58 protein-coding genes and 8 tRNA genes are annotated in these 49,648 nt (G+C 60.5%); 36 read left to right on the forward strand and 30 right to left on the reverse strand.

The features are described from left to right. Positions 1 to 117: 117 nt before the first annotated feature. The 10 genes from gltX to ACLEJR_RS24690 all read left to right on the forward strand — a co-directional run bounded on the left by gltX (position 118) and on the right by ACLEJR_RS24690 (position 6,248). A complete protein-coding gene (gene gltX, locus ACLEJR_RS24645; protein ID WP_440817170.1) occupies positions 118 to 1,599 on the forward strand; it encodes a glutamate--tRNA ligase in 1,482 nt (493 codons plus the stop codon). A 146-nt stretch (positions 1,600 to 1,745) separates the two neighbouring features. Further along, a tRNA-Ala gene (locus tag ACLEJR_RS24650) sits at positions 1,746 to 1,821 on the forward strand. A gap of 79 nt (positions 1,822 to 1,900) precedes the next feature. Beyond that, positions 1,901 to 1,976: transfer RNA gene (locus tag ACLEJR_RS24655), tRNA-Glu, on the forward strand. A gap of 54 nt (positions 1,977 to 2,030) precedes the next feature. Further along, positions 2,031 to 2,106: transfer RNA gene (locus ACLEJR_RS24660), tRNA-Ala, on the forward strand. A gap of 76 nt (positions 2,107 to 2,182) precedes the next feature. Continuing rightward, positions 2,183 to 2,258 (forward strand) — tRNA-Glu (locus ACLEJR_RS24665). Between the two features lie 178 nt (positions 2,259 to 2,436). Continuing rightward, on the forward strand, positions 2,437 to 2,976 hold the full coding sequence (locus tag ACLEJR_RS24670) for a TetR/AcrR family transcriptional regulator (protein WP_440792678.1): 540 nt from the start codon (positions 2,437 to 2,439) through the stop codon (positions 2,974 to 2,976). 28 nt (positions 2,977 to 3,004) lie between these two features. Further along, entirely contained in the window at positions 3,005 to 3,838 is an 834-nt protein-coding gene (locus ACLEJR_RS24675) for an alpha/beta fold hydrolase (protein WP_440792680.1), read from the forward strand. 136 nt (positions 3,839 to 3,974) lie between these two features. Then, the gene (locus ACLEJR_RS24680) at positions 3,975 to 4,418 is read left to right on the forward strand and encodes an acyl-CoA thioesterase (RefSeq protein ID WP_440792682.1); all 444 of its coding nucleotides are present in this window, start codon (positions 3,975 to 3,977) and stop codon (positions 4,416 to 4,418) included. Positions 4,419 to 4,716: 298 nt separating this feature from the next. Then, on the forward strand, positions 4,717 to 5,676 hold the full coding sequence (locus ACLEJR_RS24685) for a tRNA dihydrouridine synthase (protein ID WP_440817172.1): 960 nt from the start codon (positions 4,717 to 4,719) through the stop codon (positions 5,674 to 5,676). 119 nt (positions 5,677 to 5,795) lie between these two features. Further along, positions 5,796 to 6,248, forward strand: coding sequence for an Hsp20 family protein (locus ACLEJR_RS24690; protein WP_047700569.1), 453 nt, complete (start codon positions 5,796 to 5,798; stop codon positions 6,246 to 6,248). A 209-nt stretch (positions 6,249 to 6,457) separates the two neighbouring features. Here the strand turns inward: ACLEJR_RS24690 and ACLEJR_RS24695 are convergent, their stop codons facing one another. Together ACLEJR_RS24695 and ACLEJR_RS24700 are read right to left on the reverse strand one after the other, a co-directional pair. Further along, entirely contained in the window at positions 6,458 to 9,736 is a 3,279-nt protein-coding gene (locus ACLEJR_RS24695) for an EAL domain-containing protein (RefSeq protein ID WP_440792686.1), read from the reverse strand. Positions 9,737 to 9,805: 69 nt separating this feature from the next. Further along, the gene (locus ACLEJR_RS24700) at positions 9,806 to 10,696 is read right to left on the reverse strand and encodes a LysR family transcriptional regulator (RefSeq protein ID WP_440792688.1); all 891 of its coding nucleotides are present in this window, start codon (positions 10,694 to 10,696) and stop codon (positions 9,806 to 9,808) included. A gap of 155 nt (positions 10,697 to 10,851) precedes the next feature. Between ACLEJR_RS24700 and leuC the strand changes: the two genes are divergently transcribed. The 19 genes from leuC (at position 10,852) to ACLEJR_RS24795 (ending at position 29,911) form a co-directional block, all read left to right on the forward strand. Then, positions 10,852 to 12,270, forward strand: coding sequence for a 3-isopropylmalate dehydratase large subunit (leuC, locus tag ACLEJR_RS24705; RefSeq protein WP_440817174.1), 1,419 nt, complete (start codon positions 10,852 to 10,854; stop codon positions 12,268 to 12,270). An 11-nt stretch (positions 12,271 to 12,281) separates the two neighbouring features. After that, positions 12,282 to 12,926, forward strand: coding sequence for a 3-isopropylmalate dehydratase small subunit (gene leuD / locus ACLEJR_RS24710; RefSeq protein WP_440792691.1), 645 nt, complete (start codon positions 12,282 to 12,284; stop codon positions 12,924 to 12,926). A gap of 146 nt (positions 12,927 to 13,072) precedes the next feature. Next, positions 13,073 to 13,837, forward strand: coding sequence for a class I SAM-dependent methyltransferase (locus ACLEJR_RS24715; protein WP_440817177.1), 765 nt, complete (start codon positions 13,073 to 13,075; stop codon positions 13,835 to 13,837). Between the two features lie 65 nt (positions 13,838 to 13,902). Continuing rightward, the gene (gene leuB, locus ACLEJR_RS24720) at positions 13,903 to 14,985 is read left to right on the forward strand and encodes a 3-isopropylmalate dehydrogenase (protein WP_440817178.1); all 1,083 of its coding nucleotides are present in this window, start codon (positions 13,903 to 13,905) and stop codon (positions 14,983 to 14,985) included. A gap of 54 nt (positions 14,986 to 15,039) precedes the next feature. Next, positions 15,040 to 16,152: an aspartate-semialdehyde dehydrogenase gene (gene asd, locus ACLEJR_RS24725; protein ID WP_440792697.1), complete on the forward strand. Its 1,113-nt coding sequence runs from the start codon at positions 15,040 to 15,042 to the stop codon at positions 16,150 to 16,152. Between the two features lie 246 nt (positions 16,153 to 16,398). Then, positions 16,399 to 17,409, forward strand: a complete 1,011-nt coding sequence (locus tag ACLEJR_RS24730; protein ID WP_440817180.1) for an aspartate-semialdehyde dehydrogenase — start codon at positions 16,399 to 16,401, stop codon at positions 17,407 to 17,409. A 209-nt stretch (positions 17,410 to 17,618) separates the two neighbouring features. Continuing rightward, positions 17,619 to 20,231, forward strand: a complete 2,613-nt coding sequence (locus ACLEJR_RS24735) for a FimV/HubP family polar landmark protein (RefSeq protein WP_440817183.1) — start codon at positions 17,619 to 17,621, stop codon at positions 20,229 to 20,231. 233 nt (positions 20,232 to 20,464) lie between these two features. Further along, complete coding sequence (truA, locus tag ACLEJR_RS24740) at positions 20,465 to 21,289, forward strand: tRNA pseudouridine(38-40) synthase TruA (protein WP_440793077.1); 825 nt, start codon at positions 20,465 to 20,467, stop codon at positions 21,287 to 21,289. A gap of 62 nt (positions 21,290 to 21,351) precedes the next feature. After that, positions 21,352 to 21,975, forward strand: a complete 624-nt coding sequence (locus ACLEJR_RS24745) for a phosphoribosylanthranilate isomerase (RefSeq protein ID WP_440817185.1) — start codon at positions 21,352 to 21,354, stop codon at positions 21,973 to 21,975. A gap of 265 nt (positions 21,976 to 22,240) precedes the next feature. Then, on the forward strand, positions 22,241 to 23,161 hold the full coding sequence (accD, locus tag ACLEJR_RS24750) for an acetyl-CoA carboxylase, carboxyltransferase subunit beta (RefSeq protein ID WP_440817187.1): 921 nt from the start codon (positions 22,241 to 22,243) through the stop codon (positions 23,159 to 23,161). Then, entirely contained in the window at positions 23,158 to 24,465 is a 1,308-nt protein-coding gene (gene folC / locus ACLEJR_RS24755) for a bifunctional tetrahydrofolate synthase/dihydrofolate synthase (protein ID WP_440817189.1), read from the forward strand. Before accD ends, folC begins: the two co-directional genes overlap by 4 nt. Continuing rightward, positions 24,449 to 25,129: an SPOR domain-containing protein gene (locus ACLEJR_RS24760; RefSeq protein ID WP_440817191.1), complete on the forward strand. Its 681-nt coding sequence runs from the start codon at positions 24,449 to 24,451 to the stop codon at positions 25,127 to 25,129. The genes folC and ACLEJR_RS24760 overlap by 17 nt, the downstream gene beginning before the upstream one ends. 89 nt (positions 25,130 to 25,218) lie before the next feature. After that, positions 25,219 to 25,779 carry a CvpA family protein gene (locus ACLEJR_RS24765; RefSeq protein ID WP_039593931.1) on the forward strand — a complete coding sequence of 187 codons (561 nt, stop codon included), beginning with the start codon at positions 25,219 to 25,221 and terminating at the stop codon, positions 25,777 to 25,779. Between the two features lie 41 nt (positions 25,780 to 25,820). Then, positions 25,821 to 27,326 carry an amidophosphoribosyltransferase gene (gene purF / locus ACLEJR_RS24770; RefSeq protein ID WP_440792709.1) on the forward strand — a complete coding sequence of 502 codons (1,506 nt, stop codon included), beginning with the start codon at positions 25,821 to 25,823 and terminating at the stop codon, positions 27,324 to 27,326. 57 nt (positions 27,327 to 27,383) lie between these two features. After that, positions 27,384 to 28,595, forward strand: a complete 1,212-nt coding sequence (locus ACLEJR_RS24775; protein ID WP_440817193.1) for an O-succinylhomoserine sulfhydrylase — start codon at positions 27,384 to 27,386, stop codon at positions 28,593 to 28,595. After that, positions 28,592 to 29,365, forward strand: coding sequence for an SDR family oxidoreductase (locus tag ACLEJR_RS24780; RefSeq protein ID WP_245143900.1), 774 nt, complete (start codon positions 28,592 to 28,594; stop codon positions 29,363 to 29,365). Before ACLEJR_RS24775 ends, ACLEJR_RS24780 begins: the two co-directional genes overlap by 4 nt. A 168-nt stretch (positions 29,366 to 29,533) precedes the next feature. Further along, a tRNA-Val gene (locus tag ACLEJR_RS24785) sits at positions 29,534 to 29,609 on the forward strand. A 58-nt stretch (positions 29,610 to 29,667) separates the two neighbouring features. After that, a tRNA-Asp gene (locus ACLEJR_RS24790) sits at positions 29,668 to 29,744 on the forward strand. A gap of 90 nt (positions 29,745 to 29,834) precedes the next feature. Then, positions 29,835 to 29,911: transfer RNA gene (locus ACLEJR_RS24795), tRNA-Asp, on the forward strand. A gap of 200 nt (positions 29,912 to 30,111) precedes the next feature. Here ACLEJR_RS24795 and ACLEJR_RS24800 read toward each other — a convergent pair. After that, positions 30,112 to 31,395, reverse strand: a complete 1,284-nt coding sequence (locus ACLEJR_RS24800) for an NAD(P)/FAD-dependent oxidoreductase (protein WP_440817195.1) — start codon at positions 31,393 to 31,395, stop codon at positions 30,112 to 30,114. A gap of 183 nt (positions 31,396 to 31,578) precedes the next feature. Here ACLEJR_RS24800 and ACLEJR_RS24805 point away from each other — a divergent pair. Next, positions 31,579 to 31,655, forward strand: a tRNA-Val gene (locus ACLEJR_RS24805). Between the two features lie 110 nt (positions 31,656 to 31,765). Here the strand turns inward: ACLEJR_RS24805 and ACLEJR_RS24810 are convergent. From ACLEJR_RS24810 to ACLEJR_RS24860, 11 genes are all read right to left on the reverse strand, one after another. Continuing rightward, positions 31,766 to 32,902, reverse strand: coding sequence for a tyrosine-type recombinase/integrase (locus ACLEJR_RS24810; protein ID WP_440817198.1), 1,137 nt, complete (start codon positions 32,900 to 32,902; stop codon positions 31,766 to 31,768). After that, positions 32,902 to 33,135, reverse strand: coding sequence for a hypothetical protein (locus ACLEJR_RS24815; RefSeq protein ID WP_215002355.1), 234 nt, complete (start codon positions 33,133 to 33,135; stop codon positions 32,902 to 32,904). The genes ACLEJR_RS24810 and ACLEJR_RS24815 overlap by 1 nt, the downstream gene beginning before the upstream one ends. A 43-nt stretch (positions 33,136 to 33,178) precedes the next feature. Next, positions 33,179 to 33,826, reverse strand: coding sequence for a hypothetical protein (locus tag ACLEJR_RS24820; protein WP_440817201.1), 648 nt, complete (start codon positions 33,824 to 33,826; stop codon positions 33,179 to 33,181). A gap of 73 nt (positions 33,827 to 33,899) precedes the next feature. Next, the gene (locus tag ACLEJR_RS24825; protein ID WP_440817203.1) at positions 33,900 to 34,235 is read right to left on the reverse strand and encodes a hypothetical protein; all 336 of its coding nucleotides are present in this window, start codon (positions 34,233 to 34,235) and stop codon (positions 33,900 to 33,902) included. A 49-nt stretch (positions 34,236 to 34,284) separates the two neighbouring features. Beyond that, complete coding sequence (locus tag ACLEJR_RS24830) at positions 34,285 to 34,602, reverse strand: hypothetical protein (RefSeq protein WP_440817206.1); 318 nt, start codon at positions 34,600 to 34,602, stop codon at positions 34,285 to 34,287. Further along, complete coding sequence (locus ACLEJR_RS24835) at positions 34,599 to 34,859, reverse strand: hypothetical protein (protein ID WP_440817209.1); 261 nt, start codon at positions 34,857 to 34,859, stop codon at positions 34,599 to 34,601. Before ACLEJR_RS24835 ends, ACLEJR_RS24830 begins: the two co-directional genes overlap by 4 nt. A gap of 70 nt (positions 34,860 to 34,929) precedes the next feature. Beyond that, positions 34,930 to 35,496, reverse strand: coding sequence for a hypothetical protein (locus tag ACLEJR_RS24840; protein WP_440817211.1), 567 nt, complete (start codon positions 35,494 to 35,496; stop codon positions 34,930 to 34,932). Positions 35,497 to 35,820: 324 nt separating this feature from the next. Then, complete coding sequence (locus ACLEJR_RS24845) at positions 35,821 to 36,861, reverse strand: hypothetical protein (RefSeq protein ID WP_440817213.1); 1,041 nt, start codon at positions 36,859 to 36,861, stop codon at positions 35,821 to 35,823. Next, the gene (locus ACLEJR_RS24850) at positions 36,858 to 37,100 is read right to left on the reverse strand and encodes a hypothetical protein (protein WP_440817215.1); all 243 of its coding nucleotides are present in this window, start codon (positions 37,098 to 37,100) and stop codon (positions 36,858 to 36,860) included. The genes ACLEJR_RS24845 and ACLEJR_RS24850 overlap by 4 nt, the downstream gene beginning before the upstream one ends. Further along, complete coding sequence (locus ACLEJR_RS24855) at positions 37,097 to 37,411, reverse strand: DUF4406 domain-containing protein (protein ID WP_440817216.1); 315 nt, start codon at positions 37,409 to 37,411, stop codon at positions 37,097 to 37,099. Before ACLEJR_RS24855 ends, ACLEJR_RS24850 begins: the two co-directional genes overlap by 4 nt. A 45-nt stretch (positions 37,412 to 37,456) precedes the next feature. Continuing rightward, positions 37,457 to 38,491, reverse strand: a complete 1,035-nt coding sequence (locus ACLEJR_RS24860) for a DNA cytosine methyltransferase (protein WP_440817218.1) — start codon at positions 38,489 to 38,491, stop codon at positions 37,457 to 37,459. Between the two features lie 478 nt (positions 38,492 to 38,969). On the opposite strand from ACLEJR_RS24860, the gene ACLEJR_RS24865 reads away from it, so the two are divergent. Then, on the forward strand, positions 38,970 to 39,425 hold the full coding sequence (locus ACLEJR_RS24865) for a hypothetical protein (RefSeq protein ID WP_440817220.1): 456 nt from the start codon (positions 38,970 to 38,972) through the stop codon (positions 39,423 to 39,425). On the opposite strand, the gene ACLEJR_RS24870 is transcribed toward ACLEJR_RS24865, so the two are convergent. The 14 genes from ACLEJR_RS24870 to ACLEJR_RS24935 form a co-directional block, all read right to left on the reverse strand. Continuing rightward, positions 39,413 to 39,778, reverse strand: a complete 366-nt coding sequence (locus ACLEJR_RS24870; protein WP_440817222.1) for a hypothetical protein — start codon at positions 39,776 to 39,778, stop codon at positions 39,413 to 39,415. The genes ACLEJR_RS24865 and ACLEJR_RS24870 overlap by 13 nt on opposite strands. 75 nt (positions 39,779 to 39,853) lie before the next feature. Continuing rightward, the gene (locus ACLEJR_RS24875; protein WP_440817225.1) at positions 39,854 to 40,312 is read right to left on the reverse strand and encodes a hypothetical protein; all 459 of its coding nucleotides are present in this window, start codon (positions 40,310 to 40,312) and stop codon (positions 39,854 to 39,856) included. Beyond that, positions 40,309 to 41,010, reverse strand: a complete 702-nt coding sequence (locus tag ACLEJR_RS24880) for a hypothetical protein (protein WP_440817226.1) — start codon at positions 41,008 to 41,010, stop codon at positions 40,309 to 40,311. The genes ACLEJR_RS24875 and ACLEJR_RS24880 overlap by 4 nt, the downstream gene beginning before the upstream one ends. A 6-nt stretch (positions 41,011 to 41,016) precedes the next feature. After that, positions 41,017 to 41,640 (reverse strand): YqaJ viral recombinase family protein, encoded by a 624-nt coding sequence (locus ACLEJR_RS24885; protein WP_440817228.1) that lies wholly within the window; start codon positions 41,638 to 41,640, stop codon positions 41,017 to 41,019. Next, entirely contained in the window at positions 41,621 to 42,142 is a 522-nt protein-coding gene (locus ACLEJR_RS24890) for a hypothetical protein (protein ID WP_440817231.1), read from the reverse strand. Before ACLEJR_RS24890 ends, ACLEJR_RS24885 begins: the two co-directional genes overlap by 20 nt. Positions 42,143 to 42,185: 43 nt before the next feature. Then, positions 42,186 to 42,443 (reverse strand): DUF551 domain-containing protein, encoded by a 258-nt coding sequence (locus ACLEJR_RS24895; RefSeq protein ID WP_440817233.1) that lies wholly within the window; start codon positions 42,441 to 42,443, stop codon positions 42,186 to 42,188. 153 nt (positions 42,444 to 42,596) lie between these two features. Next, a complete protein-coding gene (locus tag ACLEJR_RS24900; protein ID WP_440817235.1) occupies positions 42,597 to 43,097 on the reverse strand; it encodes a hypothetical protein in 501 nt (166 codons plus the stop codon). After that, entirely contained in the window at positions 43,087 to 43,287 is a 201-nt protein-coding gene (locus ACLEJR_RS24905) for a hypothetical protein (protein WP_440817238.1), read from the reverse strand. Before ACLEJR_RS24905 ends, ACLEJR_RS24900 begins: the two co-directional genes overlap by 11 nt. Beyond that, entirely contained in the window at positions 43,284 to 43,475 is a 192-nt protein-coding gene (locus ACLEJR_RS24910; RefSeq protein ID WP_440817241.1) for a hypothetical protein, read from the reverse strand. Before ACLEJR_RS24910 ends, ACLEJR_RS24905 begins: the two co-directional genes overlap by 4 nt. A 2-nt stretch (positions 43,476 to 43,477) precedes the next feature. Continuing rightward, entirely contained in the window at positions 43,478 to 43,906 is a 429-nt protein-coding gene (locus tag ACLEJR_RS24915; protein WP_440817243.1) for a hypothetical protein, read from the reverse strand. Positions 43,907 to 43,926: 20 nt separating this feature from the next. Next, the gene (locus ACLEJR_RS24920) at positions 43,927 to 44,109 is read right to left on the reverse strand and encodes a hypothetical protein (protein WP_440817246.1); all 183 of its coding nucleotides are present in this window, start codon (positions 44,107 to 44,109) and stop codon (positions 43,927 to 43,929) included. 23 nt (positions 44,110 to 44,132) lie between these two features. Beyond that, positions 44,133 to 44,420 (reverse strand): hypothetical protein, encoded by a 288-nt coding sequence (locus ACLEJR_RS24925; protein ID WP_440817248.1) that lies wholly within the window; start codon positions 44,418 to 44,420, stop codon positions 44,133 to 44,135. Positions 44,421 to 44,900: 480 nt separating this feature from the next. Beyond that, a complete protein-coding gene (locus ACLEJR_RS24930; RefSeq protein WP_440817250.1) occupies positions 44,901 to 45,197 on the reverse strand; it encodes a hypothetical protein in 297 nt (98 codons plus the stop codon). A 443-nt stretch (positions 45,198 to 45,640) separates the two neighbouring features. Beyond that, positions 45,641 to 46,006 carry a hypothetical protein gene (locus tag ACLEJR_RS24935; protein WP_440817251.1) on the reverse strand — a complete coding sequence of 122 codons (366 nt, stop codon included), beginning with the start codon at positions 46,004 to 46,006 and terminating at the stop codon, positions 45,641 to 45,643. Positions 46,007 to 46,146: 140 nt separating this feature from the next. Here ACLEJR_RS24935 and ACLEJR_RS24940 point away from each other — a divergent pair, with 140 nt between their 5' ends. Continuing rightward, positions 46,147 to 46,368, forward strand: a complete 222-nt coding sequence (locus ACLEJR_RS24940) for a hypothetical protein (protein WP_440817253.1) — start codon at positions 46,147 to 46,149, stop codon at positions 46,366 to 46,368. Between the two features lie 57 nt (positions 46,369 to 46,425). Here the strand turns inward: ACLEJR_RS24940 and ACLEJR_RS24945 are convergent, their stop codons facing one another. Then, positions 46,426 to 47,157 carry a hypothetical protein gene (locus ACLEJR_RS24945; RefSeq protein ID WP_440817256.1) on the reverse strand — a complete coding sequence of 244 codons (732 nt, stop codon included), beginning with the start codon at positions 47,155 to 47,157 and terminating at the stop codon, positions 46,426 to 46,428. Between the two features lie 327 nt (positions 47,158 to 47,484). Further along, positions 47,485 to 48,189 (reverse strand): S24 family peptidase, encoded by a 705-nt coding sequence (locus ACLEJR_RS24950; RefSeq protein WP_440817258.1) that lies wholly within the window; start codon positions 48,187 to 48,189, stop codon positions 47,485 to 47,487. Between the two features lie 93 nt (positions 48,190 to 48,282). Here ACLEJR_RS24950 and ACLEJR_RS24955 point away from each other — a divergent pair, with 93 nt between their 5' ends. The 4 genes from ACLEJR_RS24955 to ACLEJR_RS24970 form a co-directional block, all read left to right on the forward strand. Further along, entirely contained in the window at positions 48,283 to 48,492 is a 210-nt protein-coding gene (locus tag ACLEJR_RS24955; protein ID WP_440817260.1) for a hypothetical protein, read from the forward strand. 32 nt (positions 48,493 to 48,524) lie between these two features. After that, positions 48,525 to 48,719 (forward strand): hypothetical protein, encoded by a 195-nt coding sequence (locus ACLEJR_RS24960; protein WP_150052257.1) that lies wholly within the window; start codon positions 48,525 to 48,527, stop codon positions 48,717 to 48,719. Positions 48,720 to 48,737: 18 nt separating this feature from the next. Then, positions 48,738 to 48,980 (forward strand): hypothetical protein, encoded by a 243-nt coding sequence (locus tag ACLEJR_RS24965; RefSeq protein ID WP_440817262.1) that lies wholly within the window; start codon positions 48,738 to 48,740, stop codon positions 48,978 to 48,980. A gap of 86 nt (positions 48,981 to 49,066) precedes the next feature. Next, positions 49,067 to 49,648: BRO-N domain-containing protein (locus tag ACLEJR_RS24970; RefSeq protein ID WP_440817264.1), on the forward strand; the 582-nt coding region annotated here is incomplete at its 3' end.

The raw sequence follows: 49,648 nt of genomic DNA on the forward strand, positions 1-49,648 counted from the left end.
GGCTCGGTCTAACGACAAGCCACACAAATCCCCCTCTCACTGGAGCCCGCCCACCATCGCCTGCTACCATTCGCCCCTTGTTTGATCTTCGCTTTTACCTTCTTTCCGAGACATGCCATGACCACCGTCCGTACCCGCATCGCGCCGTCGCCCACTGGCGATCCCCATGTCGGCACCGCTTACATCGCTCTGTTCAACTATTGCTTTGCCAAGCAGCACGGCGGTGAGTTCATCCTGCGGATCGAGGACACCGACCAGTTGCGTTCGACCCGCGAGTCCGAACAACAGATTTTCGATGCCCTGCGCTGGCTGGGGATCGACTGGAGCGAAGGCCCGGATGTCGGCGGCCCTCACGGCCCGTACCGGCAGAGCGAGCGCGGCGATATCTACAAGCAGTATTGCCAGCAACTGGTGGACATGGGCCATGCGTTCCCGTGCTTCTGCACCGCCGAAGAGCTGGACCAGATGCGCGCCGAGCAGATTGCCCGCGGCGAAACCCCGCGCTACGACGGTCGTGCGCTGCTGCTGTCCAAGGAAGAAGTCGCCCGTCGCCTGGCGGCCGGCGAGCCTCATGTGATCCGCATGAAGGTGCCGAGCGAAGGCGTCTGCGTGGTGCCGGACCTGCTGCGTGGCGATGTCGAGATCCCGTGGGATCGCATGGATATGCAAGTGCTGATGAAGACCGACGGCTTGCCGACGTACTTCCTGGCCAACGTGGTCGACGACCACCTGATGGGCATCACCCACGTCCTGCGTGGGGAAGAGTGGCTGCCATCGGCGCCGAAACTGATCCTGCTCTACGAGTACTTCGGCTGGGAGCAACCGCAACTGTGCTACATGCCATTGCTGCGTAACCCGGACAAGAGCAAGCTGTCCAAGCGCAAGAACCCGACCTCGGTGACCTTTTACGAGCGTATGGGCTTCATGCCCGAGGCGATGCTCAACTACCTGGGGCGCATGGGCTGGTCGATGCCTGACGAGCGCGAGAAGTTCTCGTTGCAGGAAATGGTCGAGCACTTCGACCTGTCGCGGGTCTCCCTGGGCGGGCCGATCTTTGACATCGAGAAGCTCTCGTGGCTCAACGGCCAGTGGCTGCGCGACCTGCCCGTGCAAGAGTTCGCCGCGCGCGTGCAGAAGTGGGCGTTGAATCCTGAATACATGATGAAGATCGCCCCCCATGTGCAGGGCAGGGTAGAGACCTTCAGCCAGATCGCCCCGCTGGCCGGCTTCTTCTTCGCCGGTGGCGTGACGCCGGACGCGAAGCTGTTCGAGTCCAAGAAACTCTCGGGCGATCAGGTGCGCCAGTTGATGCAACTGATCCTGTGGAAGCTCGAAAGCCTGCGCCAGTGGGAGAAGGACAGTATTACCGCGACCATCCAGGCCGTGGTCGAGTTCCTGGAACTGAAGTTGCGCGATGCGATGCCGCTGATGTTCGCCGCCATTACCGGCCAGGCGAGCTCGGTGTCGGTGCTCGATGCAATGGAAATTCTGGGGCCGGACCTGACCCGTTTCCGTCTGCGCCAGGCCATTGATCTGCTCGGTGGCGTGTCGAAGAAGGAAAACAAGGAGTGGGAAAAACTGCTGGGCGCGATCGCTTGAGCGGTCGATGAGGCAGGGCATACCCCGGTTTTCCGGGGTTTGTCGGTAAGTGATTGTTATCCCGGCAAAAAATTTTCAAATTTGTTGAAAATAAATTTGACAGCCTTCCGATACGCCCTTAAGATTCGCCCCGTCCTCAGCGATGAGGGGCTATAGCTCAGCTGGGAGAGCGCTTGCATGGCATGCAAGAGGTCGACGGTTCGATCCCGTCTAGCTCCACCAATTTACACTTCAAGGTCTGGCCACACCGGCCTTGAAGCGATCAACACTCAGCGTTGATCAGTTGTATAGAAGGGTTTGCGTCCCCTTCGTCTAGTGGCCTAGGACACCGCCCTTTCACGGCGGTAACAGGGGTTCGAGTCCCCTAGGGGACGCCAGTTTTACCAATAGCGATGTTGCAAGATGTCGCTGCGCCGCGAGGCGAAAAATCCGGGGCTATAGCTCAGCTGGGAGAGCGCTTGCATGGCATGCAAGAGGTCGACGGTTCGATCCCGTCTAGCTCCACCAATCGACAGGTTCAAGGTCTGGCCACACCGGCCTTGAATCGATCAGTTCTCAGCGCTGATCAAGCAAGAAGGTTTGTGTCCCCTTCGTCTAGTGGCCTAGGACACCGCCCTTTCACGGCGGTAACAGGGGTTCGAGTCCCCTAGGGGACGCCACGATTACCCGCTCTGCGGGATTTTATAAGGGTCATTCAATTTTTGAATGGCCCTTTTGTTTGCCTGGCGTTCAGCCAATCCTCCCTTTTAAAAAACGATCCTGACGGGCGGTCCGAATTTTCGCTTGCAGAAAATTATTACGCGGATAATATTCTGCTCATAATATTCGGAGGCACCTATGAGCGATAAAAAGGCACAAACCCGAGAACGCATTATCAAGGCCGCCAGCGATGCATTGATCCAGCGCGGCCCGGCCGAGCCGAGCGTAGGCGAAGTGATGGGCGCAGCCGGGCTGACGGTGGGCGGGTTCTACGCCCATTTCGAAAGCAAGGATGCGCTGATGCTCGAGGCGTTCAAACAATTGCTCAGCCGGCGCCGCGGCTTGATCGCCGACATGGATGCTGAGCTGACCGGTGAAGAGCGGCGCGCGCTGATAGCGGCGTTCTATCTGTCGCGCAAGCATCGTGATTCCACCGAGAACGCTTGCCCGCTCCCGGCGTCGATCGGCGAGCTGGGGCGTTTGCCGGATCCGTTTCGGGACGTGCTCAGCGAGCACATCGAGTTGATGACCGCGCAGTTGGCGGCAAGTCCCGAAGACGCCGACAAGGCCCTGGCCGACATCGCCCTGATGGTGGGCGGCCTGGCCCTGGCGCGAGCCCTGGGCCCGGGAGAATTGTCGGATCGTGTGCTGCGTGCGGCCAAGTCGGCAGTGCGCTGAGCGCCAAATGCATCCTTGGAGATGAGCGATGGACAGGTTGAGCTGGATTCGTAGCGTTAATGGCACGCTGGGCCGGGTGGCTCCGCAGTGGGTGGCGAAGAAGATGCGAACGGTGTTCATGCGTCCCCGGGATCTGCCGCCGCGGGACTGGGAGTTGCCCCTGTTGGCGAGTGCCGAGCGCGTCACCTTGCGCTTCGGTCTCTCGGCCTTGCGTTGGGGCCATGGTCCCGCCGTTTTGCTGATGCATGGTTGGGAAGGGCGGCCTACCCAGTTCGCGGCGTTGATCACTGCGCTGGTGGGCGCCGGTTACACCGTCGTGGCGCTGGACGGCCCGGCCCATGGTCGCTCTCCAGGTCGCGAGGCGAACGTTCTGTTATTTGCCAGGGCCATGCTCGAAGCCGCAGCTGAACTGCCACCGTTGCAGGCGGTGATCGGGCACTCGATGGGCGGCGCCAGCGCGATGCTGGCGGTCCAATTGGGCTTGCGCACCGAGGCGCTGGTCAGCATCGCGGCGCCCGCGCGCATCCTTGGTGTATTGCGCGGTTTTGCCCGTCATATGGGGCTGCCGCCCAAGGCACGCTCGGCGTTCATTCGCCAGGTGGAGAGGGATGTGGGAATGTCCGCGTCGAAGATGGATGTCGCGCATTACCAGTTGGACGTGCCGGGGCTGATCGTTCATGCCGAGGACGATACTTCGGTGTCGGTCAAGGAATCGCAGCTGATTCATGAGGCCTGGTTCGACAGCCGCTTGCTGCGCTTGCCACAGGGCGGGCATCAGCGGGTGCTGGCCGATCCCCGGGTGATTGATGGCGTGTTATCGCTGTTGGCCGGGCGCAGCCTGCAAGCACGGCAATCGGCCTGAATGGTTGAAAAGTTGCCCTCGGTGATGTCGATATATTCAGCGGTGATGCAGTCGGTCCTGACGCCATCGCGGGCAAGCCCGGCTCCCACAGCGATCGGGTACACTGCACCGATCCACATTCGACCGGGAGAGGGGCATGGGCTGGGATCGGGCAACGCCGTTCATCATTGATCTTCAAGTAAACGCCGAAGACATCGACGGCTTGGGTCACGCCAACAATGCGGTGTACGTCAGTTGGTTGGAACGCTGTGCCTGGCGGCACTCTCAGCGCCTGGGCCTGGACTTGGTGGAATACCGGCGGCTGGATCGGGCCATGGCGGTGGTGCGGCATGAAATCGATTACCTGGCGGCGGCCTATGAAGGCGACGAGTTGCAACTGGCTACCTGGATCGTCGACTGGGACCAGCGGTTGAAGATGACCCGGCATTTCCAACTGATCCGTCCCCGCGACAACGCCACCCTGTTACGGGCCCAGACCACCTTTGTCTGCATCGAACTGTCCAGCGGCCGGCCCAAGCGCATGCCGCCGGAGTTCATCGAAGGCTATGGCGCGGCCATGCCCGCGGCAGCTTTGTCGTGAACCGACCCTCTATGGGATCAAGCTCGCTCCCACAATTGGATTTGCGCCGGACTTGATTCGTGAGAATACCCCAGGTCCCTGTGGGAGCGAGCTTGCTCGCGATGACGGCGGCACATTCAACATCGATGTAGCCTGATCCACCGCTATCGTCGATCGCCGCCCGGAGCAGGCTCGCTCCCACAGTGGATTTTGGGGGATTTGATTCCTGGGAACCCCGCAGGGTTTGCTGGTGAATGCCAATACGCTGGGCAAAATCCGGTAAACTGCCGCACGTTTTTCCGTTGAGTGTGTGTTTCCCATGCAAATTGCCCTGGCGCCCATGGAGGGGTTGGTTGACAACATCCTGCGGGATGTCCTCACCCGCGTTGGCGGTATCGACTGGTGTGTCACCGAGTTCATCCGTGTCAACGACCGCCTGCTCACGCCGGCGTATTTCCACAAGCTCGCCCCTGAACTGCTGACCGATGCCAAGACGGCTGCCGGTGTGCCGCTGCGGGTGCAGTTGTTGGGGTCCGATCCGGTGTGCCTGGCGGAAAACGCGGCGCTGGCCTGCGAGTTGGGCTCCGAGGTGATTGACCTGAATTTCGGCTGCCCGGCCAAGACGGTGAACAAATCCCGAGGTGGCGCGGTGTTGCTCAAGGAACCGGAACTGCTCAACCGGATCGTCGAACACGTGCGTCGCGCGGTCCCCGACCATATTCCTGTCACGGCCAAGATGCGCCTGGGCTTCGATAGCCCGGATGGCGCGCTGGTATGTGCCACGGCGCTGGCCGAAGGCGGCGCCGAGCACATCGTGGTGCACGCGCGGACCAAGACCGACGGCTACAAGCCTCCGGCGCACTGGGAGTGGATTCCCCGGGTCCAGGAGGTGGTCAAGGTGCCGGTATTCGCCAATGGCGATATCTGGAGCGTGGAAGATTGGCGACGTTGCCGCGAGATCAGCGGCGTGGAAGACATCATGCTCGGTCGCGGTCTGGTTTCCCGCCCGGACCTGGCCCGGCAGATCGCCGCAGCCCGGGCCGGCGAGGAAGTGGTCGAGATGTCGTGGGCCGAGCTGCAACCGATGCTCCAGGACTTCTGGCGACAGGTGGTCGAGCAGCTGACACCGCGCCAGGCGCCCGGTCGATTGAAGCAATGGCTGGCGATGCTCACCCGCAATTACCCCGAGGCGGTGCAGTTGTTTACGGCGTTGCGCCGGGAAACCGAGCTGGACGCGGTGGGCCATTTGCTGGGTGTGCCACGTACCGAAGCGGCCTGAAAAAAATTTCAGAAAAAGCTCTTGAAAAGTTTTTGGCGAACCCTAGATAGGGGTTACGCGATGCCGAATCCGGGTCGCGGAGACAAAAAACCTTGCTGATTTTTCAGGAGATTTGAATCATGAGTACTGCATTTTCGTTGGCCCCGCTGTTCCGTTCCTCGGTAGGTTTCGACCGCTTCAACGATCTGTTCGAAACCGCTTTGCGCAACGAGCCGGGCAGCAGCTATCCACCCTACAACGTGGAAAAATACGGTGATGATGAATACCGTATCGTAGTGGCTGCTGCGGGTTTCCGGGAAGAAGACCTGGACCTGCAAGTGGAAAAAGGTGTGCTGACCATCAGCGGCGGTAAGCGCGAGGCCAGCAATGACAGCGTCACCTACCTGCACCAGGGCATTGCCCAGCGTGCATTCAAGCTGTCCTTCCGGTTGGCGGATCATATCGAGATCAAATCCGCTGGCCTGAGCAACGGTCTGTTGAGCATCGACCTGTTGCGGGTGATTCCGGAAGAGGCGAAAGCCAAGCGCATCCCGATCAATGGGGCGCAGCAACAACCCGCGCTGCAAAACTGATGCACCGCAACTGAAAAAGGGCGCCGAAGTGGCGCCCTTTTTCATGGTCGACGCGCCCCTGTGGCGAGGGAGCTTGCTCCCGCTGGGTTGCGAAGCAGCCCCAAAAAAGCTCGATACAGGGCAGCCTGACACATCGCGTCGGCAGGTTTTAGGGTCGCTGCGCAGCCCAGCGGGAGCAAGCTCCCTCGCCACGAAGGTGAGCGGCGTTTTCACGGCAACAACCGCTCAAACGCCTCCAGTGGCAACGGCCGGCTATGCAAATAGCCCTGGTACAAATGGCAATCGAGGCCCTGCAGAAAGTGCAACTGTTCCAAGGTCTCTACACCTTCGGCGATCATTTCCAGGTTGAGGCTGCGGGCCATGGCGACGATGGCGCGGATGATTTCCGCGTCGTTGGGGTCGGTGGTGGCATCGCGTACGAATGACTGGTCGATTTTCAAGGTGTCTACCGGCAGGCGCTTGAGGTAGGTCAGCGATGAGTAGCCCGTACCGAAGTCGTCCATGGCGAAGCTGACCCCGAGCTTCTTGAGCCGGCGCATCTTGCCGATGGTGTCGTCCAGGTTCTGGATCACGATGCCCTCGGTGACTTCCAGCTTCAGCATGGAGCAGGGCAAGCCGTGGGTGGCGAGGCTGTTTTCGATGCGCTCGACAAAGTCGCTCTGGCGGAACTGTCGCGGGCTGATGTTCACGCACAGGCTGAACTGCCGCGGATCGACCTTGCCCTTGGCGATCAGTTGCTTGAAGCCGTCGCAGGCTTCGTCGAGGATCCAGGTCCCGACTTCCAGGATCAGGCCGCTGTCTTCCAGCACCTTGATGAATTCGTTGGGCGATTGGGCGCCCAGCTCCGGATGGTGCCAACGGACCAGGGCCTCGGCACCAATGATGCGATTGGTGCGGGCGTCGACCTGGGGTTGGAAGTGAAGGCTGAACTCGCCACGGGCCAGGGCCTGGCGCAAGTCCGTTTCCATGCGCAGGCGCTCGCTGGCGGCTTTCTGCATAGTGGCGTGGAACATCTGTGAGGTGTTGCGTCCCGAATCCTTGGCCCGATACAGCGCGATGTCGGCGCGCTTGAGCAGATCGGCCGGAGTCGAGCCATGGTCAGGGATCAGCGCCATGCCGATGCTTGGGGTGACCTGCAAACGTTGGCCATCGAGTGACATCGGCTCTGAAAGCAGTTCGCGCAGAGTATCGGCCAGGTTCTGTACCTGTTCGCTGACAACGGCGCGGCTGCCTTCCAGGCCGCTGAGGAGCACCACGAATTCGTCACCGCCCAGCCGCGCCACGGTGTCTTCCAGGCGTACGCTGGCCTCCAGGCGCGCGGTGATGATCTTCAGCACCGTGTCGCCTACCGGATGGCCCAGAGAGTCGTTGATGTGCTTGAAGTGGTCCAGGTCGAGGAACAGCAGGGCGCCACGCAAGTTGTGGCGCTTGAGCAGGGCGATCTGCTGGCTCAGCCGGTCCATCAGCAAGGCGCGGTTGGGCAGGTTGGTCAGCGGGTCATGATAGGCCAGGTGACGGATTTGGGCCTCGGCGTTGCGCAGCAGGCTTACGTCCCGGGCGGTCAGCAGCAGGCAGGGGGTCTCGTTGAGCGTGATGGGCTCGACCGACACCTCCACGGTGAGAATTTCCCCGCGCTTGTTACGCCCGAGCATTTCCTGATGGTGGACGCGGCCTTTGAGTTGCAGTTCAGCCAGCAGGGCGGTGCGCTGTTTGTCTTCAGCCCAGATGCCGACCTCGTAGACCGTATGACCGATCACTTCATCGGCACGGTAGCCGGTCAGGCGGCAGAAACCATCGTTGACTTCCAGGTAGCGACCGCTATCGCGTTCGGTGATGGTGATGGCATCCGGACTTGAGTGGAACGCCTTGGCGAATTTCTCTTCACTGGCCTTGAGCGCCGCTTCGGAGCGCTGCTGTTGGGTGATGTCCCGCAGGGTAGTGACGATGCACGGTTGATTGTTAACGTTGATCTGCCGGCTGGAGATCACGCAGGTCAGCGGTTGGCCGTCCTTGTGATGAACGACGATGGCGACGTTGTTCAAGGACTGCTCGCGAATCACCCGCTCGATGCGTTGCAGGCTGCTGCCTGGAGCATCCCAGAGTCCTATTTCGTCGGCGCTGCGGCCAATCACGTCGCTGGCGTCCCAGCCGAAGGTCTGGCTGAAGCTCGAATTGATCTCGATGAATCGGCCACTGTCCTGGTGGGTGACGCAGATCGGATCGGGGCTGACGTGAAACAGCGTGGCGAATTTTTCTTCCGACGCCGCCAGGCTCTGTTCGCGTTCGACCTGGTCGGTGATGTCCAGCAACGTCCCGGCCATGCGCAAGGGGCTGCCGTCGTCATTGCGGTAGAGGCGTGCGCGGCTTTCCAGGTAGCGGGAGCTGCCGTCCGGCAGTTGCACGCGGTAGGTCAGTTGGTAATTGCCGGCCGGGCCTTCGCGCAGGCTGCGATAGGCGTTGCGCATGTTGTTGCGTTCCTCGGTAGGCACACCGTCGAAAAACGCGTCGAACGACTCATGAAAAGGCTTGGGCTCCAGCCCATGGAGCTGCGCGGCCCGGGCCGAACCGTAGAGCATGCCGCTGGGAATGTGCCAGTCCCAGGTGCCCAGTTGCGCCGAATCGAGGGCCAGGTCGAGGCGTTCCTGGCTGTCCTTGAGCGCCTGTTCGGCCTGTTTGCGCTCGGTGGTGTCAAGGAACGTGCTGAGCAGGTAAGGCTGGCCTTCGATCTCGACTTTCTGCGCGCTGAGAAGACCGGTGTGAATCAGCTCGTTACTGGCCCGCAGTTCTACCTCCATACTTGCCACTTCGCCTTTGGCCTGGATGGCTTCGAGCAGTTTCGCCCGTTGCGAGGGCTGTGCCCAGAGGCCCAGCTCAAGCGTCGTGCGGCCGATAATGTCATGCAACGGCCAGCCAAACAGGCTTTCGAAATATTTATTGGCTTCGATGATCAGCCCGTCTTCCTGGCGGGTCAGCAAAACCATGTTCGGGCACAGATGAAACAGCGTGGCAAAGCGTTTTTCCGAACTGCGCAGGGCCTGTTCGCGCTGGCGCTGGTGAGTGATTTCGCGGATCACCCCGATCATGCGCGGGCGGCCGTGCTTGTCCGGCAGCACACTGCCGTTGATTTCCAGCCAGTGCAGGCTGCCATCGGGCCAGACGATGCGGTGGTGCATCGCCTGCTCCAGCGGTGCACCGGCAACCGCCGCATGGAAGGCGCGCACGGCCCTGGCCCGGTCTTCGGGCAGCAGCAGGTCCAGATAGTCCACATCGGTGGGCAGCGGGTGGCGCGGGTCGAAGCCGAACAACGCCTGGGTGCCGCGGGACCAACTGATCTGCCCGGTTTCGATGTCCCACGACCAGGCTCCCAGCCGCGCGCCGTTCAGGGCGGCCAGCAACTGCGGCGCGCTGTCCCAGCTTTGCTCGGACCGTTTCGGGTCAAGCGCCTGGATACGCGGCAGGGGAGGGAGATGGTCAGCGGGATTGGGCATCGTATAGCAGGCCTTGAGCAGGTTTGGGCGTTAGGCACAGGTGGTGCGGCTCTATAGGAGTAGCACAACCTACGCCGTTGTCCCTGGCAGATCGATTTGTGCATCCAATAGGGCCATGAAAGCCCGTGCAGCATTCGAAAGCGTCCGTTCGGTATGCAAGATATAGCCTAGCTGGCGACTGAGCTGTATGCCCGGCAAAGGGATGCGGGCCACCTGTTCATCGAGCATGGTGCGTGGCAAGACGCTCCAGGCCAGGCCGATGGAGACCATCATCTTTATGGTTTCCAGATAATTCGTACTCATCGCGATGTTCGGCGTCAGGCCCTGGGCCTCGAACAATCGTTGCACGATGTGATGGGTGAACGTATTGCCGCCGGGGAACACCGCAGGATGCAGGGCGATGTCCGCCAGGCTGACCGCGCCGTTTTCCAGCAGCGCGTGTTCCGGGGCCACGACGAAATCCAGCGGGTCATCCCATACCGGCGTGGCGCGAACCAGCGTGTGCGGCTCAGGGGCGAGCGTGATGACGGCCAGTTCCGCCCGGCCATGGAGGATTTCCTCGTAGGCCACTTCCGAATCCAGGAACTGGATATCCAGTGCGACCTGGGGGTAGCGGCGGGTGAACTCCCTCAATAAAGGCGGCAAACGGTGCAGGCCGATGTGATGACTGGTGGCGAGCGTCAGGCGACCGGTCACTTCGCCGGTCAGGTTGGTCAGGGCGCGGCGGGTATCGTCCAACACGTTGAGTATCTGATAAGCCCGTGGCAGCAGGGCCCGGCCGGCCTCGGTCAGGCCCACTTCACGGCCCAGGCGGTCGAACAGGCGCACCTTGAGCTGCTGCTCCAGGCCGGCAATCCGCTTGCTGATGGCCGGCTGTGTCAGGTGCAGGCGCTCCCCGGCTCCGGAGAAACTACCGGTCTCGGCGATGGCGATAAAGGCATTGAGATTGGCGAGGTCCATGGCGATTCCGTTCGAATTCCAACTGGTTATGCAAAGTATGAAAAATATGAATTTGAGTTATTTAATGTAACCTCATAGCATCAGCCTCACAAGCCAAGGGGTTATTGATCCGTTCAAGCCCAGGGCATAGAAACAAGCTGATGAGGAACCGTCTGATGGCCGGCAAAACGCTCTACGACAAGCTCTGGGATTCGCATTTGGTCAAGCAGCGCGACGATGGCTCCGCTCTGATCTACATCGACCGTCACATCATCCACGAGGTGACCTCGCCGCAAGCCTTCGAAGGCCTGCGCCTGGCTGGGCGCAAGCCATGGCGCATCGATGCCAACATCGCGACCCCGGACCACAACGTACCGACCACGCCGGAGCGCAAGGGTGGCATCGAGGCGATCGTTGACCAGGTCTCGCGCTTGCAGGTTCAGACCCTTGACGATAACTGTGACGAGTACGGCATCGTCGAATTCAAAATGAATGACGTGCGTCAGGGCATCGTCCACGTGATCGGCCCGGAGCAGGGCGCGACCTTGCCCGGCATGACCGTGGTCTGCGGCGATTCCCACACCTCGACCCACGGTGCTTTCGGCGCTCTGGCCCATGGCATTGGCACCTCCGAGGTCGAGCATGTGCTCGCCACCCAGTGCCTGGTCGCCAAGAAAATGAAGAACATGCTGGTGCGCGTCGAGGGCAAGCTGCCGTTCGGCGTGACCGCCAAGGACATCGTGCTCGCGGTGATCGGCAAGATCGGCACCGCTGGCGGCAACGGCCATGCCATCGAGTTCGCTGGCAGCGCCATTCGTGACCTGTCCATCGAAGGCCGCATGACCATCTGCAACATGTCCATCGAGGCCGGTGCCCGCGTCGGGCTGGTGGCCGCCGATGAAAAAACCGTGGCCTATGTCAAAGGCCGTCCGTTCGCTCCGAAAGGTGCCGAATGGGATCTGGCGGTCGAAGCCTGGAAGGACCTGGTGTCCGACCCCGACGCGAAGTTCGACACGGTGGTCGAGCTCGATGCCGCGCAGATCAAGCCGCAAGTCAGCTGGGGCACATCGCCTGAAATGGTATTGGCGGTGGACCAAAACGTCCCCGATCCAGCCAAGGAAGTGGATCTGGTCAGGCGCGACTCCATCGTCCGTGCCTTGAAATACATGGGCTTGAGCGCCAACCAGGCGATCACCGACATTCAGCTCGACCGTGTGTTCATCGGTTCCTGCACCAACTCGCGGATCGAAGACCTGCGCGCTGCGGCAGTGATTGCCAAGGGCCGCAAGGTGGCCTCGACCATCAAGCAGGCCATCGTGGTGCCGGGCTCAGGGCTGGTGAAGGCCCAGGCGGAAGCGGAAGGGTTGGACAAGATCTTCCTCGAAGCCGGTTTTGAGTGGCGTGAGCCGGGGTGCTCGATGTGCCTGGCGATGAACCCGGATCGCCTGGAGTCGGGCGAGCATTGCGCTTCCACCTCCAACCGTAACTTCGAAGGCCGTCAAGGCGCCGGTGGCCGTACGCACCTGGTGAGCCCGGCCATGGCCGCGGCGGCCGCTGTCAACGGTCGTTTCGTCGACGTCCGCGAATTGATCTGAAGGAGCGCAGCATGAAAGCTTTTACCCAGCACACCGGTCTTGTCGCGCCTTTGGATCGTGCCAACGTCGACACCGACCAGATCATTCCCAAGCAGTTCTTGAAATCCATCAAGCGCACCGGCTTCGGCCCGAACCTGTTCGACGAATGGCGTTACCTGGATGTCGGCCAGCCGTACCAGGACAACTCCAAGCGCCCGCTGAACAAGGATTTCGTCCTCAACGCCGAGCGCTACCAGGGCGCCAGTGTGTTGCTCGCCCGGGAGAACTTCGGTTGCGGTTCCAGCCGCGAACACGCGCCATGGGCCCTGGAAGAGTACGGTTTTCGCAGCATCATCGCGCCGAGCTACGCCGACATCTTCTTCAACAACAGCTTCAAGAACGGCTTGCTGCCGATCATCCTCGGCGACGCTGAAGTGGACGAGCTGTTCCAGCAGGTCGAGGCCAACCCGGGCTACCAGTTGCAGATCGACCTTGCGGCGCAGACCGTGACCCGTCCGGACGGCAAAGTGTTGAGCTTCGAGATCGATGCGTTTCGCAAGCACTGCCTGCTCAATGGGCTGGACGATATCGGCCTGACCTTGCAGGACAGCGACGCGATTGCGGCGTTCGAAGCCAAGCACCGGACGAGCCAGCCTTGGTTGTTTCGTGATGCTTGATTGACTTGAGATTGAGGTAAGCAGTACAGGCCTCATCGCGAGCAAGCTCGCTCCCACAGGTTCCATGAACGCCACGGTCCAGTGTGGGAGCGAGCTTGCTCGCGATGGCGGCAGCCCAAGCACCACAGAAACTATAAGGACATCCCATGATCAGCACCGCCCACAGTCAAGTCGTACAGAAGCAATTCGGTGAGCAGGCCTCGGCCTATCTGAGCAGTGCCGTGCACGCCCAGGGCGCCGAGTTCGCGCTGCTACAGGCTGAGCTTGCCGGTCATGCTGGCGCCCGCGTGCTCGACTTGGGTTGCGGTGCCGGGCATGTGAGTTTCCATGTGGCCTCCCTGGCCGAGGAGGTCGTGGCGTACGATCTGTCCCAGCAGATGCTCGACGTCGTGGCCGCTGCGGCAACGGATCGTGGCCTGGGCAATATCACCACGGTGTGCGGTGCCGCCGAGCGTTTGCCATTTGGTGATGGCGAATTCGATTTCGTGTTCAGCCGTTATTCGGCGCATCATTGGAGCGACTTGGGCTTGGCCTTGCGCGAGGTGCGCCGAGTGCTCAAGCCGGGTGGGGTGATGGCGTTCATCGATATCTTGTCGCCGGGCACGCCGTTGCTCGACACTTACCTGCAAAGCATCGAAGTGCTGCGCGACACCAGCCATGTACGCGATTACTCGGCCGCGGAGTGGCTGCGCCAGGTCAGCGAGGCGGGGCTGTATGTGCGCAGTACCTCACGCCAGCGCCTGCGCCTGGAATACCAGTCCTGGGTCGAGCGCATGCGCACGCCCGAGGTGATGCGCGCGGCCATCCTGCAGTTGCAGCGCTCGATGGGCGATGAAGTACGCGAATATTTTGAGATTGAGGCCGATGGTTCGTTCAGTACAGATGTACTGGTGCTGTGGGCCGAGCGATAGGATTTTTTCCGGCAGGTCCTGGGTTGCAGAACCTGGGGCCGGCCGCCAGAACAAACGAGGAAAGCATGAGCAAGCAGATTCTGATTCTCCCAGGTGACGGCATCGGGCCGGAAATCATGGCCGAAGCGGTCAAGGTCCTGGAGCTGGCAAACGACAAGTACAGCCTGGGCTTCGAACTCAGCCACGACGTGATCGGCGGCGCCGCCATCGACAAGCACGGCGTACCCTTGGCCGACGAAACCCTGGACCGCGCCCGCGCCGCCGATGCGGTGCTGCTGGGCGCCGTGGGCGGCCCGAAATGGGACAAGATCGAGCGGGACATCCGTCCCGAGCGCGGCCTGCTGAAGATTCGCGCGCAACTGGGCCTGTTCGGCAACCTGCGTCCGGCGATCCTTTATCCGCAACTGGCCGACGCTTCGAGCCTGAAACCGGAAATCGTCTCCGGCCTGGACATCCTTATCGTTCGCGAGCTGACCGGCGGTATCTACTTCGGTGCCCCGCGTGGCACTCGCGAACTGGAGAACGGCGAGCGCCAGGCCTACGACACGCTGCCCTACAGCGAAAGCGAAATCCGCCGGATCGCCCGGGTCGGCTTCGACATGGCTCGCGTGCGGGACAAGAAACTGTGCTCGGTGGACAAGGCCAACGTGCTGGCCTCCAGCCAACTGTGGCGTGAAGTGGTCGAGCAGGTGGCCAAGGACTACCCGGACGTCGAGCTGAGCCACATGTACGTCGACAACGCCGCCATGCAACTGGTGCGTGCGCCGAAGCAGTTCGATGTGATCGTCACCGACAATATGTTCGGCGACATCCTGTCCGACGAAGCGTCGATGCTCACCGGTTCCATCGGCATGCTGCCGTCGGCTTCCCTGGATGCCAACAACAAGGGCATGTACGAGCCGTGCCACGGTTCGGCGCCGGACATCGCCGGGCAGGGCATTGCCAACCCGTTGGCGACCATTCTGTCGGTGTCGATGATGCTGCGCTACAGCTTCAACCTCACGGACGCCGCCGACGCGATCGAGAAGGCGGTCAGCGTGGTGTTGGACCAGGGCTTGCGCACGGGCGACATCTGGTCGGCCGGTTGTACCAAAGTCGGTACCCAGCAAATGGGCGACGCAGTAGTCGCCGCGCTGCGGAATCTGTAATCTCTCGGGCCCACTGCTTCGACGGTGGCCCACTTTTGTATAGGTGTAGTTGCGATGAAACGTGTAGGTCTGATCGGTTGGCGCGGCATGGTCGGTTCCGTGCTCATGCAGCGAATGCTGGAAGAGCAGGATTTCGATCTCATTGAGCCGGTGTTTTTCACCACTTCCAATGTCGGTGGCCAGGGCCCGTCCGTGGGCAAGGACACCGGTGCGCTCAAGGATGCCTACAGCATCGACGAGCTCAAGAGCCTTGACGTGATCCTGACCTGCCAGGGCGGCGACTACACCAGCGAAGTCTTCCCCAAGCTGCGTGAAGCCGGCTGGCAGGGCTACTGGATCGACGCCGCTTCCAGCCTGCGCATGCAGGACGACGCGGTGATCATCCTCGATCCGGTGAACCGCAAGGTCATCGACCAGCAGCTGGATGCGGGCACCAAGAACTACATCGGCGGCAACTGCACCGTCAGCCTGATGCTGATGGGCCTGGGCGGGCTGTTCGAGGCCGGTCTGGTGGAGTGGATGAGTGCCATGACCTACCAGGCGGCATCGGGTGCGGGCGCGCAGAACATGCGTGAGCTGATCAAGCAGATGGGCGCGACCCACGCCGCCGTCGCCGATGACCTGGCCAACCCGGCCAGCGCCATCCTGGACATCGACCGCAAGGTCGCCGAGGCGATGCGCAGCGATGCTTACCCGACCGAGAACTTCGGCGTGCCGCTGGCCGGCAGCCTGATCCCATGGATCGACAAGGAACTGCCGAACGGCCAGAGCCGTGAAGAGTGGAAGGCCCAGGCCGAAACCAACAAGATCCTGGGCCGTTTCAAGAGCCCGATCCCGGTGGACGGCATCTGCGTGCGCATCGGCGCCATGCGCTGCCACAGCCAGGCGCTGACCATCAAACTGAACAAGGACGTGCCGATCGCCGACATCGAAGGGCTGATCAGCCAGCACAACCCTTGGGTCAAGCTGGTGCCTAACAACCGCGACATCAGCATGCAGGAGCTGAGCCCGACCAAGGTCACCGGCACCCTGAACGTGCCGGTGGGCCGCTTGCGCAAACTGAACATGGGCTCGCAGTTCGTCGGCGCCTTCACCGTCGGCGACCAGTTGCTGTGGGGCGCGGCCGAACCGCTGCGCCGCATGCTGCGGATCCTGCTCGAGCGTTGATTCGATGTGGCTGTGAACGAACCCGCGCCTTGTGAGAGGTGCGGGTTTTTTTATCTCGGTTGGGTGAGTTCCCTGTGGCGAGGGAGCTTGCTCCCGCTGGGCTGCGAAGCAGCCCCAGAACTCTAGCGGTTGCTGCGCAACCGAGCGGGAGCAAGCTCCCTCGCCACAGGTTCTCTTGTGTTCAATTGCTTGCCCGCCAACCGCCCGGTAAAGTGCCGCTCCCCCCGTTTCACCTGAGGTAGACCCATGAGCCAGTCCATTGATATTGCCGTGATCGGCGCCACCGGTACTGTCGGCGAAGCCCTTGTCCAGATTCTCGAAGAGCGGGACTTCCCGATCGGCAACCTGCACCTTTTGGCCAGCAGCGAATCGGCAGGCAGTTCGGTGATGTTTCGCAAGAAAAACGTGCGGGTGCGAGAGGTCGACGACTTCGACTTCAGCAAAGTCCAACTGGCGTTTTTCGCCGCTGGTCCGGCGGTGTCCCTGAGCTTCGCTCCGCGTGCCAGCGCTGCTGGTTGCGCGTTGATCGACTTGTCGGGCGCCTTGCCGCCGGAGCAGGCGCCGCAGATCGTGCCGGAGGCAAACGCCCAGGTGCTTGCCGGTCTGAAGAAGCCCTTCCAGGTCAGCAGCCCCAGCGCGTCGGCCACGGCGCTGGCGGTGGCGCTGGCACCGCTGCGGGACTGCCTTGACCTGCAGCGCATCAGCGTGACCGCCAGCCTCGCGGTATCCGCCCAGGGGCGTGTCGCCGTGAGCGAACTGGCGCGCCAGACCGCCGAGTTGCTCAATGTTCGCCCGTTGGAGCCAAAGTTTTTCGACCGGCAGATGGCATTCAATCTGTTGGCCCAAGTGGGGCCTGCGGATGAGCAGGGCCACACGCAGTTGGAGAAACGCCTGGTGCGTGAGTTGCGCCAGGTGCTGGATCAACCTTTGTTAAAAATTTCAGTGACTTGCATTCAAGCTCCGGTGTTTTTCGGCGATAGCTTGAGCGTGACTGTGCAGTCTGCAAAGGCCGTCGACCTGGCTCAGGTGAATGCAGTCCTGGAATCCGCGCCCGGTATCGAGCTGGTGGAGGCGGGGGATTACCCGACGCCAGTAGGCGATGCGGTGGGCCAGGATGTGGTTTACGTGGGGCGCGTGCGCGGCGGGATCGACGATCCGGCGGAACTGAATATGTGGCTGACGTCAGATAACGTGCGTAAGGGTGCCGCGCTCAATGCGGTGCAGGTGGCGGAGCTGTTGATAAAAGAGTTGCTGTAAAAGATACTTGGCGGCAATTTGTCGAATGATTCTAGCTGGGCGCTATGCTTGGTCAGGATGCTGAAGGCGAACCTCCCTCTGGGGGCTTTCCCGGGGCATGAGTGAAATGATCGCGCGCACCGTCGCTTCGGGGCTGCGCGCAATGCCTTACGGCAGCGGCACCAACACGTTCTCGCTGGCCGAGGAATGTTCAAACAAAGGAAGAGGCTATGGTTCAAGTTCGCAAACTGGTATTAGCAATAGCGGCCGCCTCGGCGCTGTCTTCCGGTATGGCGCAAGCGCTCGGGCTCGGGGAATTGACCCTGAGGTCGACGCCGAACCAGCCTCTGGTCGCCGAGATCGAACTGCTCGATGTCCAGCAGTTGACCGCAGCCGAAGTCGTGCCAAGCCTGGCCTCGCCCGATGACTTCGCCAAGGCCGGGATCGACCGCCAGGCCTTCCTCAATGACCTGACCTTCACCCCGGTCATCAATGCCAATGGCAAGAGCGTGCTGCGAGTAACGTCCAGCCGACCGCTGTCCGAACCGATGGTCAAGTTCCTGGTGCAGGTGATGTGGCCCAACGGCCGCCTGTTACGCGACTACAGTGTGTTGCTTGATCCGTCCAAGTTCTCGCCACAAGCCGCTGACGCCGCTCGGTCCAAGCCGTCCCAGGTCGTGTCCACGCCGGTCACTGGCGCGACCAGGCCGTCCCAGTACACCACCACACCGCGCGACACCCTGTGGGAAATCGCCGCCAAGGTACGCAACGGCGGATCTGTCCAGCAAACCATGCTGGCGATCCAGGCGCTGAACCCGAACGCCTTCATCGATGGCAACATCAACCTGCTCAAGACCGGCCAGGTCCTGCGTCTGCCGGACCCGGTGCAAAGTACGGCCTTGCCGCAGCCTCAGGCCATCGCTGAAGTTGCCGCGCAGAACGCCGCCTGGCGTTCCGGTCGCCGCAGCGTGGCGGGTGGCGGCAAGCAGCAGTTGGACGCAACCAGGCGTGGTCGCGGCGAAGGCGCGCCGGCGCCGACCGCCGGTCGCGACAACCTGAGCCTGGTGTCGGCCGAATCGGCGAAGGCGGGCGCCAAGGGCAAGGGCGCTGCGGGTGATGCCCAGGCACTGACCAACAAGCTTGCCGTGACCCAGGAAAGCCTCGATGCGGCTCGCCGGGATAACGAAGAGCTGAAAAGCCGCATGGCGGATCTGCAAAGCCAACTGGACAAACTGCAGCGCCTGATCGAGCTGAAGAACAATCAACTGGCCAAGATGCAGGCCGAAGGTGCTGCGGTTCCACCGGCGGGTGAAGCGCCTCCCGTGATGTCGGCCGAGTTGGCCCAGGCCCCGACGGCCCAGACCCCGGCCGTGGAACCTGCACCTGCGCCTACGCCTGCACCTGCATCTGCACCTGAAGCAGCGCCACCTGTGGCTCCGATCGAGCCGGCGCCCGCTGCGTCCAACGAGGCCAAATACAATGATCTGCTCACCAATCCGATCCTGCTGGGGTTGATCGGTGGCGGTGTGCTGCTCCTGCTGTTGTTGCTGTTGCTGCTCGCTCGTCGACGCAAGGCCCAACAGGAAGCCGAAAAGCATTTGCGCATGGCGCGCGCCCTCGAGGAGGAGGCCGACTTCTCCCCGGAGCTCGATCTGCCCCCGAACAGTTTCGAGGGCATTGAAGTTCCACCGCCAAGCGTAAAACTCGAGCCGAAACCTGCGCCGGCCCCCGCGCCTGTGCCCAAGCCGGCTCCGGTGGTCGCGCCAGTGATCGTTACGCCGCCGATTGCCGCACCACTGGTGGCGCCGGCAGCCGAGCGCTCCGATGATGTACTCCCCCAGGCCCAGGCCCACATCGACCGTGGTCGTTTGAACCAGGCCGCTGACATGCTTGAGCAGGGCATCAAGGCCGAGCCACAGCGCAGCGACCTGCGCCTGAAACTCATGGAAGTCTATGGCCAGCAGGGTGACCGCGATGCGTTCGTCGCCCAGGAGCGCCAACTGGTGGCCAATGGCGATAACTATGCCCAGGTCGAACAGCTCAAGAGCCGTTTCCCGGCCATGGCGGTTGCCGCCACTGCGGGTGTGGCCGCAGCGGCTGTCGCGGCGGAATTGGACGCGCAGTATGTCAAGGAGCTGCTGGAAGATCCGTCGCCGACCAACGAGGAATTGGACAGCGCTTTCGACTTGAGCCTGGATGACCTGGACGCAGCGCCGGTCGCACCGGCCCCCGAGCCTGTCGCCGAGCTGGATGCGTTCCCCGAGGACGATGACCTGAGTTTCGAGTCGGTACTCAAGCAGCAGACCCAGGCCAACGAAAGCCTGGATGACCTGTCGGAATTCGACCTGGACCTGGGGGCCGATGCTCCGACTCCGGTGGCGGCACTGGACGATGAAGACTTCCTGCTGGACCTGGGCGACGACCTGAAAGGTTTCGACTCGCCTGCGGCCGACGCGTCCGCCCTGGCCGACACGCCGGCGGACGATCTGGAGCTGCCGGCGGATTTCGACCTGTCCCTGGCCGATGAAATGGACGCGCCTGCAGCACCCAAGGATGCCTTCGAGTCCGAACTGGACGATGTCAACGCCGAGCTGGATCGGCTGTCCGACAGCCTGGGCCAGCCGACTTTCACCGCCGAAGACGCGATGGTCGGTGCGGAAGAGGAGCCGGACTTCGACTTCCTCAGCGGTACTGACGAGGTGGCGACCAAGCTCGACCTGGCCCAGGCCTACATCGACATGGGTGACAACGACGGCGCCCGGGACATCCTCGGAGAAGTCCTCAGCGAGGGCGATGCCACCCAGCAGAGCGAAGCCAAGGAGATGCTGTCGCGCCTGGCGTAAGGTTCTCGAGTCATCAGAAACGGCAGCCGATGAGGCTGCCGTTCTTGTTTGGGGCGCAAATAGGTGGCGCCTGGCCGGGCCTCATCGCGAGCCTGCTCGCGATGACGCCAGCCCATCCACCACCGTATCAACAGTTGCGCTGGCATCCCGAACCTTCGGCCTTATAATGCCCGCCTTTGCGTACTTCAGCAGGCTGTAATTCCTTGGCAAACATAAACAACCCGGCCGCCGAAATGGCGGCCGAAGGCTTTTCCCGGATCGCCTTGGGCGTTGAATACAAAGGCTCGCGCTATCGCGGCTGGCAGCGTCAGGCTTCCGGCGTACTGACCGTGCAGGAAACCCTTGAAAACGCACTGTCCAAAGTCGCCGACTCGCCCGTGTCGCTGCATTGCGCTGGCCGGACCGATGCCGGCGTGCACGCCTGTGGCCAGGTGGTGCACTTCGATACCCAGGCCGAGCGCTCGATGAAAGCCTGGGTCATGGGTGCCAATATCAACCTGCCCCATGATGTCAGCGTCAGTTGGGCCAAGGTAATGCCGGCGCATTTTCATGCCCGCTTCAAGGCCATCGCCCGGCGTTATCGTTACGTGATCTACAACGATCAGATCCGCCCGGCGCACCTGAACGAAGAAATCACCTGGAACCATCGTCCGCTGGACGTCGAGCGCATGGCCGAGGCCGCGCAGTACCTGGTCGGCATCCATGATTTCAGTGCGTTTCGTGCCGGGCAGTGCCAGGCCAAATCACCCATCAAGGAGCTGCATCACCTGCGCGTGACCCGTCACGGCAAGATGATCGTGCTGGACATCCGCGCCAGTGCCTTCCTGCACCACATGGTGCGCAACATCGCCGGCGTACTGATGACCATTGGCGCCGGTGAGCGACCGGTGGAATGGATCAAGGAAGTGCTCGAAAGTCGGATCCGGCGCTCGGGCGGCGTGACCGCCCATCCATTCGGCCTGTATCTGGTGCAGGTCGAATATCGCGACGAATTCGAGCTGCCGGAGCGTTACATCGGGCCACATTTCCTCACGGGCTTCTGCGAACTCGACGGCTGACGCTCTGCGCAGCATTTGCTACCATCCGGGACTTTCACGGATTTACCTGAGGTTTTCACGACATGTCGGCCGTTCGCAGCAAGATTTGCGGGATCACCCGCGTCGAGGACGCGTTGGCGGCGGTCGAGGCCGGAGCCGACGCCATCGGGCTGGTGTTCTACGCCAAGAGTCCGCGGGCGGTGACGGTGCAGCAGGCGAGGGCGATCATCCAGGCCTTGCCGCCGTTCGTGACCCCGGTGGGCCTGTTCGTCGACGCCAGTCGTTGCGAGCTGGGCGAGATACTCGATGCCGTGCCGCTGGCGCTGTTGCAGTTTCATGGCGATGAGAGCCCGGCCGACTGTGAAGGCTGGCATCGTCCGTACGTCAAGGCATTGCGGGTCAAGGCCGGTGATGACATCGCTGCTCGTTGCGACGCCTTTGCCGGCGCCAGCGGCATCTTGCTCGATACCTACGTGGAAGGTGTGCCTGGCGGTACCGGGGAAGCATTCGACTGGTCGCTGGTGCCGCAGGGCCTGAGCAAGCCGATCATTCTCGCCGGTGGCCTGACGGCGGAAAACGTCGCCGCGGCCATTCGCCAGGTCCGCCCTTACGCGGTGGACGTGAGCGGTGGGGTGGAGCAGGCCAAGGGCATCAAGGACCCGGCAAAGATTCATGCGTTCATGGCGGCTGTGCGCGGTTGCCAGTAGTCAATGTGACGGCTGGCAGACTGCCGCCGTCCATACCTGCACTGTACAAAGCAGGCAGGCACCGCCTTCGGGCGGGCCAAAAGCGTAGGGGCAACCGCGGTGCAGCGGTTGTCGGGATGGCTGAGGTAGATGGGCTGCACGCAGGTCATGTTTCGCACTGACCGTGGTGGCCGCTGGACCCTCGCCGCACAATGAATTTAGCTCAAGGGCATACGCGGGGCCGCGAACCAGAGCGTTCGGGTCGCCGGTACTGGAGAAAGAAAGCATGAGCAACTGGTTGGTAGACAAACTGATCCCTTCGATCATGCGTTCCGAGGTGAAGAAAAGCTCGGTGCCTGAAGGTCTGTGGCACAAGTGTCCATCCTGCGAAGCGGTGCTGTACCGCCCGGAGTTGGAAAAGACCCTGGACGTTTGCCCCAAGTGCAACCACCACATGCGCATCGGCGCGCGTGCCCGTATCGATATCTTCCTGGACGCTGAAGGCCGCGTGGAGCTGGGTGCAGACCTGGAGCCGGTGGACCGTCTGAAGTTCCGTGACGGCAAGAAGTACAAGGACCGCCTGACCGCCGCCCAGAAGCAGACCGGTGAAAAAGATGCCCTGGTGTCCATGAGCGGCACCCTGCTGGGCATGCCGGTGGTGGTCTCGGCGTTCGAATTCTCGTTCATGGGCGGTTCCATGGGCGCCATCGTCGGCGAGCGCTTCGTTCGTGCGGCCAACCATGCCCTGGAAAACCGTTGCCCGATGATCTGCTTTGCCGCTTCCGGTGGTGCGCGGATGCAGGAAGCACTGATCTCCCTGATGCAGATGGCCAAGACCTCTGCAGTGCTGGCGCGTCTGCGTGAAGAAGGCATCCCGTTCATTTCGGTGCTGACCGACCCGGTCTACGGTGGTGTTTCCGCCAGCCTGGCAATGCTGGGCGACGTGATCGTCGGCGAGCCGAAAGCCCTGATCGGCTTTGCCGGTCCGCGAGTGATCGAACAGACCGTGCGCGAGAAACTGCCGGAAGGCTTCCAGCGCAGCGAGTTTCTGCTGGAGCACGGCGCGATTGACCTGATCATCGACCGTCGCGAGCTGCGTCCGCGCCTGGGTAACCTGCTGGCGCAACTGATGGGCCTGCCGACGCCGACCTTTGTCGCCGCGCCGATCGAGCCGGTCGTGGTTCCGCCGGTCCCTGCCGGGCTATGACCCAACGCACCCTGGGCGACTGGCTCGCCTACCTCGAGCAGCTACATCCTTCGGCCATCGACATGGGGCTGGAGCGCTCACAAGCGGTAGCGTCCCGCATGGGACTGGCCAAGCCGGCGCCTCGGGTCATCACCGTCACCGGCACCAACGGCAAGGGTTCGACCTGCGCTTTTGTGGCCTCGCTGCTGCGGGCCCAGGGGCTGAACGTCGGTGTCTACAGTTCGCCGCACCTGCTGCGCTACAACGAGCGGGTGCAGGTCAACGGTGTCGAAGCCTCTGACGCCGCGCTGTGCGAGGCGTTTGCCGCAGTAGAAGCCGGGCGTGGCGATATTTCCCTAACGTACTTCGAGATGGGCACCCTGGCAGCGTTCTGGCTGTTTGCCCAGGCCGGCCTCGATGCCGTGGTGCTGGAAGTCGGATTGGGCGGGCGACTGGACACGGTCAATCTGGTGGACGCGGACATCGCGCTGGTCACCAGTATCGGCGTCGACCATGCCGACTACCTGGGTGATACCCGCGAATCCGTAGCGTTCGAGAAGGCCGGTATCTTTCGCCAGGGCGCGCCTGCGCTCTGTGGCGACCTCAATCCGCCCCAGCCGTTGCTGGACAAAGTTCGCGAACTGAGCTGTCCATTCTTCCTGCGCGGTCGGGATTTCGACCTGGCAATGACCGAGCAGCATTGGCAATGGCGTGGCAGCGATGCCCGGGGCAATCCCGTGGAGTTGCGCGACCTGCCGCTGCTGGACCTGCCAATGGAAAACGCTGCGCTGGCGCTCCAGGCGTACCTGTTGCTGGGACTGCCGTGGGATGCCGATCAGATCATCGGAGCGTTGCAAGCGACTCGCATCGTCGGTCGTCTCGACCGTCGACAGTTCGACTGGCAAGGCAAGCGTCTTAATCTGCTGCTGGATGTCGGTCATAACCCCCATGCGGCGCAGTACCTGGCCGAGCGCTTGGCGCGACGGCCGGTGGTGGGCCGGCGTCTGGCGGTGTTCGGGCTGCTGTCCGACAAGGATCTGGATGGCGTTGTCGCCGCGTTGGATGCTAGTGTCCAGCAATGGGCGGTCACACCGCTGGATACACCGCGCTCACGTACGGCGGCGCAGTTGCAGGACGCCTTGCAGCGTCACGGTGCCGCCGTGCAAGCCTATGGCAGCGTGGCGGCCGCCCTGGAGGGGCAGGCCGCCCAGGCGACGGCGGATGACGAGATTCTGCTGTTCGGATCATTTTTTTGTGTTGCCGAGGCCCTTCAATGGCTGGCCCGGCACTCCACGGAGGAAGCTGCAGATGGCATTGCTGGATAAGGCGTACAAGCAGCGCATGGTCGGGGCACTGGTATTGGTGGCCCTGGCGGTGATTTTCCTGCCGATGCTGTTTTCCCGTCAGGACGAGCAGCGCCAGGTCGCTGTCGATGCGCCAGCTGCGCCCCAGGCGCCGGCGGTTACGCCGGTGCAGGTCGAGCCGGTGGCAGTGCCCGAACCGCAGGCGCTGCCCCAGGAGCCTGTGCCGAGCGACGAAGAGATGGCCGGGCAGCCTGCTGCGCCTTCGACGCCGATTGCCCCTGCACCGGTGGCCCCGACTCCAGCCGCTGCGGCGACGACCGCCAAGCCGGCTGTCGCGCCGACGCCGGTTCCGGCCGCTCCGGCCGTCAAGCCGGCCCCGACCCAGCCCATTACCGCTGCGCCTGCCAAGCCGGACACGACCCAGAGTCGGGTGGATGCCAATGGCCTGTCGGTCAGTTGGTCGGTACAACTGGCCAGTCTGACCAGTCGCGAGAGTGCCGAAAACCTGCAGAAAACCTTGCGCAGCCAAGGCTACAACGCCTATATCCGTTCAGCAGACGGCAAGAACCGGGTCTTCGTCGGCCCGTTGATCGAGCGTGCCGAAGCCGACCGCCTGCGCGATCTGTTGAGTCGCCAGCAGAACCTCAAGGGTTTTGTGGTGCGTTTCCAGCCTGAACGCGGTTGACGGCGATTTATCTGATTTGAAACACGCAGCTTACCGACAGCCCTGCGCTCTGCTAAAATGCGCCGCCTTATCCGTCCGTAGGCTGCACCGTGCCATTTACCTGGGTTGACTGGGCGATCGTTGCGATCGTCGCCATCTCTGCTTTGATCAGTCTGAGCCGTGGCTTCGTCAAGGAAGCCCTCTCGCTGCTGACCTGGATCATCGCGGGAGTCGTAGCCTGGATGTTTGGTGGCTCTCTGTCCCAATACCTCGCCGGATACATTGAAACACCGTCGGCTCGCGTGATCGCGGGCTGTGCCATTCTCTTTATCGCCACCTTGCTGGTGGGCGCCATGATCAACTATCTGATCGGCGAACTGATTCGCGTCACCGGGCTTTCCGGGACGGACCGGTTCCTGGGCATGGCCTTCGGTGCCGCGCGTGGCGCGTTGCTGGTGGTCGTGGCTGTCGGGCTGTTGAGCCTGGGGCCGGTACAGCAGGATACGTGGTGGCAGGAGTCCCGGCTCGTGCCACAATTTCTATTGGTCGCAGACTGGTCCAAGAACCTGATCCTGGGTTGGAGCAGTCAGTGGCTTGCCAGCGGTATCAGCGTACCCGCTGAAATACCGTTCAAGGAACAGCTCTTGCCGATGGCCAAAACGCCGCAGTGAGGGTTGTTCAGTTCAGATCCATTAAGTAGGGGTTGCGTCGCATGTGTGGCATCGTCGGTATCGTCGGTAAGTCGAACGTCAATCAGGCGCTGTATGACGCGCTAACCGTGCTCCAGCACCGCGGCCAGGACGCTGCCGGTATCGTGACCAGCCATGATGGCCGGTTATTCCTGCGCAAGGACAACGGCCTGGTACGTGACGTGTTCCACCAGCGCCACATGCAGCGCCTGGTCGGCCACATGGGCATCGGCCATGTGCGCTACCCGACGGCGGGCAGTTCGACGTCGGCCGAGGCCCAGCCGTTCTACGTCAACTCGCCGTACGGCATCACCCTCGCGCACAACGGCAACCTGACCAACGTCGAGCAGCTGGCCAAGGAGATCTACGAATCGGATCTGCGCCACGTCAACACCAGTTCCGACTCGGAAGTGATGCTCAACGTGTTTGCCCATGAGCTGGCCCAGCGCGGCAAGCTGCAGCCTACCGAAGAAGACGTGTTTGCCGCCGTGACCGACGTGCACAACCGTTGCGTGGGTGGCTACTCGGTCGTGGCCATGATCACCGGCTACGGCATCGTTGGTTTCCGCGACCCCCATGGCATCCGTCCGATCGTGTTCGGCCAGCGTCACACCGACGAAGGCGTCGAGTACATGATCGCCTCCGAAAGCGTATCCCTGGACGTGCTGGGTTTTACCCTGATCCGTGACCTGGCGCCAGGCGAAGCGGTGTACATCACCGAAGACGGCAAACTGCACACCCGTCAGTGCGCGACCAACCCGTCCCTGACCCCATGCATCTTCGAACACGTGTATCTGGCGCGCCCGGACTCGATCATCGACGGTATCTCGGTGTACAAGGCACGCCTGCGCATGGGCGAGAAGCTGGCCGAGAAGATCCTGCGCGAGCGTCCGGACCATGACATCGACGTGGTCATCCCGATCCCGGACACCAGCCGCACGGCAGCCCTGGAATTGGCCAACCACTTGGGCGTCAAGTTCCGCGAAGGCTTCGTCAAAAATCGCTACATCGGTCGTACCTTCATCATGCCGGGCCAGGCGGCACGGAAAAAATCCGTACGCCAGAAGCTCAATGCCATCGAGCTGGAATTCCGCGGCAAGAACGTGATGCTGGTGGACGACTCCATCGTCCGAGGCACCACCTGCAAGCAGATCATCCAGATGGCTCGTGAAGCCGGCGCCAAGAATGTGTATTTCTGCTCTGCGGCCCCGGCCGTGCGTTACCCGAACGTCTACGGCATCGACATGCCGAGCGCCCATGAGCTGATCGCTCACAACCGCAGCACCCAGGACGTGGCTGACCTGATCGGCGCCGACTGGTTGATCTACCAGGACCTGCCGGACCTGATCGAAGCGGTTGGCGGGGGCAAAATCAAGATCGAGCAATTCGACTGCGCCGTATTCGACGGCAAGTACGTCACCGGCGACATCGACGAGGCCTACCTGAACAAGATCGAGCACGCACGTAACGATGCGTCCAAGGCGAAGACTCAGGCGGTCAGTGCGATTATCGATCTGTACAACAACTGATAGACGAACCGGCCCTGAGGGGCCGGTTTGCGTTTAACCGATTGAAGGAGTGGCAGCATGAGTCAGGATTGGGATGCCGGTCGGCTGGACAGCGACCTTGAGGGCGTAGCGTTCGATACCCTGGCGGTTCGTGCGGGCCAGCACCGCACACCGGAAGCCGAGCATGGCGATCCGATGTTCTTCACCTCCAGCTACGTGTTCCGCACCGCCGCCGATGCGGCTGCGCGGTTTGCTGGCGAAGTGCCGGGCAATGTTTACTCGCGCTACACCAACCCGACCGTACGGGCTTTCGAGGAGCGCATCGCCGCCCTGGAAGGCGCCGAACAGGCCGTGGCGACCGCCACCGGCATGGCCGCGATCATGGCTGTGGTCATGAGCCTGTGCAGTGGTGGTGACCACGTGCTGGTGTCGCGCAGCGTCTTCGGCTCGACCATCAGCCTGTTCGAAAAGTACCTCAAGCGCTTCGGTGTCGAAGTCGACTACGTGCCCCTGGCGGATTTGTCCGGTTGGGATGCAGCGATCAAGGCCAATACCAGGCTGCTGTTTGTCGAATCGCCTTCCAATCCCCTGGCCGAGCTGGTGGATATCGCCGCGCTGGCGGAAATCGCTCACGCCAAGGGCGCCATGCTGGTGGTGGATAACTGCTTCTGCACCCCGGCATTGCAACAGCCCTTGAAGCTGGGGGCGGACGTGGTGGTGCACTCGGCGACCAAGTTCATCGACGGCCAGGGGCGTTGCATGGGTGGCGTGGTGGCCGGTCGTGGCGAACAGATGAAAGAGGTGGTGGGCTTTTTGCGCACCGCCGGGCCGACCCTCAGCCCGTTCAACGCCTGGATCTTCCTCAAGGGCCTGGAAACCCTCGGCCTGCGGATGAAGGCCCATTGCGCCAATGCCCAGGCCGTGGCCGAGTGGCTGGAACAGCAGGACGGCATCGAGAAAGTGCATTACGCCGGCCTCAAGAGTCATCCGCAACATGACCTGGCCGTGCGCCAGCAGCGCGGTTTTGGCGCGGTGGTGAGCTTTGAGGTCAAGGGGGGCAAGGAGGGCGCCTGGCGTTTCATCGACGCGACAAGGCTGATCTCCATCACTGCCAACCTGGGTGATAGCAAGACCACCATCACCCACCCGAGCACCACCTCCCACGGCCGTTTGTCGCCCCAGGAGCGTGAAGCGGCGGGCATTCGTGACAGCCTGATCCGCGTTGCGGTCGGTCTGGAAGACGTGGCCGACCTGCAAGCCGATCTGGCTCGTGGGTTGGCGGCTTTGTGATCGAGCTGGCTACGCCGCCCAGCGGCACTCATGGCCGGGTCGCACTGGTTACGGGCGCCGCACGCGGCATCGGCCTGGGCATCGCTGCCTGGCTGATCTGCGAAGGCTGGCAGGTGGTGTTGACCGACCTGGACCGCGAGCGCGGTTCCAAAGTGGCGAAGACCTTGGGTGACAACGCCTGGTTTATCGCCATGGACGTCGCGGACGAGGCGCAGGTCGCCACCGGTATTGCCGAAGTGCTCGGGCAATTCGGGCGGCTTGACGCGCTGGTGTGCAACGCGGCCATTGCCGACCCGCACAACATCACCCTGGAAAGCCTGGACCTGGCCTACTGGAATCGGGTCCTGGCGGTGAACCTGGGCGGGCCGATGCTGTTGGCCAAGCACTGTGCGCCGTACCTGCGCGCCCACAACGGCGCCATCGTCAACCTGGCCTCGACCCGCGCCGGCCAATCGGAGCCTGATACCGAGGCCTATGCGGCAAGCAAGGGTGGTTTGCTGGCCCTGACCCATGCCTTGGCTATCAGCCTTGGCCCGGAGATCCGGGTCAACGCCGTCAGCCCGGGCTGGATCGACGCGCGGGATCCGTCCCAGCGTCGCGCTGAGCCGTTGACTGACGCAGACCACGCCCAGCATCCGGCGGGGAGGGTGGGCACGGTGGAGGACGTGGCAGCGATGGTGGCGTGGCTGTTGTCACGCAATGCCGGTTTCGTCACGGGCCAGGAGTTCGTGGTAGACGGCGGCATGACCAAGAAAATGATTTATGAGTGAGGGGGCAGCTGCAAGTGGCGAGCTACAAGCTGCAAGCGACTGTGTGGTGTCGGCGCTTCTGACTTGCAGCTTGAAGCTTGCCGCTCGAAGCTGTTTTTGAAAAAAACCAATCCTGCTATTGACTTAGCTTCGGCACCTGCGTAAATTTCGCGGCCTCAACGAAGCAAAGGGTGATTAGCTCAGCTGGGAGAGCGTCTGCCTTACAAGCAGAATGTCGGCGGTTCGATCCCGTCATCACCCACCATGTTTTACGAGAGTCTTGCGAAAGCAAGACGGAAGCTGTCAAAAGCCTCCACCGACGCGCAGCGGTAGTTCAGTCGGTTAGAATACCGGCCTGTCACGCCGGGGGTCGCGGGTTCGAGTCCCGTCCGCTGCGCCATATTTTCCGAGGCAGGTTCGCCTGGTTCGAGATCAAGAGCCCTAGGGTTTTGATCAGACGAGTTAACTGGACGCAAGTCCACAGCGATACGCAGCGGTAGTTCAGTCGGTTAGAATACCGGCCTGTCACGCCGGGGGTCGCGGGTTCGAGTCCCGTCCGCTGCGCCATATCTGCTTCGAGGCCCGCTGAACGCCTTGAAGCTAAGAAGAAAGCCCTAGGCTTCTTCCCATCGATAGCAAAGACCCTGGTCGAGAGACCGGGGTTTTTTGTTTTCAGCATAATGATGAGAATCGTGGCGAGGGAGCTTGCTCCCGCTGGGCTGCGAAGCAGCCCCTTTCCACATCCACGAAGCGCTTGGGGCGGGACCTCAAAACCCAAGCCGATCCCGCAACCCGTAATACCAGGCGCCCATCGCCGCAAATGGCGTACGCAACAACTGGCCACCCGGGAACGGGTAGTGCGGCAGGTCGGCAAACGCATCAAAACGCTCAGCCTGACCACGCAGTGCCTCCGCCAGTACCTTGCCCGCCAGGTGCGTATAGGTCACGCCATGGCCGCTGCAACCCTGGGAGTAATAGATGTTGTCCCCCAGGCGTCCGACCTGAGGAAGACGTGACAACGTCAGCAGGAAGTTTCCGGTCCAGGCGTAGTCGATCTTCACATCCTTGAGTTGCGGGAAGGCCTTGAGCATCTTCGGCCGGATAATCGCTTCGATGTTCGCCGGATCCCTCGCGCCATACACCACGCCGCCGCCGAAGATAAGGCGCTTGTCGCCTGTCAGCCGGTAGTAGTCGAGCAGGTAGTTGCAGTCCTCGACGCAATAATCCTGGGGCAGCAGGCTGTGAGCCAGTTCCTCACCCAGGGGTTCGGTGGTTATCACCTGTGTACCGCACGGCATGGACTTGGCTGCCAGCTCCGGCACCAGATTGCCGAGGTAGGCGTTACCCGCCACGATAATGAATTTGGCCCTGACCTTGCCCTGAGGCGTATGCACAACGGGACTGGCGCCGCGCTCGATGCGCATGGCCGGCGACTGCTCATAGATCACCCCGCCCAAAGACTCCACCGCCGCCGCTTCGCCCAGCGCCAGATTGAGCGGATGAATATGCCCGCCGCTCATGTCCAGCATCCCGCCGACATACTCATCACAAGCCACTACTTCGCGAATACGGCGCTGATCCATCAGCTCCAGCTGGGTGTGACCAAAACGCTCCCATAAACGCTTCTGGGACTCCAGGTGGCCCATTTGCCTGGCCGTGAGCGCGGCGAATACACCACCATCCTTCAAATCGCACTGAATCTGATACTTCGCCACCCGCTCGCGAATGATCCGACCGCCCTCGAACGCCATGTTGCCCAGCAACTGCGCTTGCGCGGGCCCGACACTGCGCTCGATCACGTCGATGTCGCGGCTATAGCTGTTAACGATCTGTCCGCCGTTGCGACCCGATGCACCAAAACCAACCTTGGCTGCTTCAAGGATCGTGACCTTGAAACCGTTCTCCAGCAAAAACAGAGCAGAGGACAGGCCGGTGTAGCCCGCGCCGATCACACATACATCGGTCTCGACGTCATCCTGCAGGGCCGGGCGCGACGGGGCCGGATTGGCCGACGCGGCGTAATAAGACGCTGGGTAGGGAGTGTTCGCCATTCTGCAACCTCTGTTTTATATTTTTTACGAATGCGCAGATCCTACCCGAGATAAAAATCGCCCGCCAGCCACCGGCAAATCTTCGCCCGGCGGGGGAAATTAAATATTTTGCATATTCATAGGGTTAGGTGAAAAAAAGGTGTTGACACCCCTTTGGAATTCCGTAGAATGCCGCCTCACAGCAGGCACGTAGCTCAGTTGGTTAGAGCACCACCTTGACATGGTGGGGGTCGTTGGTTCGAGTCCAATCGCGCCTACCAAACAAAATCCGCTCTGCTGGGCGGTCTAGAAGGGGTTACCGGAAACGGTAACCCCTTTTTGTTTTCTGCGATTTGCAAAACTTTTGCAAAACTTTTGCAAAACCCCCACCTCAGAACGCCAGTTCGGCGCTCACCTCAACGTAGTCGATTGTCTTTTCGCCGTGCCCCTCCTGGTAGTGCTTCGTCATCTTCTCGTCCGCGTGGCCCAGCAGCGCCTGGATGTATTCCTGCGGGAAGTTCTGCTGCTCGTACAGCCAAGCACCTAAAGCGCGGATCTCGTGAAAAGTGGGGCGCTCACCAGCCGGTACATGGTCGTAGGCGTGCGCAGCATCCCGAGCCTTGCTGAATTCCTTCGTCAGGTAGTCCGGTGTCACCGACGTCCAGTGATCCTTTGCTTCGATCTGCTCCCGGCGCCGAGCCTTCGGCTTGTAGTGGATCAGGTAGGGCGAAGCCAGCGGCGAACGCAGGCACTCACCGACCACCTCGCGCAGCGCGGCACCCATGGTGATCTTCAGGTGAACCGGGTTGTCGTAACCCTGGGTCTTGCCCGGCGATACGGTTAAGGTGTTCTTCTCCATGTCGACCGCCGACTTCAGCCAGGTCACGATATCCTCCCGACGCTGGAGGCTGGTCAGGCCCAGGCGGATGGCTCGCTTCAGCCACGGTGGCGTGGTGACGGCATCGATAATGAGCTTCAGCCCCTCGACTGTGTGCCGCTGGCGCTTCTTCTCTGCTTCCTTTTTCACAAGGGTCAGCTCGGCGTTATTACGTTCTGCCAGACCCTTGGCCACGGCGAAGGAGAATATCTGCACCCATAGCCCCCGGTGCTTGGTGTAGGCGTTGTTGCTGAACTGGTCCAGGTATTCAGCCATGGCGAGCACATCCAACTGCCCAATCAGCCGGCCACCCAGATCCTGCCGATATCGCTCAAGCTTGAACTTGATCTCTTCCAGGGTTCGCGCCGCGTAGCCTTTCTCCACGACCCATTCATCATGAAAGCGCTGAAGCAGGTTGCTGGCGGTAGGCAGGCGATCGCCTGTTAGCAGAGTGAGCAGGGCACCGTCGTCGACGACCAGCGCGGCGAGTTTGAGGTTGGCGGCCCGGGCCAGTTTGATTGCCTCCTCCAGGGGCCGGTTGATGCTGGTCATTAACCCTGTGATCGGGTTGCGGTACCGCCAATATTTCCCGTTGGGGTAGAGATTTGGCGGCAGCTTCCTATTTTTGAGGGTGCGCGGCCGAGCAGCCATCAGCCAATCTCCATCATCTGAGCCAGGAGAGGGTCATTCGAGCCCATCACCGCCGCTTGGATGTCCACGAAATACATCCCTCCCTTTACCTCTCCAACCACTTCGCCTTCCTCAATCCATTTTTTCAACTGCTGCACGCTGGGCTTCCCCCCGGCATACCGCAGCTTTCGATATTCGCTCACCTCCATGAGGCGCGGGAGCTTTACCGTGATTTGGGCAATGACTTTTGCCATGATGTGCTCCATGCCGCGCTTGGCGGCAGAAGGTGGTGAGGGGTTATTCGTCGTCTTCGTCTTCTGGCCAGCCCTTCACGTCGCGAGCCCAGGCAGTCCATTGCTGGCGCTGCTCTTCGCTCATTTCCTCCCAGCGGCCGGGCACCTCCGACGAAACAGTCTCCCCAGCCTTGATCTTCACGGTCCCGCAATTGCTACCGAGATCTTCGTCCGCATAACGGACAGTGATTTCGTCATCTGGGTGGCGCTTTGAAAGCTCAATCAGGACCGGAAGAGGGCACGACCACGCGGTGTCAAACGACAGCTCGCCGGCATCCAGGTCGATCATCTGGTCGTAAGCATTCCACTTTGTGCCCCAGACTTCCCGGGCAAAGTCGAGCGAATGGAAATACCCTGTGCTCCGCTTGTTGCGCAGCATTTGAACGAACTGCTCGAAGCATTCTTCGCTCAGTTCCAGCACATTGGCTTCCGCCCGATTTCGGCGTTCAAGTCCAGCGATCAGTGGGTGTTCGTTCAGCGGCTGGCGGGTGATTGCTTCCGCAGTGGTTTCAGCCCGGCCACTGATCCCGTTCCAGGGAAACCAGCCGCTAAACGGGAGTATGGTGTTGAAGTCGATCTTGCCGCTTTCGTTGATCAACGACTTCAGGACGTGGGCTGGGGCGTGCACCTTGTTGGTCACATGGTTTGGCATGGCAATAGTTATCCTCGCCCGCCATTCACCGGCAGGCTGTAGGGGGATTGGGGGATGGGTTGCTGCTAAAGGGTCACGGTTTCCAGCTTCTGCCAACGCGAAACACCATCATCATGTTGTGATGGAGAGGCACCTTGAGAACGTGGTCGAAAAACTCTCCCTTTCCAGAGATGAACCCGGTAGGCACCTTGCTTGGGGCGGACCCGAATTCTCGCCAGCATTCTTCGCCGCCGTTCTTTTCCCAGTAGGCGCGTTCGCGCTTTGGGATCTCGTCGTAGGTTTTGTAAAACACGGAGTGATCTGGGATATCACAGATCCGGCTCCATGCTGGATTGCGCTTGCACCACTCGGCGGCGTGCTGAGAAGCCTGCTCGACTGAGTAAAATTCCTTCGTGTTTTGTCCGGTCATGGCCTGGGCCCTCGATAAACCAGCCAGGCCATGTAGAGCAGGGGGAGGATCATGGCTCAACCTCCTTGCTCATGGCGGCGTCGATGCCGCACTCCTTGCTCGCCTCCACGTACACGTCAACACGCTCGCCGATCTTTTCGGCATAACCACCATGACAGGAAACTATCGAAACAAGGGTTTCGGCCTCTTGCATTCCGCTGGAAACCCATTGATACCGCTCGGCATCCTTGCGCAGTGCCTCGTTCTCGGCCTTGAGCTGGTCGTAGGCGGATGCCATCACGACTTCCGGGCCATGCGGGTCGTAACTGATCCGATTGCCGCCCTCCGAAAGCATCTTGACGACTTTGTAGCGATGGACTTCGCTCATGGCGCCACCTTCAGGCCCTGGGCCTCGATAGCTTCGCGGGCTTCGTCGTGCATGTCATTCCAGCCGCCCTCGTAGCAGGCGTACGGCTTCGTATCGACGCGGGCCGGCAGTTCGACCGCCACGGCGGCTCGGGAGGCCTGCCAGCCTTTCAGCATCGCTGCAACCTCTGGGTTGTTGAAGTTGATATCGTCCTTTTCATCAAGCCGGTATTCACGACGTAGCCACGCCTCGAACTGCTCAATCATCTTTTCGCTCATGACATCACCAATGCAGCAGATAGGATGAGAAGGCCCCACAGGATTGTGCTGAGGACCATGGCTTTGGAGATCATGGGGTCACCCGCTGGCCGATCAGCACATCGGCGACAACTTCCCAGAGTTTGGTCGGCGACCACTGGAACCGGTCGAATTCGTCGTCAGGCTTTATCCCCACCACACAGCTTGAATGGGCTCCTCGCGAGTACTCCATCAGCTTCTGCATGATCGTGGCCACCTTGCCGTCCCCTGCAGGCACGGTGCGATGGAAGTGGTACGCGTGCTGCTTGTATGTCAGGCCCGCGGGGATCGTTTCGTCGCTGATCTCGACCATGTGAGCGCGGCCGTCGGGCGTCCACGGCCGGCCACCGCAAGCAGTGCGTGCCCCTTCATGCAGGTACAGCATGTAGGCGCCGGCCGGCGAAGGATCGCAGCGAAATTCAATGTTGCGCTGCTGGCCAACCAGAACACGCGATACAAAGTCGAAACGGTGGTCATGGATAGCCGAGTGCTCGAAACAGGCCCGGCGCGGCAATTCAGGGTGCCAGACATGTAGGCGCTGATTGCCTTCGAGCTGGACCTGGACGAAGCCCAGGCCGTGGAGAGTGATTTTGTCGGTCATTACGTCGTCGATGATCATCGGGCGCACCTGTCCCGCCACATGGGCAGGCTTGATAGGGGAAGGGGTTATAGAGGGGTGGAGTACAGATGTACTCCTATCGTGATTTGACCCAGCGCCGGACATACAGCTCGCAGCCGCTCGTCAAGCACACGCCGTTGGCCATACCAAGATGTGTTTTCGGTGTGTCGCAACCACAGTGACACCTCTTTTTCCGGCCTGGGCGCTTTGGACGAGGCTCCATATACCGGATCTGTTCGGGTAGGCCGCCGACTTGGCCCCAGCCCGAAGTTCCGCCGCGCATTGCAGCAGAGCGGGCCGCCGGTGATAAACCGTTGAGGTCAATCATGGCTTGTCTTCTCCAGGCTCTGCGGCTTGGTGCGTTGCGTTCCACTGCTCGAAGGCCTCCTGGGTGGTGGACGCGGTGATCTTCTCGTCGCAGGTGTAGCAGTGTGCAACACCACCGGCCGCGCCGACATCGCGGTGTCCTTGCTTGCACGGGTTCATGCGCCGATCTTCGTCGGTAGGCTCTGCGCTGGCGGATAGGGATTTGCGCGTTAGCTCACGAAGCACACTTAACGGACTTGACGAAATCCCGCCCTGGAACATTGATAGCCACTGAGCAAGCAAAACATGCTGCTCGGCCAACTGGGCGCGCAACTGTTCGATATGCATTCCATGCTCGACGCAGAAGCACTCGGGAGCAACCTCGCCCGCATCGGCTGCGCGGAGTGCCTTGGCCTGCTCCAAAAAGCGCTGTGCCTTTTTCACGTCACGTCGGGTTCCAACGTGCTCTCGGTTGCAGAGTGCGAAGGACAACGCAAAATCCAACATCGTCAACGCGGAATCGACCGTCTCGCATGGGTCGCCCCGTAAGCTGTCGTCACCGTCGATAGGGAGCGCCACAAGCTCATGGCCTGGAGGGCATGCAACCCCGCCCGCATCGGCGTGGGTGTAGACAGGGAACGCGGCTGACCAATACTCGCGGTTATTCGGGCCATCTGGTTCACACTGCTCGACCGTGCCCATGCGGTCACCCTTGATGCACCGGCTCATCCAGGCAACCGGTTGAGGGGCTTCTTCTGAGGTGTTCGTAACCCCGAATGGAAAACTGCTACCCATCGGTTCACCGTTACTGAAGTGCGTGCAACGCATGCCGACGAACCTCCAACCTGTTGCGAAAGTTTTTCCAGAGAAAACGAAAAAATGATCCAGCCCCGGATGCTTATCAGGCCTGAATTCGAAACCCCCGGAAGGTAGTTTCGCAATAAGACCGCCATGCGTGGCGGTCACTTCGTAGTCACCCTTGCCGACTTTGAGGACGGTTAGGTATTCCTTGATGGAATCCCCGTCATTGATACGTTTCCAGCCTTCAGGAATGTTCATTGTGGGATCTCGGTTGTTTGGTTGATGGCGTCTTCGATGCGTCGGCAATCTTCAGCCGAGATATGGTCAGTTCCCCAGGCTTGTCGGAGCATCACCAGCAGCTCGTCAATGCGCTGGTCTGCCGTGGTCAGGCGCTGTTGCAGGGCCTGGTTCTCGGCGGTGACGCGGTCGAAGTCCGCTTCACGCACGCAGCGGATGTTGCTTGCTTCATGGCACCAGAACCTTTGAACGTCGCTCATCCTGCAATCTCCATAGATACCAGATCATGGGCATTCACAACACGCATGCCGAGCTCCTTCCCTATGTGGACTTCCAGGCTGGCGCCGCGGGAGTCCTGCCAGCCGGGAAGGGTCGCCACGGTGTCGCATTCCATCAGGGCAGCGATGTCGCGGCGCATGCATTCGCTCCAGGTCCCGGGCTCAGGGTTCAGCTCGGCAGGGTTGATGACGGTGTGCCCGGCTTCGCGAAGGCTGGCGGCCGTGGCGTGGAAGAGCGGAAAGTTCAGGTCGAGCATGTTGGTCATGGGACCGCTGATATAAATCCGTTTCACGGGGAGTCCTTGCCGGGCCAGGCCCGGGCGGTGGAGTGGGGGGAATCAGGTTTCGAGGTAGGCAGCTATGAATTGCGTCGCCGCTTCAGCATTGATGGCGTTTCCGTAGGCGCGCAGTCGTCCCACTCGGGAGGGAGCCCCATGAGCCAGCGGGAATGTGCCGGGTTCAACTGGCCGCCACTTTCCATCCCGGCAATGAAGCCAGTCAGCATTTCGCCACTGGCCGTTAACCGGGCCGGCTGGCTCCCGACCAATGTGAATGTCTGCTCGCTCAACGGCTTGCCCCGGCCCTGTTCCAGTCGTCCCGCCAAGAATTCTTCCGTGGCCGACGCGCTCTTCCAGTCCCTGGCCGACGGGGTCGCCCAGCTGCTGGCGTGCCAAGATATGACTTCCACTGTCTTGCGGCTGGAATCGTTGTTTCCTGCCGCGTTGTTCCCGTTCTGTGCCGGCGTTCCCGCCATTGGCGTAGGCCATCCCGTCAGACAAGCTACCGCCCCAAGGTCCGGGCCGTGCTTGCGCATTGCTTCTCGAATTCCGCCCTCGGTCGACCGGACCCCCTTGTCTGCCAAGCTCGCAGTGGGAGTCGGCCACCCAGAAGAGTCTGTCTCTGATGTGCGGCGCACCGACGCCCGCAGACGGAAACGGCACGGCCCCGAAGGCGTACTCCATGGCTTCCACGTCAGCGTGTACAAGGTCGACCCAAGGCTCGACAGCCTTGCTCGCAACCTGCTCTCCAAAGATGACTGGAGGTTTGCACTCCTTGATGAGCCAGGCAAAAGTCGGCCATAGGTGTCTTGGGTCATCAAACCCAAGTCCTTCGCCTGCCGCGCTGAAAGGTTGGCACGGACAGGAACCGGTCCAAACAGGTCGATCATCTGTCCAGCCGGCGCGCCGAAGGGCGAGAGACCAGACGCCGATTCCGGCGAAAAAGTGGCACTGCGTGAAGCCGCGCAGGTCGCTTGGGTGGACATCCTCGATGCTCCTTTCGTCCACGACGCCGGGCGCAATGTGGCCGGCCTCTATCAGGTTGCGCAGCCACTGGGCAGCGTATGGGTCGATCTCGTTGTAGTAAGCGGCCATGGCTTCGCCTCGCCAGGGTGGCGTGAAGTGGGTTTGTGGGCTATTGGTTGATGGCCCGGCATGGAGCCGGAAGGAGTTTCTCGTGAAGCGAATGGTGTTGGCGTTTTTTGGTCTGCTGCCTCTGACGGGATCGGCACAGTCACTGGAAGAGCTTTATCCGGCTCCTTGGATAAAGGCTGATAATCCAGGTATCAGTCGAGCTCTCACTGAAGCCGAGGTCGATGGGTGCGGAAAATACCGTTATAGGGTCAGTAGCGGAAGCAAGTCAGAATTTCTGGTGTATTGCCTTCGCGCCGGAAAGGCGACCCAAGCGTTTATGGTCTGGCCAAACATACACAAACTGATGGGGCCCTATCCGCCAGATCCGTCACTTCCGTGAGTCAGGCGCCGCCCTCCGTGGCCGGTGGTGGCAATTTGGTTTGGGTTGGGGTATTTGTGCTGATTACTCAGCATTCCGCTGAGGACAAGGAGTAAGTGGATGTCAGCAATAGAAAAAGCGCTTTACAACATTCAGAAGTTTCAGATCCTGAGTCTGTTCACGAGCAATTCCGCGACGAAGAATGTCAGCCAGGCTTACGCCTTTGCCTGGGAAAAGGATTTGTTTCCTATTGGGCATCACGGATGCGACTGGCATTTGCCCCATGAAGAAAGCTTCAAAATCTCTAAAGCCGAAGTAGATGAGCTTGGGGATTTTCTAGATGGGATTGAGCGAGAAGGAAAGACCATTACGTTCTACCAGCTTGAGGATCACTACGGTGTCCGAAATGGTTCAAGCTGGGAGCGGATGGATTTAGTATTCGCCTGCCGATACTTCCGACTGAACGGCTGGTTCACAGAGGAGTTTTGGAAGGGAATGGTCGGACACTCTGACTGCCCATCTGAATCCCACTCCATCCTCCGGGATTACGAGCCGCGTGACGTCTACTTTGAATAAGCCGACGGAGAGATGATCTCGTCCCCCGAATCTGTGGCCAGTTCAGCCATGCTCTTCTCGTAAAATGCTCGCGACACCTTTTCTGGAATCTCATAAGGTGTCGTGACACACCGAAGCATCCAAGCCTGGGTTTCGAAGTCGGCCGCGATCAGGTTCTTCAGCAGTCGCTGGTGAATGTCCTGCTGGTTGTCGATGCCGTGGGCTTTCATGACCCGCTTGAGGTCCGGCTTGAACACGCCGGCCACCTCAACTGTGAACTTCTCGATGCCCAGCGCGGAATTCTTGGCGGCCGCCTTCTCGCGCTTTTTCTTCTGTTTGATGGCTTCCGCCGTCGGCTGCTGTTCCTCGGCCATGGCCTACCTCTTCAATTCCACTGGCCGGCAGTGCCAGCCATGTCTGTCGTTTGCGTTGTTGGGTGCGGAAGCGACTCACGCTGCTTTCACCTGATTCCAGGCGCCGGCGGCGGCAAAGACTTTCGCGGCCTGGGCTTCGTCCAGCGATATCGAACTGGGGATGGCAATCCAGCCATGGGCCACCAGGTGCCGAGGGTTGCAGCTGTCGCGCACCTCGGTGTAGCAGTGCTCGATCGCCTCGGTGAGCTGGCTGGCGAGGTACATCCCATTCGGCGCGATCTCCATGGACTTCAGGTACTCGCTTCCGTCCTGGCGCACGCACAGGCCGCTGATGTAGATCGTCCAGTTGTGGGCGACATCGAAGATTGCATCACACACCTGCCGGCTGCGGATGACTCGGCAGGTCTTCCAGTTGAACATCCACTGCCGGCCGCTGGGATCGATGTTGACGACGCAGACGTGATTGGTGCTCAGCAGGGCCCGGCAGGACCGCTCGATCCTGGCCTTGAGGTTATGGGCTTTGCGCTTACTCATGCCGCCTCCGGCGCTTCCCCATGAAGGGGATAGCTGATCTCGTACTCGGCGATGAGCCTGAGCAAGACCTTGGGGTTGATTTCCAGCCTCCTGGCGCAGGCCGCCCGGGAGCAGCCAATATCGCGGATGGCCTTGATGCGCACGACCAACGCCCGATCCCTTGCCAGGGCAGAAGGGCAGCGGAACCGTAGACCGTTCTCGCTCGCGATCCGCTTCAGCACGGCACGGGTGATGTCCAGCTCGGCGCACATCTGCTCCTGGGTCAGCCCCTCAAGGATCATCGCCTTGATGCGCGGTGCCAGGGTCTGGCCTTCTTTAGCCGTTATCCGGCTGAACCTCACGCCAAAGGCATCGGCGATGCGCCGGGCAGTGCGGGCGCTGATGCCCAGGCCCTTGGCCGCCGCACAGATGCCCTTGTGGTGGTAGGCCTTCATCTTCTCTGCGATGTCCGCCTGGTACGCCTTCTTCTTGGCTTCCTTCGCGGCGCGGATCGCGAAGTTGCGCTGAGCCGGTGACTTCTCACTGGCTGCCGACGGCGCGATCTTCTCGCTGTTGAACGGGGTTGGGTTGAACAGGCTGCGGCTGATCGGAACCACTTCAATGACCCGGCCCTTGGCCAGGTATCCATCCATGGCCTGGGCAAGCCATGTGCGGTCGGTGTCTTTCTGCTGGATGCTGCTGAGTTCAAGGCTTATCACGATTCGCTACCTCGGGATGCTCGACAATGTGGACTGGACCAGCTCAAGGAACTTGGCGCGGCGCTCGGCGAGCTTCTTGAGCTCTTCCTTGAAGTCGTCACGCGTCGATCGGTAGACGATCAACTGGCTGGCCTCGGGGAATTCAGAACAGAAGCTGACAAAGTCCACCCAATCTCGGCCCGTGCAATCAAGGTGGCTGACCAGTTGCCAGCGATACGCGGGGTCGAATGAGCCCCTCTTCAACGTGGCGTAGTGAACCGCTGCCGTTACGCACTTGATTTCAATGACGCCGTCGGTACCGATCAGGCCGTCCGGGGAGTCGCCATGGCCGCCACAGTCGAAGAACCCCCCGTTGGTGACGGTCACAAACTCGGCGTCCTCGTAGTACATCCTGGCGATGGGCTCCTGCTCATGTCCGCGCTCGGTGTGGTCGCTGGAGAAGCTGAACTCAGCCTTGCGGCCGGTGGCGATCTCCAGCGCGACCTGTAGGGCATATTTCTTGGCAGGCTCTCCGAAGGCTGCATCACCGTTTGCCATGTAGCACCCAGCGTTGGATCCGGTTGCCTTGCCAATACGAAGCTGCACCCATGCCTCGGTGTTCTGCTCGACGTCATGCCACTGCCGATTCATCGCCGCACTCCTGGATCAGTTGCTGCTGGTGTTCTTCTGTCATGGAGTACCGGGCGAGAACTGCATCCAGGTTGCCGTCGCGCTTGTACGCAGCCTTGGCGTTTGCCCAGGGCCTAACGACTTCCGGAGTCAGCCACGCAACCGTCGGCGCCTTGGGGCTGATGCGCAGGCCTTCCATCACCTCGCGGCCAAACTTCACATTCGAATCCACGTAGATGGTGACCTTTACGCCCTGCCAGTCTTCGATGAATGGCGAGTTGGTCAGAGCCTTCAAGGTCTTGCTGTTGGTTACGTTCAGGATCATCGGCTTGAGCTTTTCGCCTGGGCGGATCTCGCGCTCAACGAAGTAGGCCGTGTTGAACATGTCCTTGGTCTTCTTCGTCTTGTCCTGCTCCAGCCTCACATGAGCAATGGTGAAGGTCATGTAGCCGACGATGTCGGCACTGCTCAAATAGGGGCTGTTGAAGGCCTTCTTGAAGTGGGTTTTCGATTCGTTGGACACGACTGTTCTCCGCGCCTCCGGAGAGGGGCGCTGTGAAGGGGGATTATTCGGCAGGTGGAGCGGGGAGCGGCTGCCAGTGGGTGACGCCGTTGCCCAAGTACATCTTCGTGTAGAGCTGATTGCCCTCATCATCGAGACCGGCGGTGACATCCCCGAAGTAGTCTTGGATATGAACCATGTCCATTCCGCCTTTTGGCCATGCGTGGCGCCCAGCGTGCGGCGATGTCCCGTCGGCATAGGCCAGGACGGAGTCATCTTTGAGATTTGGCAGCCTATCGCTGCACTTGATCCAGTTGTCCACGGGGAATCCTTGCCGCGACGTGCGCAGCGCTTGAAGGTGTGAGTTAGGAGGTGATGCGATCGGCGTAGGCGCTTGCAAGCATCCAGGCCGTGCAGAGAAGAAGGACGATTGCTGATCCGCGCCATGTGTAGAGCCTGCGCAGTTGCTGGCGGGTCATGGCGCCACCTGCTTGCGGTAGCCGGCCTTGAGGATAGCGTTTACCTGGTCGGCGATTGTGCCTTCCTCGTTGAGGATCTGGTAGAGATCTTCCGCCGCGATCTGCTCGGGCGTGCGGATGGGGCGGAACTTGCCAGCTCGATAGGCGCTGTAGTTGTTCTTGTAATTTATGACCGCGAAGCCTTCATCGTGGGCGATGACGCGGCATTCTTTCCAAATCGGGTTGCCGGCAGCGTAGGCTTCGAACTCACACACCGTCCCAACAGGCGGCAGGCCTTCGCCGTTCCAGGGTGAAGGCCGAAGGGTTTCGTAGAGGAACTGATACCGACGGGGATTGTGGCGCGCATCCCCAACACCGCCGCCGTAAGGGAACGGCTTTGGCTGATCAAGCCGTTGATACTGCTCTTTGCCAACCCACACTTCACTGATCGCGCCGCCGAACGCATAAAGCGCATGTGCGACAGCCCATTCAGGCGCCTTGCTCCAATCAATGTTCATTTCGAACCCTCACGGCAATGCGGCCGCCTTTCATGGTGACCGACAGCGGCGCCTTCAGATCGCGCACCAGGTCTTCACGCTTGCGCCCGATGACCTCATTGAACGGAAGGCCGAAGCCTAGGATGGCGATGCGACGCTCGACCTCGGCGATCTGCTCATCGATCAGCGACTTATGGATTGGCGTGGTCATGACAACTCCTTGCGCCCGGCAACGATCTTGTTGAGGCGCTTGCAGTAGTGGGCGAATTCTTCGACGTCGATGCGTCCATCGGCCAGCATTTCGGTGAGGGTCTTCTGGATCATCACCGACCAACTGACCGGGGTTTCTGGATGCTCAAGGGTTTCCAGCTCCTCGCCGATGAGGACGTGCGGGCTCATGGTCACAGCTCGTTGTCCTCTGCTTGGGCGATCAGGGCGTCATCAGCCAAGGGCTCAATAAGGGCCTGTGCGATTTCTCCGAGCTTGCCGAGTGGGTGGTCGCTGGGGCCCAGCAGCTCGGCGGCGGCAGCCTTGTCGTATCGCCCGCTCATGGCCGCGATCACCAAGTAACCAAGGGATGCGGTGACGATTTCGCAATCCTCAAGCCTGCCGTTGACGTACTCATCGACAGCCATGGCGAATTGGTGCGAGGTAACTGTTTTGGCGGGATGCTCTCGCCCTTGAAAGGCTACATTTGCACCGAACTGAACAAGCTGCTCGACCGCGTTGTAGATCCATTCCGCCCGGGCAATCTCCTGTGGGCTCTCGCTCACAGGCGGAGGCAACTGAGCGTCGAAACGCTCCTGGCTGAGTTTCAAAGCTGCGTTCATGGTTGCCTCCAGGTGGCGGGTCAGTCGTGGTAGCTGATCACGCTATCTATGGATAGAAGTTCGATATCTGCACTTTCAATCTCATCAAGTGATTCAACGAACTCATCGACATTGCCGTGTCGGTCCAGCGTGACAATTGCCAGCTCAGTTACAATTCGGCTTACCCGGGCCCTCACTCGGCGCGGATTTGAGGTATCGCTCATGACGAACTCCAGTACTGGGTTGTTTATGTAGACCGGGTGGCGAGCATGGCGTCGGCATAGCCCCAGGCGCGCCCTGAAACGTTCTCCCGCTGCGGGAAGTCGCTATCACTCGCCAGAGCACCTTCAATCAGTGCTTGCATGGCCTTGGCCGCGAAGTAATCGCGAATGGTCAAGCCGAAGACGGTGCCGTGCCCGCCATACTCACTGGCCGCGACTGGGAAGGCCGGATTGCCGCCCTCCTCAAGAGCGGCGTTGTGTCGTTGCTCGGCGCCTTCGATCTGGCGATCCATTTGAGCTGCCATGTATTCCATTTCGGATTCCTCAGTGGTTGGTTCACCTGTACTCGCTCAAAACTCATGCCTCCCGCTGGTTGCCGATGGGCGGGGGGGAGAGTGTTGACGGGTACAGGCGGGGAAGGGGGGTTGCCGGTTACGTCTCCGGCGCGGACTTTCACCGCCGTGTTGATTTCTCCCGGCCGCGAACTCGCAACCCAGTGGAGATTGATGCAGGTGGGCGGTTATAGGCCGCAGTTTCGTCCGCATCGGGGTGTGATCTGTCCGGACCGCAAATCCCGGTTGACACCAACAGGTGTGCCTCCCTGCCACGCCTTCGCAATCGCTTGCCGCCGGGCGTGGACAAACTTTCTTCCCGAGGTCGTTACCCCTCGCATATTGGCTGTGTACATGCGCGGTTAGCCTACATGTTCGCCAGATCACACTCCGATGCGGCCTGGTGCTGGGGAGGACCAGGTGCTCGGGCAGTTAACGACAGGCTGTCGTGGCGCTGGTTGTTCACTCGTTGTTGAGCCACTTCAAAACCGTTTCCTCGCCGATAGCACTGAGGAAATCGTTCGGATCTACGTTGCTACTGGTCAGCCATTCGGATATCTCGGCCTCGTCCATGGTTTCCAGCAGCTTGCCCGCGCCAATGTGGTTCACGATCTCGTGCGGTTCCAGATCATGCAGGCGGTCGTCGATGTCCAGCGCCTCGGCTATATCGCTGCGTTTGCTGTCAACCGTAACCCGCACTTGGCTGTTCCGACCGACGCTTTCAACGCTGACGCTATCTGCGTCGAATGTGATGCTCATGCTGTGTTCCTCCAGTTGATTTCCAATGCCGCCTCATAGAAGCGGCATCAGTAAATCTGTGGGTGTTTCATCTCCACCACGCGGATCGCCGGAGTCCTCTCGCTGCCCGCTGCCGCTTCTGGCGTCACATCGGGTGGCTTGCGTGGTTTCGCGTACTCACATGTGGGAGCACGGCCAGTTCCAGAGCTGGCATGGCATCGACTATTTGTTGCTCGCCCTTACCAGATGAAACTCGGGGTAGTCGATAGCGAGGATCTTGAGCTGTTAAAGAGCGGCGGGTCTGTTGAGGCCCTGGCGCCTTGTTGCTTGGCGTTGAGGTGAATTTAGAAAACTTAACAAGATTGGTCAAGCCTTATTTTTAGAAAACTTAACAAAATTTGAGTTTGCTTTTGCCCAGGCGCAAAAAAGCCCGCTCTGTGGCGGGCTCTGGAGGTGGTCTGGGTCTATTTTGCTTTCTTTCTTTTCTCAGCATTTCGCATGCATGCAGAGAAAAAATCGTTTTGGAATTCGACTACGGCCTTTTCCTGATTCTCTTCCACCGCGAACCTAGGTTTTTCGTACGCGCTGCGGATGAGCATTTTGTACATTTCCTTTATGTACTCGTTTTCGGATTCTTCGGCGATCTCCCAAAGCCGGGACATTGGAACGTCTGACTGCCTTGATTCCATTACCGTTTTCGCCGATTGCTCCATGCGCTTGCATTCTGCCAAATCCTCTTTGGATGACTGGGCGCGGGCCTGCTGCACACTCAGTGCGAGCACCATGGCGGCACCAATCCAAAATTTGAAGCCAGACATCTTAGTAATCATTAAACCGCTCCTTGGAATTCAATCCGCTAAATTAACACTCGTGGCGCGGAGCCACCATCCGCAGCGCCGTCAGTCGCGAAGGCTGAACGCCTGGCCCGATCTGATCTCTACCGATTCACAAGCTACCGAGGCAAGACACCATGAGCGATGATCGTAGAGAGCAGGCCCTAGCCGCTTGGCACAAGCTGCTGGACGAGCCGGAAATCCGGATGGACGTCGAAGAGCAGTATGATGAGCTGCTAAAGATGGCTGACGACTTCAAGGTGCAGGGAATCATAGATAGGCACGACTGGCGGGATCTGGTCGAGGAAGCGGGAGCTTTCTATGCGCATGCCATCGAGGGGGTAGGTGAGGGCACATAGCGGAGGTGCAGAAACAAGAAGCCCGGCGCTGGGCCGGGCTTCTCGGTCCAGCTGAACTTAACCGAAGATCGAGGCCATGGCCGCGTCAAGGCGTGCGTTCTCTTCATCGGTAGGTTCAGCAAACATCGAGTCGCAGGGAGCTTGGATTTCTACCGATCCTTCGGCGATTTTCTTCAGCCACTCAGCAACACGCGGGTCACTTGCCGCCGCTTGATCAAGCGGTACGGATGAGCTGTTAATTCCTGGTGTGTACATAACCATCCCCTTGTCTAGAAAAGCCTCGGTAAGCTTATCTGCGTTACGGTTGTTCTGTTGATTACCAACGCGGGTATCAAGTTCCAAAAAGGATACGGTACCGCCGCTGTAGTAATCTCGCGCCTTCGCGCTATCGATTGCTCGCTTTCCACACTTGTTTGTTAGCCAGCATACGGCCGCGTGGTGCGCACCGGTGCCAGCGAAGCTGACGACCGGCTTGGCTTTGTTAGGAAGCGAAATATCTTGGCCGTATGCCTCAACAAACGTCCCGCAACCCATTTTCGCAACCAGTAGCGAAATTCCTTTAGCCGAGGGTCGAGCTAACGGAATGCCAGCCTGGGAGGCGCGAATGTAATCCTTCCATTGCTGTATCACGCTTGCATTTCCGGCGAAAACGAATGCGTGATCCTTGGAAACTTCAATTTTGTCAAAGCCTGTGTCATCTACATAGATGACCCCAAAATCAGTCAGAATTGACCATCTTGAATCGCTCGTTACGAGTAGTTTCGCCTGGTCATAGACATTTGTGGTCATCCAGCAATCCTTTTTCTGGCTTCGATGGGGTCGCGAGAATATCAACGACGCCATCGCATTGCTATCACTTTGACAGCCATTCGTCCAAAAAAGTCACCAAGTCACGAAATTATTTTCCAAATGCTAATTTCACTATCGACCACCTGATGCTGGGACTTTAGACCACTGATGAAACATCGCAACGCTTTTCACATGAAGATTGTGTTGCGCTGTGGGTCGGCGAAACGATTCTAATAGAGGCGGGGAAGACGTGCATGTACATATGCATAGGAGTTTGGCTATAGACTTTGTAGGAAAAGGCTTACATGTAAATGGTGCGCTCATGCCTCATCGAGAATACATCGCCCACCAGAACACGTGCCCCAGGATCGATATCTGTTGTTCTTGGATCTGCTGGAACGTGTAGTCCTCATCCGGGTGCTCGTCCCGGTTGAAGCTGCGCAGCCTGATCCCCGTGGGTAGGCGGTAAACCTGCTTCACACGGAGCTGACCGTTATGGTTGATGGCGTACATGTCACCGTCGACGATATCGCTCAGGGTGTTCTTGCCAATGTTCACGCCCACTGTAGCGCCGTCACGCAGCACGGGAAGCATGCTGTTCCCGCCCACCTTCACGCATTTGGCGTTACTGAACTGGACGCCGTTATGGCGTAGGTCCTTCTTAAAAAAGCGCAGCCTGGCGCTGTCACTTTCCTCAATTACGAACCGGCCGGAGCCGGCGGCCAGCTCAACCTCTTGAAGGAAGGGGACGTAGACCTCGTCGTCCTCCAGTGGCGTGTTTTCATCCCAAGGCTCGATCGGAGAAAGGGCATTCGCCCTTCCATCACAGGGCGACCCCACACCATCCGATAGCCAATCAGGCGAGCACTCGAGTGCTTTTGCCAGCGCGAGCAGGTTCTTGCCCTTCGCGCCGTTGGTTCCGGACAGCCAAAAAGAGACGGTCGTCCGCGAGACGCCTGTCCGTTCACTGATATCGGTAGCGCGGAGGCCCAAAGCCTCCATGCGCGCCTTGACTCGTTCGCTGAAATTCATGGTTAAGGATTCTAAACATTGAGCGGTTTAGATAACTTGCTTTCGTCTGTTAATATTTCTAAACTCCCCCATAGAAAAATGGAGAAACCTTAAATGACCTATGACCAAGCCCTGCAATTCTTCGGCTCGCCCGGCGCGATCGGTGAAGCCCTGCGCGTCACCCGTAGCCGAGTCTCGCAGTGCCGATCTGCTGGCGGCTTCTCCTACCCGATGCAATGCGTGTTGGAGAAGGAGTCCGCCGGGCAGCTTACCGCGAGCCGTCACGACGACCCCGCCAACTCGACCAAGCAAACCGCTGCATAACCACTTTCCATTCACCAAGGAGCAAGACCCCTATGGCCTACGACGACAGCCGTCACTTGAAAGACCGGGAGATCAAGTCCCGCTACGACGATGAAACCTACGAGGCCTTAAAAGCCGTGGCCCGCCTGCACAAGTTGCAGCTCGCAGTGTTCGTGCGCATGTGCGTCGAGGAGAAGCTGGAAAGCATCGTCGAGAGCGATGTTACCGATGAACGCCACATGGCCTGAAGGCCTACAGGAGGCCCTGTGCCTGAAACCACGATCTGCCATGGGATCGATGGAAGGCTTTACGAAAAGCTTGAACGACTGGCGAAAGCAGCAGGCATGACGCCTGACGAATACGCCGCAAAGCTTGGAGCGGAGCGTTTCTTCGAGAAGACCAGGCCAAAGGGTTCCGGAAAACTTCGGAATCTGCCGGTGACACGGCGTGACCCGCCGAAGGACTCAATAGGCCCGGAAAAGGGAGGCCCTGATGAAGCCCTTGAATAGAAAACCCAAACCGCAGGCACAAAAAAGCCGGGGTGCGATCCCGGCTCTTTCAACTGCATACAACAAAAGCATCTGTGAGGCCGATTATGCATACCTCTAACACCGATGTACAGGCCCTCAAAAAGCCCGCGACACATTTTCACGAGTCGGAAAACGTGTCGCGCAGTTCCTCCGTTATTCCGTTCGACTTCGATGGCGCCGCGATTCGCGTCATCACCGATAAGCTTGGCGAACCATGGTTTATTGCCCGTGACGTCGCTGATGCCCTTGGCTACTCCAAGCCGGAGAACGCGGTGGCCCGTCACTGCAAGGCCGCGACCACTACCCCGAAACAGGGTGGTGGTTTCATGACCATCATTCCAGAGCGCGACCTTTACCGTCTGGTGATGAAATCGAAGCTGCCCGCCGCCGAAAAGTTTGAGGAGTGGGTAGTAGGCCAGGTCCTGCCGGCCGTTCGAAAAACCGGCACGTTCTCAACCCAAGGCCCGAACAATTCCAAGATCGTCGGAGAGCTCGCCATCTTGGAATGCTTCGACCGCCTGCTGAAGCCGGCGCCATCCAGCAAGATGATGATGTTGGCCCAGATCGCCACCAACAACGGCCTGGATGCCAAGTTCCTGCCAGGATACGCCGTCGACGCCGCGCCTGACGCCGCCGGCGGCTCCTCG

This window comes from Pseudomonas sp. SMN5, from assembly GCF_052041925.1.
In the GTDB taxonomy this organism is placed as follows: Bacteria; Pseudomonadota; Gammaproteobacteria; order Pseudomonadales; family Pseudomonadaceae; genus Aquipseudomonas.

What these genes read in the sequence shown, in the direction of transcription:
- ACLEJR_RS24810 (WP_440817198.1), bottom strand. Translation starts at nt 32,902, where the DNA reads ATGGCTGCTCGGCCGCGCACCCTCAAAAATAGGAAGCTGCCGCCAAAT.
- accD (WP_440817187.1), top strand. Translation starts at nt 22,241, where the DNA reads ATGAGCAACTGGTTGGTAGACAAACTGATCCCTTCGATCATGCGTTCC.
- gltX (WP_440817170.1), top strand. Translation starts at nt 118, where the DNA reads ATGACCACCGTCCGTACCCGCATCGCGCCGTCGCCCACTGGCGATCCC.
- leuB (WP_440817178.1), top strand. Translation starts at nt 13,903, where the DNA reads ATGAGCAAGCAGATTCTGATTCTCCCAGGTGACGGCATCGGGCCGGAA.
- folC (WP_440817189.1), top strand. Translation starts at nt 23,158, where the DNA reads ATGACCCAACGCACCCTGGGCGACTGGCTCGCCTACCTCGAGCAGCTA.
- ACLEJR_RS24920 (WP_440817246.1), bottom strand. Translation starts at nt 44,109, where the DNA reads ATGAGCGATACCTCAAATCCGCGCCGAGTGAGGGCCCGGGTAAGCCGA.
- ACLEJR_RS24775 (WP_440817193.1), top strand. Translation starts at nt 27,384, where the DNA reads ATGAGTCAGGATTGGGATGCCGGTCGGCTGGACAGCGACCTTGAGGGC.
- ACLEJR_RS24950 (WP_440817258.1), bottom strand. Translation starts at nt 48,189, where the DNA reads ATGAATTTCAGCGAACGAGTCAAGGCGCGCATGGAGGCTTTGGGCCTC.
- ACLEJR_RS24840 (WP_440817211.1), bottom strand. Translation starts at nt 35,496, where the DNA reads ATGATCATCGACGACGTAATGACCGACAAAATCACTCTCCACGGCCTG.
- ACLEJR_RS24825 (WP_440817203.1), bottom strand. Translation starts at nt 34,235, where the DNA reads ATGACCGGACAAAACACGAAGGAATTTTACTCAGTCGAGCAGGCTTCT.
- ACLEJR_RS24695 (WP_440792686.1), bottom strand. Translation starts at nt 9,736, where the DNA reads ATGCCCAATCCCGCTGACCATCTCCCTCCCCTGCCGCGTATCCAGGCG.
- ACLEJR_RS24800 (WP_440817195.1), bottom strand. Translation starts at nt 31,395, where the DNA reads ATGGCGAACACTCCCTACCCAGCGTCTTATTACGCCGCGTCGGCCAAT.
- ACLEJR_RS24730 (WP_440817180.1), top strand. Translation starts at nt 16,399, where the DNA reads ATGAGCCAGTCCATTGATATTGCCGTGATCGGCGCCACCGGTACTGTC.
- leuC (WP_440817174.1), top strand. Translation starts at nt 10,852, where the DNA reads ATGGCCGGCAAAACGCTCTACGACAAGCTCTGGGATTCGCATTTGGTC.
- ACLEJR_RS24700 (WP_440792688.1), bottom strand. Translation starts at nt 10,696, where the DNA reads ATGGACCTCGCCAATCTCAATGCCTTTATCGCCATCGCCGAGACCGGT.
- ACLEJR_RS24815 (WP_215002355.1), bottom strand. Translation starts at nt 33,135, where the DNA reads ATGGCAAAAGTCATTGCCCAAATCACGGTAAAGCTCCCGCGCCTCATG.
- ACLEJR_RS24715 (WP_440817177.1), top strand. Translation starts at nt 13,073, where the DNA reads ATGATCAGCACCGCCCACAGTCAAGTCGTACAGAAGCAATTCGGTGAG.
- ACLEJR_RS24835 (WP_440817209.1), bottom strand. Translation starts at nt 34,859, where the DNA reads ATGAGCGAAAAGATGATTGAGCAGTTCGAGGCGTGGCTACGTCGTGAA.
- ACLEJR_RS24915 (WP_440817243.1), bottom strand. Translation starts at nt 43,906, where the DNA reads ATGAACGCAGCTTTGAAACTCAGCCAGGAGCGTTTCGACGCTCAGTTG.
- ACLEJR_RS24845 (WP_440817213.1), bottom strand. Translation starts at nt 36,861, where the DNA reads ATGAACATTCCTGAAGGCTGGAAACGTATCAATGACGGGGATTCCATC.
- ACLEJR_RS24870 (WP_440817222.1), bottom strand. Translation starts at nt 39,778, where the DNA reads ATGGCCGAGGAACAGCAGCCGACGGCGGAAGCCATCAAACAGAAGAAA.
- ACLEJR_RS24925 (WP_440817248.1), bottom strand. Translation starts at nt 44,420, where the DNA reads ATGGAATACATGGCAGCTCAAATGGATCGCCAGATCGAAGGCGCCGAG.
- ACLEJR_RS24885 (WP_440817228.1), bottom strand. Translation starts at nt 41,640, where the DNA reads ATGAATCGGCAGTGGCATGACGTCGAGCAGAACACCGAGGCATGGGTG.
- ACLEJR_RS24690 (WP_047700569.1), top strand. Translation starts at nt 5,796, where the DNA reads ATGAGTACTGCATTTTCGTTGGCCCCGCTGTTCCGTTCCTCGGTAGGT.
- ACLEJR_RS24685 (WP_440817172.1), top strand. Translation starts at nt 4,717, where the DNA reads ATGCAAATTGCCCTGGCGCCCATGGAGGGGTTGGTTGACAACATCCTG.
- ACLEJR_RS24935 (WP_440817251.1), bottom strand. Translation starts at nt 46,006, where the DNA reads ATGATTACTAAGATGTCTGGCTTCAAATTTTGGATTGGTGCCGCCATG.
- ACLEJR_RS24945 (WP_440817256.1), bottom strand. Translation starts at nt 47,157, where the DNA reads ATGACCACAAATGTCTATGACCAGGCGAAACTACTCGTAACGAGCGAT.
- ACLEJR_RS24940 (WP_440817253.1), top strand. Translation starts at nt 46,147, where the DNA reads ATGAGCGATGATCGTAGAGAGCAGGCCCTAGCCGCTTGGCACAAGCTG.
- ACLEJR_RS24910 (WP_440817241.1), bottom strand. Translation starts at nt 43,475, where the DNA reads ATGAGCCCGCACGTCCTCATCGGCGAGGAGCTGGAAACCCTTGAGCAT.
- ACLEJR_RS24865 (WP_440817220.1), top strand. Translation starts at nt 38,970, where the DNA reads ATGTCAGCAATAGAAAAAGCGCTTTACAACATTCAGAAGTTTCAGATC.
- ACLEJR_RS24680 (WP_440792682.1), top strand. Translation starts at nt 3,975, where the DNA reads ATGGGCTGGGATCGGGCAACGCCGTTCATCATTGATCTTCAAGTAAAC.
- ACLEJR_RS24955 (WP_440817260.1), top strand. Translation starts at nt 48,283, where the DNA reads ATGACCTATGACCAAGCCCTGCAATTCTTCGGCTCGCCCGGCGCGATC.
- ACLEJR_RS24900 (WP_440817235.1), bottom strand. Translation starts at nt 43,097, where the DNA reads ATGAACATTGATTGGAGCAAGGCGCCTGAATGGGCTGTCGCACATGCG.
- ACLEJR_RS24830 (WP_440817206.1), bottom strand. Translation starts at nt 34,602, where the DNA reads ATGAGCGAAGTCCATCGCTACAAAGTCGTCAAGATGCTTTCGGAGGGC.
- ACLEJR_RS24905 (WP_440817238.1), bottom strand. Translation starts at nt 43,287, where the DNA reads ATGACCACGCCAATCCATAAGTCGCTGATCGATGAGCAGATCGCCGAG.
- ACLEJR_RS24930 (WP_440817250.1), bottom strand. Translation starts at nt 45,197, where the DNA reads ATGAGCATCACATTCGACGCAGATAGCGTCAGCGTTGAAAGCGTCGGT.
- ACLEJR_RS24860 (WP_440817218.1), bottom strand. Translation starts at nt 38,491, where the DNA reads ATGGCCGCTTACTACAACGAGATCGACCCATACGCTGCCCAGTGGCTG.
- ACLEJR_RS24675 (WP_440792680.1), top strand. Translation starts at nt 3,005, where the DNA reads ATGGACAGGTTGAGCTGGATTCGTAGCGTTAATGGCACGCTGGGCCGG.
- ACLEJR_RS24960 (WP_150052257.1), top strand. Translation starts at nt 48,525, where the DNA reads ATGGCCTACGACGACAGCCGTCACTTGAAAGACCGGGAGATCAAGTCC.
- truA (WP_440793077.1), top strand. Translation starts at nt 20,465, where the DNA reads ATGGCGGCCGAAGGCTTTTCCCGGATCGCCTTGGGCGTTGAATACAAA.
- ACLEJR_RS24745 (WP_440817185.1), top strand. Translation starts at nt 21,352, where the DNA reads ATGTCGGCCGTTCGCAGCAAGATTTGCGGGATCACCCGCGTCGAGGAC.
- ACLEJR_RS24735 (WP_440817183.1), top strand. Translation starts at nt 17,619, where the DNA reads ATGGTTCAAGTTCGCAAACTGGTATTAGCAATAGCGGCCGCCTCGGCG.
- leuD (WP_440792691.1), top strand. Translation starts at nt 12,282, where the DNA reads ATGAAAGCTTTTACCCAGCACACCGGTCTTGTCGCGCCTTTGGATCGT.
- ACLEJR_RS24760 (WP_440817191.1), top strand. Translation starts at nt 24,449, where the DNA reads ATGGCATTGCTGGATAAGGCGTACAAGCAGCGCATGGTCGGGGCACTG.
- purF (WP_440792709.1), top strand. Translation starts at nt 25,821, where the DNA reads ATGTGTGGCATCGTCGGTATCGTCGGTAAGTCGAACGTCAATCAGGCG.
- asd (WP_440792697.1), top strand. Translation starts at nt 15,040, where the DNA reads ATGAAACGTGTAGGTCTGATCGGTTGGCGCGGCATGGTCGGTTCCGTG.
- ACLEJR_RS24820 (WP_440817201.1), bottom strand. Translation starts at nt 33,826, where the DNA reads ATGCCAAACCATGTGACCAACAAGGTGCACGCCCCAGCCCACGTCCTG.
- ACLEJR_RS24875 (WP_440817225.1), bottom strand. Translation starts at nt 40,312, where the DNA reads ATGAGTAAGCGCAAAGCCCATAACCTCAAGGCCAGGATCGAGCGGTCC.
- ACLEJR_RS24670 (WP_440792678.1), top strand. Translation starts at nt 2,437, where the DNA reads ATGAGCGATAAAAAGGCACAAACCCGAGAACGCATTATCAAGGCCGCC.
- ACLEJR_RS24850 (WP_440817215.1), bottom strand. Translation starts at nt 37,100, where the DNA reads ATGAGCGACGTTCAAAGGTTCTGGTGCCATGAAGCAAGCAACATCCGC.